This window comes from Bacteroides sp. (genome assembly GCA_036351255.1).
Taxonomy (GTDB): Bacteria; Bacteroidota; Bacteroidia; order Bacteroidales; family UBA7960; genus UBA7960.
In genome coordinates this window covers 57,672-115,342 of sequence record JAZBOS010000115.1, presented here as the reverse complement: position 1 = coordinate 115,342, position 57,671 = coordinate 57,672, and the positions used below count along the sequence as shown (strand labels likewise).

34 protein-coding genes (2 of these 34 cut by a window edge) are annotated in these 57,671 nt (G+C 50.2%); 13 read left to right on the top strand and 21 right to left on the bottom strand.

What is annotated here, in order from left to right; genetic code table 11:
• Positions 1-1,443 carry the 5' portion of a F0F1 ATP synthase subunit beta gene (atpD, locus tag V2I46_11715; protein ID MEE4178164.1) on the bottom strand. Its footprint begins 60 nt before the window's first position, so 1,443 of the gene's 1,503 nt are visible here — the first part of the coding sequence; the start codon lies at positions 1,441-1,443; the stop codon falls past the left edge of the window.
• Positions 1,444-1,599: 156 nt separating this feature from the next.
• On the opposite strand from atpD, the gene V2I46_11710 reads away from it, so the two are divergent.
• From V2I46_11710 to V2I46_11700, 3 genes are read left to right on the top strand one after another with little or no spacing between them, the layout of a single operon-like run.
• Positions 1,600-2,130: a riboflavin kinase gene (locus V2I46_11710; protein ID MEE4178163.1), complete on the top strand. Its 531-nt coding sequence runs from the start codon at positions 1,600-1,602 to the stop codon at positions 2,128-2,130.
• Positions 2,131-2,135: 5 nt separating this feature from the next.
• The gene (locus V2I46_11705; protein ID MEE4178162.1) at positions 2,136-3,242 is read left to right on the top strand and encodes an AI-2E family transporter; all 1,107 of its coding nucleotides are present in this window, start codon (positions 2,136-2,138) and stop codon (positions 3,240-3,242) included.
• A 23-nt stretch (positions 3,243-3,265) separates the two neighbouring features.
• Positions 3,266-4,255, top strand: coding sequence for a radical SAM protein (locus tag V2I46_11700; GenBank protein ID MEE4178161.1), 990 nt, complete (start codon positions 3,266-3,268; stop codon positions 4,253-4,255).
• Positions 4,256-4,259: 4 nt separating this feature from the next.
• On the opposite strand, the gene frr is transcribed toward V2I46_11700, so the two are convergent.
• The 6 genes from frr to rplM all read right to left on the bottom strand — a co-directional run bounded on the left by frr (position 4,260) and on the right by rplM (position 8,734).
• The gene (gene frr / locus V2I46_11695; GenBank protein MEE4178160.1) at positions 4,260-4,823 is read right to left on the bottom strand and encodes a ribosome recycling factor; all 564 of its coding nucleotides are present in this window, start codon (positions 4,821-4,823) and stop codon (positions 4,260-4,262) included.
• 53 nt (positions 4,824-4,876) lie between these two features.
• Positions 4,877-5,590 carry a UMP kinase gene (pyrH, locus tag V2I46_11690; GenBank protein ID MEE4178159.1) on the bottom strand — a complete coding sequence of 238 codons (714 nt, stop codon included), beginning with the start codon at positions 5,588-5,590 and terminating at the stop codon, positions 4,877-4,879.
• A 485-nt stretch (positions 5,591-6,075) separates the two neighbouring features.
• On the bottom strand, positions 6,076-6,912 hold the full coding sequence (gene tsf, locus V2I46_11685; protein ID MEE4178158.1) for a translation elongation factor Ts: 837 nt from the start codon (positions 6,910-6,912) through the stop codon (positions 6,076-6,078).
• Between the two features lie 26 nt (positions 6,913-6,938).
• Positions 6,939-7,859 (bottom strand): 30S ribosomal protein S2, encoded by a 921-nt coding sequence (rpsB, locus tag V2I46_11680; GenBank protein ID MEE4178157.1) that lies wholly within the window; start codon positions 7,857-7,859, stop codon positions 6,939-6,941.
• A gap of 30 nt (positions 7,860-7,889) precedes the next feature.
• Positions 7,890-8,276: a 30S ribosomal protein S9 gene (rpsI, locus tag V2I46_11675; GenBank protein ID MEE4178156.1), complete on the bottom strand. Its 387-nt coding sequence runs from the start codon at positions 8,274-8,276 to the stop codon at positions 7,890-7,892.
• 2 nt (positions 8,277-8,278) lie between these two features.
• Positions 8,279-8,734 carry a 50S ribosomal protein L13 gene (gene rplM / locus V2I46_11670; protein MEE4178155.1) on the bottom strand — a complete coding sequence of 152 codons (456 nt, stop codon included), beginning with the start codon at positions 8,732-8,734 and terminating at the stop codon, positions 8,279-8,281.
• Positions 8,735-9,113: 379 nt separating this feature from the next.
• On the opposite strand from rplM, the gene V2I46_11665 reads away from it, so the two are divergent.
• Genes V2I46_11665 through V2I46_11655 form a run of 3 tightly spaced genes read left to right on the top strand, consistent with a single transcriptional unit; the run spans position 9,114 to position 11,910 of the window.
• On the top strand, positions 9,114-10,298 hold the full coding sequence (locus V2I46_11665) for a DUF4105 domain-containing protein (protein ID MEE4178154.1): 1,185 nt from the start codon (positions 9,114-9,116) through the stop codon (positions 10,296-10,298).
• Positions 10,299-10,349: 51 nt separating this feature from the next.
• Complete coding sequence (locus V2I46_11660) at positions 10,350-10,979, top strand: alpha/beta hydrolase (protein ID MEE4178153.1); 630 nt, start codon at positions 10,350-10,352, stop codon at positions 10,977-10,979.
• Between the two features lie 7 nt (positions 10,980-10,986).
• Positions 10,987-11,910, top strand: coding sequence for a ring-cleaving dioxygenase (locus V2I46_11655; protein MEE4178152.1), 924 nt, complete (start codon positions 10,987-10,989; stop codon positions 11,908-11,910).
• Positions 11,911-11,976: 66 nt separating this feature from the next.
• On the opposite strand, the gene V2I46_11650 is transcribed toward V2I46_11655, so the two are convergent.
• From V2I46_11650 to V2I46_11605, 10 genes are all read right to left on the bottom strand, one after another.
• Positions 11,977-14,469, bottom strand: a complete 2,493-nt coding sequence (locus V2I46_11650; protein MEE4178151.1) for a T9SS type A sorting domain-containing protein — start codon at positions 14,467-14,469, stop codon at positions 11,977-11,979.
• Between the two features lie 94 nt (positions 14,470-14,563).
• The gene (locus V2I46_11645) at positions 14,564-18,226 is read right to left on the bottom strand and encodes an Ig-like domain-containing protein (GenBank protein MEE4178150.1); all 3,663 of its coding nucleotides are present in this window, start codon (positions 18,224-18,226) and stop codon (positions 14,564-14,566) included.
• A gap of 20 nt (positions 18,227-18,246) precedes the next feature.
• Positions 18,247-19,215: a hypothetical protein gene (locus V2I46_11640; GenBank protein MEE4178149.1), complete on the bottom strand. Its 969-nt coding sequence runs from the start codon at positions 19,213-19,215 to the stop codon at positions 18,247-18,249.
• A 9-nt stretch (positions 19,216-19,224) separates the two neighbouring features.
• Positions 19,225-21,681, bottom strand: coding sequence for a family 10 glycosylhydrolase (locus V2I46_11635; GenBank protein MEE4178148.1), 2,457 nt, complete (start codon positions 21,679-21,681; stop codon positions 19,225-19,227).
• Positions 21,682-21,748: 67 nt separating this feature from the next.
• Complete coding sequence (locus V2I46_11630; protein ID MEE4178147.1) at positions 21,749-23,347, bottom strand: PKD domain-containing protein; 1,599 nt, start codon at positions 23,345-23,347, stop codon at positions 21,749-21,751.
• A 17-nt stretch (positions 23,348-23,364) separates the two neighbouring features.
• Positions 23,365-24,153: a hypothetical protein gene (locus V2I46_11625; GenBank protein MEE4178146.1), complete on the bottom strand. Its 789-nt coding sequence runs from the start codon at positions 24,151-24,153 to the stop codon at positions 23,365-23,367.
• Between the two features lie 13 nt (positions 24,154-24,166).
• Complete coding sequence (locus V2I46_11620) at positions 24,167-25,648, bottom strand: SusD/RagB family nutrient-binding outer membrane lipoprotein (protein MEE4178145.1); 1,482 nt, start codon at positions 25,646-25,648, stop codon at positions 24,167-24,169.
• A gap of 5 nt (positions 25,649-25,653) precedes the next feature.
• Complete coding sequence (locus V2I46_11615) at positions 25,654-28,674, bottom strand: SusC/RagA family TonB-linked outer membrane protein (protein ID MEE4178144.1); 3,021 nt, start codon at positions 28,672-28,674, stop codon at positions 25,654-25,656.
• Positions 28,675-28,742: 68 nt separating this feature from the next.
• A complete protein-coding gene (gene murQ, locus V2I46_11610) occupies positions 28,743-29,588 on the bottom strand; it encodes an N-acetylmuramic acid 6-phosphate etherase (GenBank protein MEE4178143.1) in 846 nt (281 codons plus the stop codon).
• A 12-nt stretch (positions 29,589-29,600) separates the two neighbouring features.
• Positions 29,601-30,452, bottom strand: a complete 852-nt coding sequence (locus V2I46_11605; protein MEE4178142.1) for an ATPase — start codon at positions 30,450-30,452, stop codon at positions 29,601-29,603.
• A gap of 255 nt (positions 30,453-30,707) precedes the next feature.
• On the opposite strand from V2I46_11605, the gene V2I46_11600 reads away from it, so the two are divergent.
• From V2I46_11600 to V2I46_11575, 6 genes are read left to right on the top strand one after another with little or no spacing between them, the layout of a single operon-like run.
• Positions 30,708-33,800, top strand: coding sequence for a xanthan lyase (locus V2I46_11600; GenBank protein MEE4178141.1), 3,093 nt, complete (start codon positions 30,708-30,710; stop codon positions 33,798-33,800).
• A 3-nt stretch (positions 33,801-33,803) separates the two neighbouring features.
• A complete protein-coding gene (locus V2I46_11595) occupies positions 33,804-35,267 on the top strand; it encodes a glycosyltransferase family A protein (protein ID MEE4178140.1) in 1,464 nt (487 codons plus the stop codon).
• Between the two features lie 10 nt (positions 35,268-35,277).
• A complete protein-coding gene (locus V2I46_11590; GenBank protein MEE4178139.1) occupies positions 35,278-36,240 on the top strand; it encodes a DUF4922 domain-containing protein in 963 nt (320 codons plus the stop codon).
• A 13-nt stretch (positions 36,241-36,253) separates the two neighbouring features.
• Complete coding sequence (locus V2I46_11585) at positions 36,254-37,195, top strand: GNAT family N-acetyltransferase (protein MEE4178138.1); 942 nt, start codon at positions 36,254-36,256, stop codon at positions 37,193-37,195.
• On the top strand, positions 37,183-38,517 hold the full coding sequence (locus tag V2I46_11580; GenBank protein ID MEE4178137.1) for a SpoIID/LytB domain-containing protein: 1,335 nt from the start codon (positions 37,183-37,185) through the stop codon (positions 38,515-38,517). Before V2I46_11585 ends, V2I46_11580 begins: the two co-directional genes overlap by 13 nt.
• 31 nt (positions 38,518-38,548) lie before the next feature.
• Entirely contained in the window at positions 38,549-40,423 is a 1,875-nt protein-coding gene (locus V2I46_11575) for an MFS transporter (protein ID MEE4178136.1), read from the top strand.
• 268 nt (positions 40,424-40,691) lie between these two features.
• On the opposite strand, the gene V2I46_11570 is transcribed toward V2I46_11575, so the two are convergent.
• Positions 40,692-41,921, bottom strand: a complete 1,230-nt coding sequence (locus V2I46_11570; protein MEE4178135.1) for a DUF1343 domain-containing protein — start codon at positions 41,919-41,921, stop codon at positions 40,692-40,694.
• Positions 41,922-42,072: 151 nt separating this feature from the next.
• Here V2I46_11570 and V2I46_11565 point away from each other — a divergent pair, with 151 nt between their 5' ends.
• Positions 42,073-44,889 (top strand): FAD-binding and (Fe-S)-binding domain-containing protein, encoded by a 2,817-nt coding sequence (locus V2I46_11565; protein MEE4178134.1) that lies wholly within the window; start codon positions 42,073-42,075, stop codon positions 44,887-44,889.
• Between the two features lie 41 nt (positions 44,890-44,930).
• On the opposite strand, the gene V2I46_11560 is transcribed toward V2I46_11565, so the two are convergent.
• The 3 genes from V2I46_11560 to V2I46_11550 form a co-directional block, all read right to left on the bottom strand.
• Positions 44,931-46,805, bottom strand: a complete 1,875-nt coding sequence (locus V2I46_11560; GenBank protein MEE4178133.1) for a phosphodiester glycosidase family protein — start codon at positions 46,803-46,805, stop codon at positions 44,931-44,933.
• Positions 46,806-46,891: 86 nt separating this feature from the next.
• The gene (locus tag V2I46_11555; GenBank protein MEE4178132.1) at positions 46,892-52,024 is read right to left on the bottom strand and encodes a DUF4623 domain-containing protein; all 5,133 of its coding nucleotides are present in this window, start codon (positions 52,022-52,024) and stop codon (positions 46,892-46,894) included.
• 316 nt (positions 52,025-52,340) lie between these two features.
• A protein-coding gene (locus tag V2I46_11550; GenBank protein MEE4178131.1) for a choice-of-anchor D domain-containing protein crosses the window boundary here: on the bottom strand, positions 52,341-57,671 show its 3' portion. The gene runs 1,368 nt beyond the window's last position; 5,331 of the gene's 6,699 nt are visible here — the last part of the coding sequence; its start codon lies off the right edge, out of view — the gene reads right to left on this strand; its stop codon occupies positions 52,341-52,343.

Genomic DNA, 57,671 nt, shown 5'->3' with positions numbered 1-57,671 from the left:
CATAAAGTCAGACTCATGGCAATGGTCCGTTTCCCCTTTCAGGATCATTTTAAAGCCGCGGATGGTGTCTTCCAGTGAAACCAGCACCCCTGGACGGCCCGTAAACTGTTCAGCCACGTGGAAAGGCTGGCTCAGGAAACGTTGTACCTTGCGGGCACGGTTCACCACCAGGCGATCTTCTTCCGAAAGTTCATCCATCCCCAGGATGGCAATAATGTCCTGTAACTCCTTAAAGCGCTGCAGGATCATTTTGATCTGTTTGGCCGTCTGGTAATGTTCTTCGCCCACGATCTCGGGCGTCAGGATGCGCGAGGTGGAGTCGAGCGGGTCAACGGCCGGGTAAATCCCAAGCTCAAAGATCTTGCGGCTGAGCACCGTGGTGGCATCCAGGTGTGAAAAAGTGGTGGCAGGTGCCGGGTCCGTCAGGTCATCCGCCGGAACATACACTGCCTGCACCGAAGTGATGGAGCCGCGCTGGGTAGAAGTGATGCGTTCCTGCATGATTCCCATTTCGGTGGCAAGGGTCGGCTGGTAGCCTACCGCTGAAGGCATACGTCCCAGCAGTGCCGATACTTCTGAACCGGCCTGGGTGAACCGGAAAATGTTATCAATGAAGAACAGGATGTCAGAGCCTGAGGTCTGATCCGCGCCATCCCTGAAATACTCAGCCACGGCAAGTCCCGATAGGGCTACCCTGGCGCGCGCGCCAGGCGGTTCGTTCATCTGGCCGAAAACAAGCGTGGCTTGCGAACGCGCCAGCTCTTCCCTGTCGACTTTGCTCAGGTCCCAGTGACCCTGTTCCATCGATTCTTTAAAAGCTTCACCATAACGGATTACCCCCGATTCGATCATTTCCCGCAAAAGGTCATTTCCCTCACGGGTGCGTTCGCCTACGCCGGCAAAAACACTGGTGCCCTGGTAGCCTTTGGCAATGTTATTGATCAGTTCCATGATGATAACGGTCTTGCCCACGCCAGCGCCGCCAAAAAGCCCGATCTTGCCGCCTTTTGGATAGGGGGTCAGCAGGTCAATGACCTTGATCCCGGTGTAAAGGATCTCGGTTTCGGTCTTCAGATCCTCAAAGCGAGGCGCATCACGGTGAATGGGATAACGCGTTTTGGATTTTACAGGTCCCATCCCATCAATGGGTTCACCGATGACATTGAAAAGGCGTCCCCTGATGTCCTGGCTTGCCGGCATGGTGATAGGCCCCCCGCTGCAGTGCACTTCCATGTCGCGCGAAAGTCCATCGGTCGAATCCATCGCGATGGTGCGAACCGTGTCTTCCCCCAGATGCTGCTGTACCTCCAGCACCAGCCGCATATCGTTTGAAGTCTTCACTTCCAGGGCTTCATGGATATTGGGGAGTTCCTGGGTGTTGTCAAAGGTGACATCCACCACAGGCCCGATGACCTGCGAAATTTTACCTGTTTTTGGTTCCATCTTTTTCGGGGAAATATTTTTCTGACTCAAAATAAAGTTGATTCAAGGCCTGCTTATATAAGCGAAAATACGCATTTTTGAAAAAAATGGGCCTGTGGCCGACAATTTTTCTTTATATCTTTACCGTTGCCTCAGCAGGAGGCAAGCCACAAATGTATGGAAAATATTGCTGATAAAAACAAGAATAACACGGTAAGAATGCTTGTTGAACAGGGCGCTGTTCTCGAGGCCGGACAACTGCTGGGGCATGCTTTCTTTCTGGAAGGCTTCGTGGTGGAAGGCAACCGGATTGGCCGCACCCTTGGCTACCCCACGGCAAACCTTGGCAGGCTTGATGAAAGCCAGACAACGCCCGCCCAGGGGGTGTATGTGGCCTTGGTCAAAGCAGTGGACCGCTGGCACGAAAGCATGGTCAACATTGGCATTCGCCCCACCCTTGACCTGGATCACGTGACCATCGAAGCACATCTGTTCGACTTTGACGAAGACCTGTATGGTCAGAAGATCAGCATTCATTTCCTCGAACGCATCCGCGATGAAATGCGCTTCCCTTCCCTGGGCGATCTCAAGGATCAGTTGCGCAAAGACCGGACGACAAGTCTGCAGATCCTCGGCGAACTGGCTTTCCAGCCCCAACCCGATGAGGAAAGAGTAATAATCAAAAAAATTCCTTCTGAAACAAAATAAAGTCTATGGTCAGGTCCACTTTCAGGAGCTTCTTCTGGCTGCTGCTTTTTGTCGCAGTGATGGTGTTTTTATCGTGGTATTTTCTGCGTGTGGTCATTTACCTGCTGGTATCGGTCGTCCTGGCCCTGCTTGGAAAGCCTGTGATGGACTTCCTTTCCAGTCTGCGCCTGGGGCGGTTTAGGCTACCACAGGGGGTCAGCGCCTTCATCACGCTGCTGCTAATGATCGGCCTGCTGGCCGGTTTGTTCTCTTTCATGCTGCCCCTGCTTACCCGGCAGGCCGCCCTGCTATCCGACATCAGCGTCCAGAGCATCACCACCAGCTTACAAGAACCCTTGCTTTACCTCGAACGGCACTTTCACGATTGGGGAATCCTGGCGCCTTCCGAAACCATATCCGAAAGAATCATTGGCGAGTTGTCCTCTATCGTTACTTTTGAGCGATTTTCAGCCGTGTTCAACTCTGTCCTTGGGCTCATCGTAGAGATCTTCATTGGTTTCCTTGCCATTGCCTTTATCACCTTTTTCTTCCTGAAGGAAGAACACCTGTTTACCAAAGGGGTGCTGCTTTTCACCCCCAAGCCCTATAAGAACGAAGCCGAAAGCATCCTGAGGGAAAGCAAGATCCTGGTGCGCCGTTACATCACCGGACTGGTAAGCGATCTTGCCCTTGTTTTTATCCTCATCAGCCTATGCATGTGGGTGCTCGGCCTGGAAAATGCCCTGGTGATTGGTTTTTTTGCCGGTATTCTTAACACCATTCCTTATGTGGGTCCCATAATCGCAACCTTTATCGGAGTGTTCCTGGGCCTCAGTATCAACCTCGACCTGGATTTCTATACCCAGATGCTGCCGCTCATCCTGAAGATCGTCGCCTCATTCATTATCGTAAATACCATCGATGTCTCTGTGCTGCAACCGATGATATATAGCAAGAGCGTGCGCAGCCACCCCCTTGAGATCTTTATTGTGTTTATCCTGGCCGGCATCATGGGCGGGGTGTTCGGCATGATCATCGCCATCCCTTCCTACAGCGTCCTGCGGATCTTTATCAAGGTCTTTCTCGAGAAATCGATGCTGGTGAGAAGGATAATGGAGGAGATGAAGCTTTGAAGCCGGTGGTGTTGCGATATTCCATGTTTTTTGCCGACCTATTGCGTTTAACCGGGAGGTTAACCCCCCGCCGTATCCTGAACCTTGGCCTTATTTATGCAGGTCTTTGGCTGAGCAAGCTTTCCGGTAAGGTCAGGGTGTTCGGCAGGCCTTTCGCCGTTTCGGCAGAAGTAGCTTCGGTTTGCAACCTGCGCTGTCCCGAGTGTATGGTAGGGCAGGGGAAAACAAACCGCAGCAATAAACAAATGGACCCCACCCTGTTTAATGAAATTCTGAAACATCATCGCAAGCATAGTTTTTACACCAACCTCTATTTCCAGGGCGAACCCTTTCTGAATCCCGCCCTGCCGCAACTGATCAGCAAAGCCTCGGGCCTGGGCTACTACACCAGTGTGTCGACTAACGGGCATTTCCTTACTGACGACCATTGCCGGGCAGTTGTTTCTGCCGGGCTCGATCGGCTCATCATTTCCCTCGATGGGCTCGATCAGGACACCTATGCTTTTTACCGGGTAGGGGGTAACTGGCAGAAAGTAGTCGATGGCATTGCCGTTATGTCCCGTGTAAGAAATGAGATGAACGCCCGGAAGCCCCTGATCGTTGCCCAGTTTTTGGTAAACCGCAAGAATGAAGGACAAATCCCCGAATTGTTAGCCTTTTCCCGCAAGCAGGGGGCTGACGTAGTTGAACTGAAAACCATGCAGGTTTATGAGGAATCCGGGGCTGAGAAGTTTTTGCCCGAAAATCAGCGGTTTAACCGCTATAAAAATTCAGGCAAACCGCATGGTTTTCGAACAAAGGGCAGGAACAGCCCCTGCTTCCGCCTCTGGAGCCACGCAGTTTATACCTCCGATGGCCTGCTTGTGCCCTGTTGCTATGACAAAGTCCCACAGCATCCTATGGGTAATATTAAAGGCGGAGACCCTTGGTCTTCGCCTTCAATGAATGCATTCAGGGAAAAAGTGATGAGGCAGCGTAAGGAAATTGGCATCTGCAGCAACTGCGGCCAATGACACTTTAAATGGTCATGATGTCGGTCTCCTTGGCTTCCACCAGCTGATCTACCTTGGCAATGTATTTGTTGGTCAGCTCCTGGATATCCGCTTCAAACTTCTTCACCATGTCTTCAGGAGTTCCCTCTTTTTCCAGCTTTTTGGCGGCATCAATGGCTTCGCGGCGGGCGCTGCGAATTCCTACCTTGGTGTTCTCGGCTTCGGTCTTGGCTTTCTTCACCAGGTCGCGACGCCTTTCCTCGGTCAGGGGCGGAACAACAACCCGGATCAGGGTGCCGTCGTTCTGGGGGTTGAAACCCAGGTTGGCAGCCATGATGGCCTTTTCAATGGGGGCCAGCATGTTCTTTTCCCAGGGCTGGATGACGATCTGACGCGGATCAGGGGTGTTGATGTTCGATACTTGCGAAAGCTTGGTCAGGGTGCCATAATAGTCCACCTTGACGCTATCAAGCATTTGAGGGTTGGCTTTTCCGGCACGCAGCTTCGACAACTCACGTTCCAGGTGGCCAATGGCTTTTTCCATACCCTCTTCTGCAGCCTCTTGTAAAAATTCAATTTCTTCGTTCATGACACCGTTGTTTATTTGGGGAAGTTGCTGTTGGTTCCCTGCAAAAATAAGAATTAATTTGAAACGAGCGTCCCGGCGGGCTTACCTTCCACCAGCAGCTCGTGCAATATGCCTTTCTGGTTTATGTTGAAAACGATGATGGGCAGGTCGTTTTCCTGGCAAAGGGTAAAGGCCGTCAGGTCCATGATGCGCAGGTTTTCGCGGTAAGCCTGTTCAAAGGTCAGCGTATCATATTTCCTGGCCTTAGCATCCTTTTCCGGATCAGCGGTATAGACCCCGTCAACACGTGTCCCCTTCAGGAGGACATCCGCTCTGATTTCGACTGCCCTGAGTGCTGCGGCCGAGTCAGTGGTGAAAAACGGATTGCCTGTACCTCCGGCCATGATCACCACCTGGCCCGCTTTAAGCAAGGCCATGGCATCTCGGCGGTTCATCTTTTTAGCCACCGGCTCAACAGGCATCCCCGAAAGTACCGTGGCCGGGACGTCCATGGCTTCGAGTGCCGACTGCAGGGCCATGCTGTTGATCACCGTGGCCAACATCCCCATATAATCGCCCTGAACCCGGTCAACACCCTTACCGCTGCCCTGCAGACCCCTGAAGATATTTCCTCCGCCAAGCACCACGCCTACTTCTATGCCTTGCCTGGTCAGGTCTTTGATTTCTTCGGCGTAAACATTTAACATGGCAGGATCAATCCCCTGCCCTCCAGGCCCTGCCAGCGACTCGCCGCTGAGCTTGAGCAATATCCTTTTATACTGAGGCATGGTTTTCGTTGGATTATTAATTTTTGCAAGTTTAAGTGATTTTTTTGAATGTCGCCTGATTCCGGGGCCATAAAAACCGTGTTGGACTTCAGGACCCCCATCGCCCTAAGGGAAAATTGCACGCTTTCCTTTCAACCGCAATAAGGTCCTTGGCTTTTTAACAGAAGCGATGAGTTTTGCCTGGTCCTTTTTTTGCTCTTTTCAGCATCTGACTTAAAACGTATCATAAACGTTTTAAAACGTTTATGATACGTTTATGATACGGTTAAAATAGGTAAATGATATAAGCTGGAAATTTCCCGGTTCCGGGACAGGGCAGGGAACAAGTCAAAACGGCAAATGAAATTTAGCCTTCTTCAGGCAGTGGCCATACAAGGAGAACAAAACCCTTTGGGCCTGGGGGAAGCAGAAATGGAGGGAAATAAGAAAAGCCGCACCGAAGTTGTTTGTCCGGGGCGGCTTTTGAAAAATTCTTCTGGCGGGGATTACTGTCCCAGTGCCAGGCGTTTGAATGCTACAACGGTCAGATTCTTGTCAGCATCTTCGAGCATCTGACGAACGGTCTTTTTGCTTTCCTTGATGAACTCCTGGTTCAGCAGGGTGCTTTCCTTATAGAACTTGTTGAGTTTTCCCAAAGCGATTTTTTCAACCAGTTCTTCAGGTTTGCCTTCCTGACGTGCCTGATCTTTACCGATCTCGATCTCTTTCTCAATGATCTTCGGGTCAACGTCATCCTTGTCGATGGCAACAGGAGACATAGCGGCGATCTGCATCACAACATCCTTACCAAGCTGGTCAATGTCATTGACATCGGCTTTGTTCAGGGCGGCGATTGAAGCCACGCGGTTGCCGGGATGTATGTAGGCAAAAGCCTTGGCACCACTGATCACGTCGAAATGCGAAAGATTCAGTTTCTCACCGGTTTTGCCAATGAGGTCGGTCAAGTTGGCTTCCACGCTGCGGCCGTTCATGTCGGCTGCCTTAACTTCTTCAAGGTTTTGGCAGTTTTTTTCGATGCCTAGGTCGAGAATGCTGCGGGTGAAATCAATGATTTCCTGGTTTTTGGCCACGAAGTCGGTTTCACAATTCAGCATGATGATGGCGGCCTGGGTGGCATCGGCATTGACTTTGGCCAGCACAACACCTTCGTTGGCTTCGCGGTCAGCACGGCTGCTGGCTACTTTTTGCCCCTTCTTGCGAAGGATTTCGATGGCTTTTTCAAAATCGCCATCGGATTCTACCAGGGCTTTTTTGCAGTCCATCATGCCTGCTCCGGTTTGTTGGCGCAGTTTATTTACTTCTGCAGCTGTTATGTTTGCCATAATGGTCTATTCTTTTAAATAAATGATTACAATCTTGGTCTTTTTGCCTGAGGTTTCTTCAGGGGAGCGCCTTTGGGTGCCTTGGGTGCTTTTTCCTCTTCTTCTTCAGTATCTAACTTGGCCTTCTTGGCAGCTCTGGCTTTGCGAAGCGCTACTTCTTCCTCGTCTTCTTCAATGGCTTCAGCACCTTTGCCTTCACCTTCCATATCCACGTCCACATCCATATCTTCCTCTTCCTCGACGGCTTTGTCTTTCTCGAGTTTGCGTTCTTCAAGGCCTTCCTGAATTGCTTCAATCATCAGTTTTACGATGATATGGATGGACTTGGAGGCGTCGTCGTTGGCCGGGATCGGGAAGTCGATCTCGTTGGGGTTGGCATTGGTATCGACAATGGCGAAAGTGGGGATGTTGAGTTTGCGTGCTTCGGCAATGGCAATATGCTCTTTGCAGATGTCGACCACAAAAACGGCGGCCGGTAATCGGTTCAGGTCAGAGATACTGCCCAGCTGCTTCTCAAGCTTTGCCCTTTCGCGGGTTACCTGCAGGCGTTCGCGTTTCGACATATTGTCGAAGGTGCCATCGGTAGCCATCTTGTCGATGGTGGCCATTTTCTTTACGGCCTTGCGGATGGTGGCAAAGTTGGTCAGCATCCCGCCGGGCCAGCGTTCAGTCACATAAGGCATGTTTACCTGCTTGACCAGGTTGGCTACCACATCTTTTGCCTGTTTTTTGGTAGCGACAAAAAGGATTTTTTTGCCCGATTTGGCGATTTGCTTCATTGCGGCAGCCGCCTCATCGATTTTGGCAATGGTTTTATTGAGGTCAATGATGTGGATGCCATTGCGTTCCATGAAGATATAAGGAGCCATGTTGGGGTTCCATTTCCTTCTTAAGTGGCCGAAATGCACACCAGCGTCTAATAATTCATTATAATTGGTTCTTGCCATGATGTAAGGTAAATTGTCGGAAAAAAATGATTAACGTTTACTGAACTGGAATCTCTTCCTGGCTTTCTTCTGGCCGGGCTTTTTACGCTCAACCATGCGTGGGTCACGGCGAAGCAGGCCTTTTTCTTTCAGCGGGGGACGATATTCAGCGTTAATCTCCACCAGTGCTTTTGAGATAGCCAGCCGGAGGGCTTCGGCCTGACCTTTAAAGCCCCCTCCATCGAGGTTTACGTTAACATCGTATTTGCCTTCATTGCTGGTAATTGCGAAAGGCTGGTTTACAACGTACTGCAGGATACCAGTCGGGAAATATTCTTTGTAGTCCTTGTTGTTGACAGTGATCTGACCGTTGCCGGGTTTCATGTAAATGCGGGCAACAGCGGTTTTCCTTCTTCCAGAGGTGTTGATTATTTCCATTGTTACTTGATTGTGTTAAGGTTGATTTGCTGGGGTTGCTGCGCCTGGTGCGGATGTTCGCTGCCGGCATAAACATAAAGGTTTCCAAAAATGGCCCGTCCCAATCGGTTCTTGGGAAGCATGCCCTTCACCGCTTTTTCGATGATGGCCTCAGGTTTCTTTACCAGCATCTGCTTGGCGCTGGTAAAACGTTGTCCGCCGGGATATCCGGTATGTCTGACATATTCCTTCTGATCCCATTTTGACCCGCTGAGCTGGATTTTATCAGCATTAATGACGATTACATGATCGCCGCAATCGGCATGCGGGGTGAAGTTGACCTTATGTTTCCCCCGGATGATTTTGGCAACCTTGGAGGCCAAACGGCCAAGTATCTGGTTTTCTGCATCCACAAGAACCCATTCCTTGTTGGCGGTCTCCTTGTTGGCAGATATGGTTTTGTAACTTAAAGTGTTCATTTGTGTGGCTTAATTTGCTGTACCTGATTTTTTTAAACACAAACATCCCCTTCAAAAGGGGGTGCAAAACTAAGATAATTTTTCGGTTCCGGCAAATTTATTAACAATTTATTGTTGATAAACTCTGGCGGAATTATATAGGATAATACAACGGGCTAAAATTCAGGGTGCAAAGATAAACATAATTGTTTTATTCAATACTGCCTGTTTTGAAAAAAATTCAACCAGGGCTTTTGCGCTGGCTTTCAAGGGAAGACTGCTCCAGACAAGGGCTTTTCCTTTTCCCATTTGGAGCGCATTGCGGGGAATTAACATTTTTTTACCAAGGTAGTGGAGCAGGGTGTATATTAAACCAGTAATTTTGCATAAACTCTGTTCGATGAAGAAGATATCTCTTTTGTTGCTAGTTGGCCTGCTTTTCTCGCCGGTTTTATTGTCTGCTGCCCAGGGTGAATTGTCGCCCAGTGCTCGCATCTCCCTGCTGACGGCCACCCCCGGCGATGAGCTGTATTCGGTCTTTGGTCACAGTGCCTTGCGCGTTCGTGATCCCGAAACGGGACTGGACGAGGTTTATAATTACGGCACCTTTGACTTCGACACCCCAAATTTCTACCTGAAATTTCTCCGGGGGAAACTGTTCTACAAACTATCTGTAGTGCCCCATGAGTATTTTTTACTGGAATACCGCTACGAAGGCCGGGGCATCTCTGAGCAGATCCTGAACCTCAGCCAGGAAGAAACCCGCCGGATATATGACTTCCTGCAGGTAAACCGCCAGCCCGGCAACGAATATTACCTTTACGACTTTTTCTACGACAACTGCGCCACGCGTATTCGCGACATTGTTGAAAATCAGCTGGAGCCCGACTGGGGTGAAGACCCGGTGCCTGAATACAGCCGGTCGTTTCGCGACATGCTCAAGCCCTTCCTGGTGAATAAACCCTGGGCACTTTTCGGCGTAGACCTGGTGCTGGGGCTGCCTTCTGACCGCGAGGCCACCCCCTGGCATTATATGTTCCTCCCCGATGAGATGTTTCTTGCATTTTCTCAGGCCCGTCATGCCAATGGCAGGCCCCTTATTGAGCAATATGCCCTGGTGCTGGAACAAACCTTTAGCCCAGGGAAGAGTCACTGGCTTACCCCTTTGGTGGCAGCCTGGATGGTTTTCTTGCTAGGGATTCTGTCTCTGCTGAAAGTTCGTATTGCAAGGGTTTTCGACAAAATCTTTTTTACCATTCTTGGCCTGGTGGGACTCGTCATCCTGTTTCTTTGGTTTCTTTCTGATCATACGGCTACAAACGCCAACCTGAACCTGCTCTGGGCATTGCCTACCCATTTGTACTTTATTTTCAAGGGGAATATGATATACCCCATAGGCATCCCCAGGTATTACTTTAAGGTGGTGTTTTTCCTGAACTTGTTCCTGCTACTTTTCTGGCCGTTGTTGCCCCAGGGATTCCATCCCGCTTTTCTGCCCCTCATTCTTTTGTCGGCCGTCAAAGTATTCCTTTATGGATACGGGGATGCCTGGAAGCGGTTGCCCTTTATGCGGCGCCGGCGTTGAACTTTCAGGCAATTTTTCGGTTTATGTTGGTAAGTTCCAATGCATTGATAGATGAATACCTCTGAACATATCCACCGTTTTGTCCCTGCAAGGGCTTCTGTTGAGAAGGCTTACACCTTGTTGTTGCTTCACGGGACAGGAGGGGATGAAAACAACTTAATGGGGCTTGCAGATCATTTTGGCCAGGCGTTTAATTACCTGAGTCCGCGGGGACAGGTGCTTGAGAATGGCATGCCGCGTTTTTTCAGGCGGCTCTCTGAAGGGGTCTTTGATCAGAAAGATCTGGAGAAGCGTACGCGCGACCTGGCCACTTTTATCAGGCATGCTGGGACACATTACGGGTTCAACCCCCGTAAAGTCATTGCCCTTGGTTATTCCAATGGAGCCAATATTGCTGCCAGCCTGATGCTTTCGGGTGAGAACGTGCTGAAACATGCCATCCTGATGCATGCCATGGTGCCCTTTATTCCCAGCGACTTTCCGCTCCTTCAGCATTCACAAGTGTTGCTGACGGCAGGTGAAAACGATCCCATCGTCCCTGCCGAAAACACTTCAGCCCTGGCCGACTTGCTGGTTCAGGCCGGTGCAGAGGTGGAAATATTCTGGCATCAATCAGGACATACACTGATCGAAGAAGAAATTGCACGCGCTCAATTGTTTTTAAATAACCTTAATATTTAATAAAGTTATGATCGAAGGATTACATCATGTAACAGCAATGACAGGAAATATCCGGAAGAACATAAGATTTTATACGGAAATCCTGGGTTTGCGCTTCGTGAAGAAGACCATAAACTACGACAGCCCTGATACCTGGCATTTTTATTTTGGGGATGCAACGGGTAGCCCAGGCTCCGTAATCACATTTTTCCCTTTTATGGGGATGCCCCGGGGTCAGGCAGGTGTTGGCTCGGCCAACGTTACCGGGTTTTCGGTGGGAGCTGACTCGCTCGATTTCTGGAAAAAACGCCTTAAGGAATACCAGGTCGACTTCCGGGGGCCCTTTCATCGCTTCGACGAGAGTTATTTTACACTGTATGACCTTGATGGAATGGAACTGGAACTGGTGGCCAGCCCAAACGACCCCCGACAGGGTGTCGAGACCCCTGGGATACGGGCAGAAGATGCCATCAAGGGGTTCAGCCACATAGAACTAACCTGCAGCATTGCCGATAAGACTGCTTTCTTTATGATCAATGTATTGGACCACCATCGGCTTAGGGAAGAAAACGACCGTATCCGCCTGTACGCTGGGGAGAACCGCCCGGGTCATTATGTTGATCTGGTATCGCGCCCTTCTCTGCCTCTTCACAAAGGCGGTATTGGCACCGTTCACCATGTAGCTTTTTCCACCCCTGACCTTGAAGCCCAGAAAGCCCTCAGGGATCGAATCGCAAAAGCAGGCATTCAGGTCAGCCCGGTGCAGGACCGTCAGTATTTCCATTCGATATATTTCCGTGAGCCCGGCGGAATATTATTTGAGATTGCCACCAAGGGCCCCGGATTCCTGATTGACGAAACTCCAGAGACGCTTGGTCAAAACCTGAAGCTGCCTTCCTGGATGGAAGAAGACCGGGAGAAAATTGAAGCCCAACTACCATCCCTGGATTAAACTTTAAGTAATACGCAAAAAAAAAAGCCCTCTTTCGGGGGCTTTTTTGTTTTCCGTATTAAGTCATTATTTAATGACCTGAACCTTGCGGGTGTGAATGCCGATGGGCGTCAATACGTGAACGAAGTAAATGCCAGTGCGGAAATGGTTAACATTCAATATGTGGCGCTCATCCTGAACGGAAGAGGTGTAAACGATCTGGCCAAGCATATCGATCACACGGATCTCACGGATCATTTCATTGGAAACAATGTTCAGCTGGTCTTTGGCTGGATTGGGGTAGACATTCAGAGAGATCTCTTCCACCAAAGGCACAGTCGTTGGATCGGTCATATAGCCGAACCAGTCATTGACTTCCATGGGACCTGTAACTTCCAGCATGCGATTATCACCGCCTGCCCATTCGCCGTCATCCCAGGAGGGGCCGCTGAAATACTTGTATTCAAAGGAACCAGCAGGAAGCTCTTTTGTGAGGGTAAATATGTAAACATTATCCGTAGCGTCCATTAATTGTTCGTCTTCCATGGTGCCGGGTTCTGCCCAGTTGATTCCGGGGAATGAACCAGTGATGTAATAGGTGCCAGTGCCGGGTTCAAAGCCGGGGGCATAGCGGGCATCCAGGTTAAAGACCACTTCATAGCGTTCCTGGATGATGGTGGCCGGGACGGTAATGTCTGCCCCGTCAACAGTCACTTCCCCGCTGGTTCCCTGGTATCCGGCTTTTTCGATGCTATAGGCATAGGTGCCGTTGGGAGCCGCATAGGTGTAAACGCCAGCCTCAAGGGTTTCGCCATTGATGATAATGGTAGCCCCTTCCACATCATTGCCATCCTGGTCCGTGATCTCAAAGGTGATGTTATAGAAGATCACCACGGGCAGGGTCACCTCGGCAGTGACAAGCCAGTTATCGGGGGTCAGGGGGTCGTTGTTGGCCAGGCGCGAACGGCTTGCCAGGTAACCATCGGTCTCCAGAACGGAAAAATACCAGTTGCGGCCATCCTCGTCCACGTCAATGGCCATCCAGCCTTCGGGCAGCCACATGGGGTCAAGGGGATCGACCACACCACCCGAGAAATCTTCAGTGAGGATAACAGCAGGGGAGTCACCTGTACGCAAGGCCACGATCTCAACATTGTCAATGACAAGACGCTCCATGCCTGTAACGTCGTGGTGACGGAAAGCAACGCGGATGCTTGAATCGTTGAAGCCTGAAATTTCTATGGAGCGGTTCTGGTATTCCCATGCAGGGGTTTCCGTGTCAAGGGTTTCCTCATAAACCATGGAAAAGTCCTCCATGTTGAAAGTGTAATCGCCACCTTCTTCGGGCATTGGGGCTACCCAAACGCTGTAGTGTTCAGCGCGGTATTGGGCTTCTTCTGCCGTGGCTGCCACATCCCAGGAAAGAAAAATGTTGTTAAAGATTGCTGGATCCTGAACTAATTCAATGTTGACAAAAACATTGCCGTCAACCACCGAAAAATAGCCCTCTGTGGGATAGTATCCCGAACGGGTAACCAAATAATCATAAAACCCCGGGGTGGCATTGAAGGTATAATCGCCGGCAGGCATACTAACCCCATCAATACTCACAACGGCATCGGTGATCAGTTCTCCTTCGGTGTCGAGCACGGTAAAGGTGACCAGGAATTCGGAATCCGTACCTGCTGCCAAAGAGACATCCAATGACAGGTCAGCATCATCAACGGTAAAGGTGCCGCTAGAAGTCAGGAAGTCTTCTTTTTGAACAAAATACTGGTATTCGCCCGGGAAGAGTTCGAAGTCATAAAGCCCGGCCTCATAATCCATGCCATTGATGGAAACCATTGCGTCGGTGATGGGGTTTGCACTGCCGTCATCTACGTTAAAATTCACCATGAACGGATCGACAATACGCAGGTCGTCAAAATAGAGGTCACCAGTTTCGCCTGCTGCCTGTCCGCTCCATGTGATCTGAAAGCTGTCGAAATAAATAGGATTGCCGGTCCATTGACCATCGCCATTGACCCAACCGATGACAGGGTCTTCCGATAGGCGCCAGGTGATGCGTTTCCAGCCCACCCAGTCAATGACAAACCATTGTGATCCTTCCAGCTGGTTGTTGCCGGTTTCCCGGGTCATCATGCGGAATTTGTTTCCTGAACCATCGCCATATACAAACACTTCAATGGCCTGGTCCGGTAAAAATTGTCTTTCAGGTACATTGGCGTTACCGGCAGGCATGTGTTGCCGGATCAGGTGGCGGATGGCCCCGGGTTCGTAAGCAATCTCGGTGTCCCAAAGATAAGCCAGTTTCATCGAACCAGTGCTTGCCGTAGCCGGATTTACAATCTCGGTTTCAGCTTCACGGAAAGTTGTTGGCACACCATCCACTTCTAGGATGACCCCAATGGTGCTTCCGCTTCCTTCAGGCAACCACCATAAGTCAACTCCTAATTCAAAGTCATCAATGTAGCGGAAGTTTGGATTATCCTCCTTGGGTGCTCCGGCAAATGCAGCCGAAAAACCTGTCAAAGCAAAGGACAGTAACACCCATGACAGAATGGTAAACTTTGTTTTCATACGCTTGGTTTTTGGTTTGTAAAAAATTTCGGGTTTCTGTAAAGTTAAGGAAAAAGCGGCGTACGTCCAACAAGTCCGTAGGCCAGCTTTGGGTTTACTGAATAATCTGGATCAGGGTATGATCCCATCCCTTTTGGGTATTGATTCTTAAAAGGTAAATGCCCTGTTCCAGGCCTGATAAGCTGAGTTTGTATTGATTCTGTAAAGGCTCTTTGGTCAGGATTATCCTGCCATCGAGGCTGAATAACTGCAGCTGTTTTATGATGCCCTGTGCTTCCACGTTAAGCTCTCCTTGAGCGGGATTTGGGAATACTTTCAACCCATCCAGACCAATTTCAGGGACCGAGGTGTCATCAGGCTGTACCGTGACTACTGTGGTAACCTTCAGTTCCAGGGGAGGATTTGACTGGTCAAGTTCTTCCGGGAGGTCGAAGGTGCCTGTGGCGGTATAATTTCCCGCTGTGAAGGCATCGTAATCTTCAACGGACCATTCAAGGTTTACGGTAAAGGTCAGACCTTCATAACTGGAAATGAGAACCGTTGTTTGGGGCAGCAAGGAAAGGACTTCAGCCAGTTCGGTTGCGTAAGCAACCTCCAGCGGATCAACAGGTTGAATGCTCACAAGGTAGGGTTTTCTGACCGTTACCATGGCGTTTACCAGCAAGGGGGTTTCGGGATCAGACTGGCTAACCCCATCCGGTAGCGAGAAGGTCCCTGTGGCTGTAAAGTTGCCCGGTGCGAAAGCATCATAGGCTTCAATGCTCCAGTCAAGGCCCACCAAATGTGAATTCCCGAATGAATCAAGGATGGTGGTGCTGGGTTGCAATTCGCTCAGGACGACCGCTTCGCTGGTCCCATAAGAAACCGAAACATCGTCCACTGGGGTAATGCTTGCGATCACAGCGGCTTCCATGACTACCTCCACCTGGTCGAGCATAAACATATAGCTATCGTTGGAGACATATTGGATGGCAAAACGGATGACCTGGTCTGCGTAATCTCCCAGGAAGAACGAGAACTGTGTCCAGTCGAGCGGGGCCTCCAGGAAGTCGCCTTCGGAAATTAATTCGAAGGCATCCGGGTCAAAAGAGAACACCGGGTTGTCATCCACCATCACCAATACCCGGAAGCGCTCCAATCCCCATTGGTCTGAGATGGACTTGGCCTGGAACTTCAGCAGGCTGCCTTGGGTGGCTATTATTTGCGGAGAAATTAACCATTTATCATCGCCGATGATTTGCGATTGCATGGCAATTAAATACTTATCGCCCTCAAAGGCAGGATGGTTGTCGATGATAGGACCCTCGGTCAGGGCAGGGTTCATTACCTTAAAGGCATAGGCTGTACCTGCTCCCGGGAAAGTAAATCCGGCCGGGTTCCAGGTGATGACTTCCTGCACATCGACCGTGATCCAGGGGAAAAGGTCGGTTGTAAAGTCTTCGTAATCCTCAAAGCTCTCAAACAGCGTCGTGGGGAATGAAACCGGGTCTTGTTTTACAAAGCGGAAGTCATCGATATAAATTGAGCCCTGATCATTTGCATCGCTTGCATATCGCAGGTGGAAACTGTCGAAGTAAAAGTTCTGTCCCTCAAGTTCACCGTTACCAGTAACCCATCCAAAAACAGGATCATTGGCCAGGTCCCATGACACCAGTTTCCAGCCAACCCAGTCGATTGTGATCCATTGGCTTCCTTCCAGTTCATTCACTCCGTCGCGGATCATAAAGCGAAATTCGTTACCAGAACCGTCACCAAAAAGATAGATTTGCAATACATCATCGGCATTGAAGCGGTTATTGTTTTGCGAAGCCGTGGCAGGCAGGTAGAGTCGAATGTAGGGAGTTCCAGCAAAACTCATGTCCCAGGCATAATCGAGACGCATACTGGCATTACTTGCGGTGGTATGGTTCACCACATCCATGTCGGGGAAGCGCCCTGTCAATTCAGTAATGATACCAGCCGTTTGCCCGGCTTGCTGGGGATGCCACCAGTTGATGATGCCTGCGTCGAAAGAATCGATCATAGTAAGCTGATTAACGGGTTGTTCCAGCAGGTAAAACTGAAGGCTAAAGGCTTCCGTGAGGTTGTTGAAGTCATCGGAAAGGCCTTCGGCTACTTGGGCAATATAAACCAGGGAGGGGTCTAGGTCTTCAGTTGGAAAGAAATGCAGGATGCTTTGTCCGTTTATCACTTTATGGTGAATCACACCTGCTACGGGGTCTCCTCCGCTTTCGGGAACAAGAGTGATGGCGTCAGCAGCGATGCTCGAGGCGATTATGGGTTCATCGTACAGCAGCCTGATGATAGGCCTTCGTTCACGTGCAGGCTCGTTTTCAGATGGCGAAAAGGCGATTAGCTGGGGCGGGGTGCTATCTTCTTCCGAGGTGATAAACTCGAGGGTATAGTTGCCGCCTTCCACTCCGTCACCGTCTCCATCAAAATACTGGTTGGTAAGCAGGTTCTGGGCAATGGACCCGTCAATGGTGAGCACATAGGGAGTTACAAATGCAAGCTGGCTGGTGTTAACCAACACGGTGAAATCATTTTGCCAAGAGAAGGAAAGGTCAGCAGGTGGGTTAAGGCTGATGGCTTCTTCAACACTGGCCTGGTTCATCTTGCGGCTGAACCGGATCTGAAGCGTAGTGCCGGGAACCAGGCTGGAAAGCGATTCGGCTGGTTCAACCCATTCCACCACCGCGGGTACGGATGAAGTTAACTGCACATCTAGGAAACTGAGATTTTGAACAAGGTTTCCATCCGGATTCGAGGCAATTGTAAGATTGGTTTGGTAAGTATTGTAATCATCAGAAGAAAAAATCACTTCCACATTACTCAGCGGCTCCAGGTCTTCAATGAAATAAAACCCATTGCTAAGCTGGTCGGGATCCTCGCTGTACTGATAAAACAGCGACTCGTAAGTATCTGTGACATATACCTGGTCGCCGATGGTCACCGTAATGCCGTTGAGGGGTTTCTGGGTTTCAATATCCTTGATATATCCTGTTGCTACCCCGATGACAGGTTTATTCACTTCATTGTAATCGAGTATGGTCCAGAAAGCAGCAAGGGCCTCCAGTTTTTTCCATTCTGCGTTCATATTGCGCTGCTGCTGAGTGGGGTTAGTGTGGAAGCCGCCTTCGCTGAGCAGGGATGCCATTAAACTGACCCTGTTAACATAAAGATAAGGAAACTGGTTATCATGGTGAAATACTTCACCCTGGTAGAATACCCGGTCGGCGTAATTTCCACTGGTGGGGATACGCATGGCCCCGGGAAGGTTCACATTCAGAATGTTCCCATAAGCTTTACCTCCCTGAGGTGTTTTTTCTACCGTGACGCCATAGCTCCTCCAACCCCCGTATAGCATGAGGGTGCGGTTGGATTCCGGCCCACCGGCATCACTGTGAATGGAATAATAAAAATCGACCCCCAGGGTGTTGGCCTCATCAACCCGCTCGGAGAGCGAGATGTTGTCCTGGTCGGTTTCACGGGCAACATGAACTGTTTCAATATCCGTATACTCCAGGAGGTAGTCACGAAGGGCCAGGCCAACCCGCAAAACCTTTTCTGCTTCTGAATAACCGAAAAGTCCCATGTTTTCGTATTGTGCATGGCCCTGATCGATATAAAGGGTCCAGTCATTGAGCCCGGTAACCTGGGCCGCTGCAGGCTTTGATTGAGAAACGATCATTCCCGTCAGCAAAAGCCAGACAAGGCTTTTTAAAATTGCCCGAAAGTGATTTATGGATAATTTCATAGCACTACAATTTTTAGTGTTTAAAATCCTGGATTCAGTTCAAGGACATAAATGCCTCCATCCTCTGGGTTTTCGAATGCAATGCGCTTCCCATCGGGTGACACGGACGGGCTTAAGGCCATAATTTCAGTATGGGGTGTCAGGTTGTATTCTGCCCCGCTTTCAATATCAATGGCATACAAATCACCTGAAGTGACCATGTGTCCATCGTCGGTTGTTTTCATTACCACCAGGTATTTGCCACCTGGTGCCCAGCTGGGGCGTTCGCCACTTCCCAAATGTTTCAGGCCGCTGCCGTCCAAATTCATGACGTACAACCCTTGGGTGGCCACCTGAAATGCCAAACGGTTTCCATCGTTCGAAAAACGAATGTTAAGAATGGTTTTTTCTCCAAAATCAGCGAGGACTACCGGTTCATTTTTACCCGCAATGGAGCGGAGTATTTTCCCATCTACCGGGTATACAACCGGGTTTTCCGGGCCTTCTACCGGATGGCCCAGCGGAGCTTTCCCGCTTTCAAGCAATTGTAGCTCGGAATTTAGGATCACGGCAACATGCCGGTCGCGGTGGGCCCATTGCGGGAGACTTTTTATGCCTCGCGAGGGCTCAACCAGCACCTTAACCTCACCTGTCTCAACGTTAATCAATTCAACGGACTGAAATCTGCGTAATTCCCTGAATTCTGAAGGGCGCATTAAAATGGTTCTGGAGTCTGCTGACCACGAGAAGCCAAATCCTGCCCCATCGGCATCAGAAATTTGTCTAACATTGGATCCGTCGGCACTAGCGACCCAAACACCAAGGTACTTCCCTGATGTAAAGGCCAGACTTTGCCCATCGGGTGACCAAACCGGATGGAGCCAGGGCCCTGATTCAGAAGGGATAAGCTGGCTTGGCAACCCATCAGGAGCAGGCTGTGCAGCCAGATTTTGGCAGCAGAACAAAAAGATGACTGCCAAAGCAATTAGGTTTCTGATTATTTTTTTCATGACAATATATTATTGGTTGATTTTGATCAACTTGAAAGTAAACCGGGCATTGCTGGCCGTGGTGACCACACCAGTGTAAAAACCTGGCAACACACCGCTGATATTAATTTCGTCGAGATTATTGCCGTCATTGCGTTCCAGCATCAGGACCCGCTGACCACTCATATTGTATAACGAAATCGTGCGCTGTCCCGGCGATTTGGGATAAGGCAGAAATGTAAAGTCGCTTGAGGGATTCGGGTAATTCCCCAAAATCTGATGTGACGGATTTTCAACATAAACCCCTGAAGTGGTGGTAAACCTAACCACGGGAGACCACATGCCGGTGCCGCATTCGTTTACTCCTGCAATCCTTAAATAATGATCGGTATTACCATCACTGAGAGTAATATTTGTAATATTTTGAGTGATTCCGGTTTCGCTTATTACCAGTGATTCTTGAGAAAAGGACGGATCAAGAGCTACCTGCAGGTCATAGCTATCGGCTTCGGGTAGATAGCTCCACTGCGCCACTGCCGAGAAAGCAACATTCTCTTCTTCATTTTCCGGGGAATTTACCGAAGGGGTTGAGGGATAGCCTGTAAGGAAAAAATCAGCTTCTGAATAGGAGCTTACGTCTCCATCCTTTGCCATGATCCGGTAATAGTATGATTGTTGGCCCTCAAAAACGTTGCGGTTGATGGGAAAGTAATTTTCCGGGAAGACCGGGCTCTGGAACACCACGACTTCATCGAATGGATTGGAAAAGAGTAATAACTGATATTCACCAATTCCTGGCATTTCAGGCCAGAATATTTCATCGTCCTGGCAAGCAGTAGCCCCGTTAAACAAGGAGATGGAAGGAGCATTAAAGGGGTAGTACTCAACATAATCTGATTGCGGCCCAATGCTGCGGTTACCTGTAAATTCAGCTACCGCAAAATAAGGATAGTTCCTGTGTAGAATGGTGCTGAAAGTATTTTTAAATGCCACCTGGACAAAATCAGCACCGTTTTCCTTGGTGGTAGGGGGCAATTCATTCCATCCGTAAATAATAAATCGTTCGGCTTCAGAATCAATGTTTAGGATTGCGACATCCGGATCTTCGGCAAGGGAGCCAATATTGAGTAGGCCTGGTATTTCAGGCTCAGGACTGTCAACCCAAGCCAGGAAGGGAAAGACTGTTTTTTGGGAAAATAAATCATCGGCCAGGTAACCAGCCAAGTCTTTGTCAGGCTTCAGCAGGCTGTTCGTGTTATAGAAAAGAAGTCCGAGCCCATCATTAAAATTGCTTTCGCGATGGGCAATGATTTGATTCCCGATTTCAGTCACTGGCCAGTCGTTCTTGTCGGGGTTAAGTTTCCCGTTGTTTGGCCCAATGCCAAATTCATGGATACCTTTAGAATCCGAATAAGTATCTTCGAATTTTGCAGGATATATTCTGTATGCGCCAAGGCTTGGATAATGATGCCTGCCATAGCGCTGAGACTGCCAACCCCACCATTCGGTCAGAGTTACAAAATCCTGGCTGCCGCCTATTTGCCAGTAAAGCTGGGGTGAGATATAATCAATGGAGCCTTCTTTTAGCCAGGCAAGGGGGTCGCAATTGATGGTAGCCCAGTTGTTGTTACCGGTAATGCCCTCCGGGAGGGTGGTTTCGTAAAACTGGGCCACCAATGCATTGGTGGTATAAATTCCTGCGGGGCTCACGCCAAATACAAGGTTGGAATTCATTGCCTTGATGGTGTCGTGAACCTCACGGATCATATTGTTGACAGAGGCTCTCCGGAAATCACCGCGGGTAAGGGTTTGAAATAATGGCCCATCATAATAATGCCTGATAAATTCCTCATCGCCAAATTCATCGAAGGTAGTCTGGTCGTAACTGGTGGGCATGTTGGACGGGTAAAAATAATCGTCGAAAATAACCCCGTCAATATTATACTTGCTGATAATATCGGCAATAATGTTTTTGATCAGTTGGGTTGTTTCCGGATGACCCGGGTCGAAATAAGTTCTGTTGTTATAATTGATGATTAGATGGGGGTGGGTTTGAGAATAGTCACCAGGCCGTCCGGCAAATTCTCCGGCTGTACTTTCAAAACGATAAGGGTTCAGCCACACATGAAGTTCCATCCCCCTTTTATGGGCCTCCTTAATGGCGAATGCCAAAGGATCATACCCCGGATCAACTCCCCGGTCTGCTGGCGAGGACCCAAGCATATGGGACCAGGGTTCGTAAGCAGAATTGTAAAAGGCATCGGCAAAAGGCCTGACCTGCAAAAACACAGCGTTAATATTGGCTTGTTCCAACTGGTTAAACATAGAAACCATTTTGCTTTGCTGGGTTTGTGCTGTTCCCAAAGGAGGCCAGTCGATGCGCCAGGCAGTTGTAAACCAAGTTCCGCGCATTTCGCGACCAGGCTGCGCCGTGGATAAGAAAATGGAGAAGGAAAAGATGAAAAACAGAGGTAGAAATTTCTTCATAAGTTGTTTTTGGTTAATAAACCGGGAGTGTCCGTTAAGAAACGGACATCTCCCGATTTGGTGCAATTTATCTTTTTACATGGTCAATGCCAATGCCATAGGGAATCAGGCCAGTGACATAAAATTCGGGTTCTTCGCTACCGTCCATTTTATAACGCTTAACGCCTGACAGAGATCCATCGCCGACAATTTCTCCGGCAGTATTCACATCGTCTTGGTGACGGAATGGATAGTAGATATATCCGCCCTCGCTGTCAACGACAATACTTGTGACATAGGTCCTTTCCGCCTCTCCCCCTTGCATGGAAAAGCCTTCAAGGTCATCAATCAATTGAATGTTTGAGCCATCAATCTCGCAGACATACAAGCCAGGATCGTAACCACCGCTGGCGTTGTTGACAGCGAAGTATATTTTCTGGTTTTCATTGTCCACTTCGAAGGTCCTGATCTTAAGGGGGTAAAGGTTGTCGATTTTGGCGATAAACGCTCCAAGGAGGGTAAAGCGGTACAGGCCCTGGCCTGTTCCATGCTTGCTGTACCAGATCTCGTTATTTTCGATACGTACTGTACCATCGGTCCATCCATAAGTACTTGAAACACCAAGAATCTCGGCCATTTCAGCAGCAACAGCCCAGACATAGGGGCTGGGGTATTCACCGTTGGTCTCTGAATAATGAATGCGCCGAACGCCCTGGAAACGATCAAGCCAGTAAACAAAGCCATTTTCATCCACAGTCGAAACGAATGGATCGTCAATATAGGTCTGCTCCAGCAAACTGGGTGATGTTATGGTATAACGGTTTCCACCCTGCAGATTAGTGGTGAAGATGTAACCGTCGGGTGGAGTCCCGGCGGCTGAAAAGCGAATATTATCGCCAGCAACAGAAACGATGATCCGTTCCTGGAAGATGCTTACCGACAGGGGATGCAGACCCACATCGACAGGGAGTTCTTCTTCGGGAGCCACGGCCCCGGTATACAGCATTTTTTTGTAAAGTCGCTGGTCAATAGCGTTGGTTACATAAAGGGTCTTGGCAATCTCGGCCTGTACATTGATGGTCTTGCTGGCGGTCAGGGTTTCCATGCCATCAAACAATTCCAAGGTAACAGTATAATCTCCAGGAGGGTTAAAACTGGTTTGCGGCATGGCTTCCGTTGAGGTTTCCCCGTTGCCGAAGTCCCAGGCATAGGTCACCTGATCCATCAACTGAGGATATTGAAAATACTCAACCCAGAATGTCACTATATCGTCATAGACAATACCGGTGGGTTCATACAGGATATTTGGCTGGGGTTTGACGACAGCGAACTGCTTGGTATGGGTGGTTTCCTCCCCATCAGCAGTAATTTTCAGGGTAGCTGAATATTCCCCTGGCCATGCGTAATAAACACCTTCGGGCTGAATAGCCGTTGAAGTGCTGTCTTCAGTCACCTCTCCGTTCGACACAATGCGTCCACCCGGAAAGGTCCAATGAAAGGCTTCCGCATTCTTTGAGCCATTGATAAACTGCACAGTGGCAGGTGCAAACAGGTTGTCAGCGTCCTGAATGGTGAAATAGGTTGTTACCTCTCCCCATACTTTTTCCTCTTCCTTGTCGCAGGCCACTATAAACAAGGCCAGGGATCCAAGGGCAAGGAAGATTTTTACAAAATTTTTCGGGTTCATATTTGCATTTTTTTTAATTACTTAAGGATCTTAAAATTGCGCGCTGATGTGGCACTCGCATTGGTTTCTGCTACAGTGGCAACCGATTCGATGGTCCCTCTGGTAGTATCTTCCAAACTTGCTTCTGACAGATATTCGATCAGCAACTCCCGGGTCATGTTTTCCTGAACGAAGGTAAATCCCGCTTCGGTCAGGTTGCCAGTATAGAAGCCTTGCTGGTCAAACTCAAAGCAACTTGCCGGGGCAGAAGGGAAAAGCATCAGCACAATGGCGCGGTTCATTTGCAAACTGAGTTCGGCAACAAGAATATCGAAGGTTTCCTGCGACATCTCATCTACCACCTCCGAGTCTTCCAGGTTATAAAGCGTAAAATCACCAGGCACTATAAAGGGATGCTCAATGACATAAGCATTTTCAATGGTTTGGTAAAATGCATTGAGGGAAGTGCCTTCTTCCGGATAACTTTTTATCAGGGTATTCTCAATAAAAATGGTATCCGGTTTGTGTTCTGCTGAAAGTTCCACTGGTTCATCGTTGACAACCATTCCCATCGTTATGGAATAGTTTTTCAATTTATAACCCTGGTAGAAAAAGGATACTTCTTCAATATCGTCATTGATGGACCAGCAAACAGTGCGCAGCACCAGGGTGTCGTTCACTTTGGCATCGGGCATCTGCGCCAGCAAATTAAAAGGGGTCATATTACCCGTAAGCGAGCCCTGATCGGCGATAGGATCATTCTTTTCGCAGGCTATCAAACCCATTCCAAGCACGAAAATTAAAATGATATTTCTTAACGTCTTCATTGTAAAGCGTTTGTTAGTTCGACAATGTTGAATTTACGGCCCACCAAAAAGGAGTAACCACCCAAAGGTCTTCCCTGGCACCGAGACGTTCAATCTCATTGGGATTGTATATGTATTCGGTCTGAGGGTCATAAGGCAAGCGTTGTATCCATGCCCCATTGTAAAGTTCAAGGGCGTTTTCAGGATACTGTAATTGGGGATAGGCTTGGTTTGAGTATTTGTACCGGCGCATATCCACCCATATTTCGGGCTGAAAATACAAGGCAATATACTTTTGCATCATGATGTCGGAAATCTCCAGCTCATTGGCACTCTGGGCAACAGCTGGTGAATTGCGGTAAGCATCATAAGCATCCGGAATGCCTAAGCGGTTAAAGTTCCTTTGAATGCCATCGAGGTAGGCCTGCCAGGCACGGCCTTTATCATTCAGATAAAAGGCGGCTTCTGATTCAATGAAATATAGTTCTTCATCGGTAATAAAGATCAGGGGTGAGTTATCCCGGGTCCAGTAACCATCGTAAAGAACGGCAAAGTCATCCATATCCAGGGCCCCAATGCCTGCACTTGCAGGAATGGACAAATAATTTCCGTTATCCCCCGGCGTGGTCAGTTCGTATAAGCGAGGGTCAATCTCACCCGACAAATTCATAGCATTCATAAAAAAGTCGGTATGAACAGAGTTGGTGAGCATGTTCCTGATGTCGGCAAAGTCCCATTGCGGGTTAGCCCTTGAGGGTCCCCACAAGTTGATCTCCCAGTCGTTGGCGGGTTCGTCAGGGAAGGCATACAATGGTTCACTCCATCCTGCCTTGGCTTGATCAACGGCGTCGAGTACGGCCTGGTAACCACCCTGGAAGTTTGCGGTATGCAGCAGCATACGGGCCCGAATGGCATGGGCAAAAGCCTTCCAGTTTGTCAGGTTGCCTCCATAAATGTGGTCTTCCGTGCTGGTCATGGTCCTGTTTTCTATTGTTGCCTGATTCAGGTCCTCGAGGCCTTCGGCCAGCCATCTTGCCACCTCCATGTAAACGGTGTCCTGGGCATTGTATCTTGGGTTATAGTTTCCTGAAAAAGCATCCAAAACAGGCATGTCACCAAAAAGATCGGTGGCCGTCAGAAAAGAGAACGCCATCATGATCTTTCCAACACCTTCATAGTTGTTCGAACCTTCTTCCTCAGCGAAAAGAATCATTTTATTGGCATTCCCGGCAACATCAAAATAGTGTCTTCGCCAGGCGTTTACCCTCAGTACACCCCGGTAATCCCAGCGGTCTTTCACAGCATGGGTCCCGTATTCGGTGGTAACATACTGGGTGATATAGGCTGTTGTTTCCCCGTGTGCGTAGTGGGCGTATGCCATATTGCCGAGGACAGCAGGGAGCATGTAGTTGGGTGTTGTGGTTTCATCGCTGTCGAGCGAAGTATTTACATCCAGGTAGTCTTCACACCCCCAGAAGATAAAAGCGCTTAAAAAGAGGATTATATATTTCTTCATGGTGGTTAGAATTTAAGGTTTAAACCAAGGGTAACAGCTTTGCGGAGAGGCACCTGGAAATAATCAACCCCCATGGTGCCAGCACCACTGGCTCCTCCACCGGGGCCTGCGTTATTTACTTCGGGGTCACCGCCAGAATAATTGGTCAGCAACCAGAGGTTTTGGAAGTTTACACTTAGATTGGCCTCCTGTATGCGTATACGTGAAAGCAATTTTTGCGGCAAGTAGTATGCAAGGTTTATGTTGCGAAGGCGCACCCAGGCGACCTCCTCCACGAAATTGGTCCCGGCAAGAATGTAATAATTGTTGAAGAAGGTTTGGTTTAGGACAATGGGTTGGGTATTCGCAGCGTACGAGCCATCTGGCATCTCCACAACTCCGTCGAATACAAATTCCTGGTTACGGTATTCTTCCATCATTGCATGATTTCCGCTGGATATCAGGAACTGGCTGGTAGCATTGAGTAACTGTGCACCGTAAGCCCCATCGATCAGAAAAGAAAATTCAAGATTCTTGTAACGAAAATCATTCGTGAAGCCATAATAAAGCTTGGGTTCACGGTTTCCAATATATCTTTTCTGTGAATCGATGAGTGGGTAACCATCTTCATCCACGATCACCTGTCCGGCTTCATTCCGTTTGTAATCGGTGCCAACAATGCCAAACAGCGCTTCACCCAACCAGGAACTGGCGATAGCCTGTGAAGAAACCTGTCCGTAGGTAACAGGGAACTCAACCAGGTCACCGAACAATTTAGTGAGTTTTGAGCGGTTCCCAAAACCATTCAGGGTAAGCTCCCAGTTTAAATCTTCCGTTCTGAGAATTCGCGTGCCTACCAATAGCTCAATTCCCTTGTTTTCAACTGAGCCTGAATTGACGGTTTGCAGAATAGCCCCGGTCACAGGGGTTACCCTGGGTTGAATGATCTGGTCGTTCGATACCCGTTCATAATAGGTGAAGTCAATGGTAAACAAACCATTCAATAATCGGAGGTCGGTACCCAGTTCAAATTCCCTGGTAATCTCAGGTTTTAGGATAGGGTTTCCTGCAAATGCGCCATTTTTCCAGCCACTTCCAATGCCATAAAACTGTTCAAGGGTTTGGGTCAAACGGTGCGGCGGTGCATCCTTACCCACCTGTGCATAGCTGGCTCTGATCTTGGCAAAGGAGAAAATCTTGGCCATCTGTCCGTCAAGCAATTCGCTAAAGATAAAAGCCGCACTGTAAGAAGGATAAAAGAAAGAACGATTGGCAAGGGGCAGCGTGGAAGACCAGTCATTCCTTCCGGTAACCCCCAATACGATGAAGCGGCCGTAATCGATGGTTAGGTCTCCAAAAACGCCAATGATCCTGCGATTGGCTGTCGACTGGCTATTGCGCACTTCCCGTAAGTTGTTGATAGAGTGCAGCGTGGGATTCCGGAAACGTTCTCCTTCTACGAAAGTGTTGCGGCCAAAATCAGATTGCAGGTTGTGTCCTGCAAGAGCAGTCACCCGAAATTTTTCTGTAAAATCATAATCGGCGGTCACAACCAGGGTTGAGGTGATTTTTTCGCTCTCCCGGTTAAATTCGCTGATGGCACCCTCGTAAGCTGCCGATCCTGCAGAACCAGGTTCTCTCACAGCTTTGTAATGCTGTTGAAAATAGTCCCGCCCAGCGGTATAGTTTAAAGTAAGCCAGTCAAGGGGCTGATAAGTCAGATTAAAAGAATTGATGTTACGACTCACATTATCGTCGCGTACCTGGTGATATGCGCTCCACATGGGATTGTCTGGGGCTTCCGCCAGGTTGCCGCTCAAGGGGATCCATACATTGCGTTCACTGCCATCAGGGTTCAGATAATCCACCATGTTATCCCAGCGTGGCCACCGGTACACATTCATGAGCCAGCCACCACTGGCACTGAAGATCCCGGTTTGGTTGTTTGTTTTCATGATGTTGGAAGAGGTCGTCAGAGAGATCTTGGGCGAAACCTTAATGGTTCCCGTAAGCATGGCCGAGTTTCTACCGTAAAAGGTGTTGGGTACCATACCGTCATCCCCCAGACTTGAAACCGCCATGTAATAGGTCATGCTTGAGGTACCCCCACTAACGTTGGCATCGATCTTATTAGCCATACCGGTCTCGAAAAAGTTTCCTAGATTGTCATAGGCATTGTCGCTGCGAAGCAATGGCGGCCCCCAGTGTGAAAAGGTTCGGGGGTTGAACAGGCCTGCAGCACCGGTAGAATAAGTGTTTTGCACGTCGTGAAGGCGACCGACCTGCGAAAGGGTTGTGGAGGTGGATAAGCCTACCGAAACAGCACCCTCCTTGCCCCGCTTGGTGGTGATGATAATGGCTCCATTGGCGGCATCAATCCCGTACAACGCAGCGGCTGCCGCACCTTTAAGGATCGACATTGACTCAATGTCATTGGGGTTAATGTCGGCGGCACGGTTGGTTGTGCCTCTGACCGAGGCATTGGAAATGGGAATCCCGTCAATCACAAATAAGGGCTGGTTGTCGCCGTCCACGGAGGTGGCCCCGCGCAGAATAATCTCGGAAGAAGCCCCCGGAGCACCCCCTGTGGAGGTGATCTGAACCCCGGAAACCCGGCCCTGAAGTGCGTTGACAAGGTTCTCCTGCCGGGACGACATGATGTCATCCGAGTCAACATTCTGCACGTTATAGGTCAGGGTGCGTACCTCGCGTTCGATTCCAAGGGCGGTGACCACTACTTGTTGCAGGGTAGTGGCTGCTGTCGACAGGACTACATTGATAACGTTTCGGTCGCCAACCGGTTCTTCAACGGTTTCCATTCCTACAAAACGGAAAATCAGCACATCAGTGGGCGAGGCGTTGATCTGGTACCTGCCATTGAGATCCGTGGTGGCTCCCACGGTAGTGCCTTTGATCAAAACCGTTACCCCAATGAGCGTTGTGCCATCAGAAGCATCGGTAACTGTACCGGTGATCTGCCTCGCCTGGCCAAGCACATTGAAGGTCATGAAGACCAAAAGGCCCAGTAAAACAAGCGTTTTCTTCATAATTCAAGGATTTGTTGTTTTTTGGTTTGCATGGACTGGGTATAATTTTGAAATTCATCAAAACAATATTACTGTTTTTTCTTTTTGTTTGCGTCGAGTGCGTCTTTCACCGAGCCATGTTTAAGCAACAGGGCTTTGGCTTCTTCGGTTTCAAGCCCCAGCTCTTCCATTAGCATTCGGGTCCCGCGCTGTACCAACTTCTGATTGGTAAGCTGCATATTCACCATTTTGTTTCCTTTCACCCGTCCCAGTTTGATCATGATGGTCGTGGTGATCATGTTGAGAATCATTTTCTGCGCTGTGCCGGCTTTCAGGCGGGTGCTTCCAGTTACGATTTCGGGGCCAACAATGGCTTCTATCGGATACTCGGCCTCTTTGGCAACCAACGAGTTCGGGTTGCAGGTTATGCATCCGGTGAGTATCCCGTTTTCCCGGGCTTTGTGCAAGCCTCCAATCACATAGGGTGTGGAACCTGAAGCAGCAATGCCAATGACGGTATCCAAGGCGTTAATGTTCCGCTCCTGTAGTTCTTCCCAGGCTTTGTCAGGGTCGTCTTCAGCTGCCTCCACCGCTTTGCGCAGGGCCTTGTCTCCGCCGGCGATTAAGCCGATTACCAATCCCTCGGGTGCGCCAAAAGTCGGCGGAAGCTCCGAGGCATCCAGCACGCCCAGGCGACCACTGGTTCCGGCACCAAGATAAAAAATACGTCCCCCCAGACGCATCCGGTCAATGATTTGAATGATCAGCGCCTCTATCTGTGGCAAAACCTTTTTGACAGCCACATGAACCTTGGCATCCTCCTTGTTTATTGAGGATACCAGTCTCTTCACCGTCATCTTTTCCAGGTTCTCAAACTGGGATGGCGACTCGGTGATGCTTAACTGAAACTTACCACTTTCCTCAATTTCAGCCATAAAAACGATAGGTTACTTGTTCCTTTTAAAATTACGGTGAAATTCAATAAGTCCCTGCATGGGATCCTGAATAATATCACCAAGAGTAAAGCCGCATTCGGTGGCTGCCTCCTTCAGTAAATCGGAAAAATGCCAGGCAATGCTTCCTGTAAAATGAACAGGTAGGTCCCTGGCCCGAGGATACTGTTGAATATTTCGCCGGAAAAACGCAATGAACGAATGCTTTACCAGCAAATAAACGGGTTCTTCCTTGATGTACCTTGACAGGAAGGGAGTGAACGAAGCAAGGTAGCGGTTTGGGAAAGGTTTGCGGTACACTTGTTCCATAATGTCGATGGCCGACTGGCCGAACATTTCCAGGAAGCGAGCCTGCAGGTATTCAGGCATCTGGTTTTTCAGCAGATCTGCTGCCAGCTTTCGTCCCAGGACTGCCCCGCTGCCTTCGTCGCCAAGAATATAACCCAGGGGTGGAACATGCTGCCGGATCCCCTGGCCATCGTAATAACACGAGTTGGAACCTGTGCCCAGGATGGCTGCCACGCCTTCCGAGTGACCACATAGGGAGCGGGCAGCAGCCAGGAGGTCGCTGGCAACATCTATGGCTTCAACATGAAAATATGCACGCAGGGCCCCTTCAAGCACCGCATTCTTTTCAGGATTGGCGCAACCGGCACCATAAAAGAAAATATGCCGAATCCCCTCACGACGAAGCAAAGATGCTTCAGATAGGGTTTTCACGATTTCTTCTTTTGTCTGGTAATAGGGATTAATACCTGCAGTCTGGCAAGATGCGCTGCCTTTTTGGCCCTTGCCCGATAAATGCCAATTGGTTTTGGTTGAACCACTGTCGGCGATTAAAATCATGCCTTTTCTCCCTGAATTCCGGAAGCCGGGCTATGAAAAACGGGTCCCCCTTCCAATCACCCCTTTAAAAATTTTGAAACCCTTAAAAACACCCCCAACCCCGATGAATGCGATTATTAAATATTGCTTTTTTGCAAATGTAAAAAGAAAACTACAAGATTAATAAAAAATTTTAGAAACCAAACCCTGTTTTTGCTTCCTATGAAAAGAGTTAATACTTTTGATCATTAAATCATTTTAGCAATTTACTCATTTATGGTCAAAACCGCAAGTCCTATTTTAGCAATTCATAGCACCATAACCCTGATCCTGCTGCTGTTTTATTCGGAAGCCAATGCACAGGACCGGCAGGCAGGGCTTTCTGCCGGGGCTGTAAAAAGAATGGAGAAGCGTGCTGAACAAAGACTTGAAAACTTTTTAGATTTTTTTTACCCCTGGAAGCATTTGGGATCCATAGGCATCGATAGCCTCCAGGTAGATCCACGGGAGGGAGCCCTTAAGTTATTTTTTAATGCGAATCTGACCCACTTGCCCATTCGCTACCCCTTTTTGTTGCAATTGGAGTCAGAGGTCATGAACCACCTGGGGCGCAGATTCCGAAAGTATGACCTTCAGATGTTTAGCCGTGGTAAGCCGCTGTTTGAATTTATCCCCAATGCCCTGCGCGAACCTTATTTTGAAAAGGATCCTGCGAGGATCCGGCAGCAACACCCAAAGGCACCGCTGGTCAGCCGTTTATCCCCCGGGGATTTCAATGCTGGCCTTAAGGGTAATCACGTGGCTCTTTGGCCAAGCCATGGATATTATTTTGATATGACCAGAAACCGCTGGCAATGGCAACGCGCCAGACTTTTTGGCACGGTCGAGGATCTCCTTCCCATGGGCTGGGTTCAACAATATATAGCTCCAATGCTCGAGAATGCAGGGGCGGTAGTCCTGCTGCCCCGCGAACGCGACCTGCAGACTAACGAGGTCATCGTTGACTTTGATGGCTCAATCCTTGACTCAGAGCTGATCCTCACGAATTCTGAGGGGTTTGACTGGAAAGTTGTACCCCTGGGATTTGCTTCAAAGGATACGCTGTTTGATGGGGAAAACCCGTTTACTCTGGGCTCGCATCTGTCCATAGCTCCTGGTGCCGGAAAGGAGGCACGGCTTCTTTACATCCCTGATTTCCCCGAAAATGGCTTTTATGGCGTTTATTTCTCCTGGCATCAGGATTCCCTGAATACCACAGCAGCCGAAGGGGTCCTGCATTATTCCGGCGGTAGCGTTTCCTTCCTGCTGAATCAGACCATGGGTGGAGGCACCTGGATCTATCTCGGCAACTATTTCTTTAAAAAAGGCAAGAATGCTGAACAAGGCAGTTTTCAGATCTTTGGGGATGAAAACCTGCAGGTGACCGCCGATGCCCTCCGGTTTGGCGGGGGAATGGGAAACGTGGCCCGGAGGGCAATTGCAGATGCACCTGAGCGGGGGAGATCTGTCGAAGATAGAGGAACCTCCACCCTTTCAGCAGAGCAACTGCATGAACCTGATTTTTTGTGGAAAACCAGCAAGCGACCCCGCTACCAAGAGGGCGCCCGTTACTATTTGCAATATGCAGGGATGCCCGATAGCCTGGTATTCAGTATGAATGCCGGTCAAAATGATTACAACGACGATTATATGTCGCGGGGCGAATGGGTTAACTACCTTACGGGAAGGTATCCTGAAGGGGAAAGTGACCCAGGTCCCATTGGATTAAATATTCCCGTTGACTTGTCATTGGCATTGCATACCGACGCCGGCATTACTCCGGGCGACTCGGTGATCGGCACCCTGGCCATTTACAGCAGCGAGCGCGATGAAGGCCTCTTTAGCGATGGGGTGTCACGGATGGGCAGTCGCGATCTGGCCGATCTCGTTCAGGATCAGGTGGTGTATGATATGCGTGCTCTTTTTAAGGATAGCTGGACCCGCCGCGCGCTTTGGGACCGGCAATACAGCGAAGCCTGGCGCCCCCAGGTTCCGGCCTTATTGCTCGAACTGTTGTCACACCAAAACCTGGCCGACATGCGTTATGGCTTGGACCCCTGTTTCCAGTTTCATGTGAGCCGGGCCATGTACAAGGGCATCCTGCGCTTTGTGGCCGCTAACGAAGGGCGTGAACCTGTTGTTCAGCCCTTGCCCGTGCAGGGAATGATGCTGGAACGCCTCGGGGATAAAAGGATCAGCTTGCGCTGGCAGCCTGCCGTCGACCCACTTGAGCCTTCTGCGACGCCTAACAGCTTCATAGTTTATAGCAGGGCAGAAGGAAAAGGCTTCGATACCGGGACATTGGTTTCCGAAGCTGTTTTTGAAATGGAACTTCCCCATTGGGATACCCTGTATTCATTTTTTGTAACTGCCGTCAATGATGGGGGAGAAAGCTTCCCTTCGGAAGTTCTGTCAGTGGCCTTGGTGAAAGATCAACCAAAAACCGTGCTGGTAGTCAATGGCTTCGATCGCATCAGCGCACCTGCAATTTTTGATAATCCATCAATGGCAGGGCTTTCCTGGTGGGAGGATCAGGGGGTTCCATTCCATTACAATGCTTCTTATACGGGTCATCAGTTCGATTTTGATCGTGATTCACCCTGGCTTCACGATGACAGTCCGGGTTGGGGCGCCAGCCATGCCGACATGGAAGGCTTGGTCTTAAAGGGAAATTCATTTGACTTTCCTGCCATTCACGGAACAGCCATCCGCAATGCTGGTTATTCGTTTGTGTCAGTTTCCCGAAAAGCCATGGAAGAAAACCTTGTCAATTCAGCGGATTATTGGGCGGCAGATCTTATTTTTGGGGAGCAGCTGGGGGTGCCGTCCCTCGACGAGCATTCAGGGATTGAATTCAGGATTTTTACGCCCGGCCTGATGCGCTGGCTCAGTGGTTTTACAGCCAAAGGCGGCCACATCGCAGCTTCCGGCGCACATCTGGGAACCGATGCCGTCACCCACAAGGACAGCCTGGCCATCCACTTTGCAAGTGAGATCCTGGGATTCTCCTGGCGAACCAGCCATGCTGCCAATGCCCCGGAAATCGTTGTTACGGATGAATATCTTAAAAAATTTCCATACAGCCTTGAATTTAATGCGGGACAAAATCCTGAAACGTATATTGTGGAAAGCCCCGATGCCATTGAAGCCATCAGACCTGAGGCAAAAACCCTGTATCGTTATGGTACCAACCAAACCAGCGCTGCCGTGATCCTTCATCTGGATTACAAGGCGGTAATGATGGGTTTTCCTTTTGAAAGCATCCCCGGGGCGCATCAGAGGGATGCCCTGATGAAAAGTATTCTTGATTATTTTGAAAATAAACAATAGACCATGGAAAAGAAAATAACTTGTTTTGTGCCTGCAGGTGATTTAGCCGACCTGAAAAGAACCCTTGAAGAACTTATGTCGCAACCCTTGGTTGAGACAGTAATGGTGCTTGGCGCTGAACCCTCGGAAGACCTTCCCGCTGGGGCTATCTTTGTAGAAGTGCCTTCCCTGCAATCAACCCGCGGCATCAAAGCAATAGCCGGCCTGAGCCAGACCCCCTTTACCCTGGTATACACCAAAACCCTTCCCTTGCGTCTGGGGGCTTTTGCCCTCGAGCGGATGCTGCAGGTGGCCACTGATACGAGGGCCGGAATGATTTTTTCCGACCATTACCAGGTGAAAGAAGGAAAATTGTCGCCCCTGCCCGTGATAGATTATCAACAAGGCAGCCTGCGCGACGACTTTAACTTTGGCTCGCTCTTGCTATTCAACACGGAAGCCTTAAGGGAAGCCGTTTCCGGAATGAAAAACAACTTTGCGTTTGCCGGGCTTTACGATTTGAGGCTCCGGCTTTCTCAAAAACACCTGCTTTTCCGCATCCCAGAATTTCTTTACACCGAAGCGGAGACAGACACCCGCCGCTCAGGCGAGAAAATGTTTGATTATGTGGATCCCCGAAACCGCGAGGTGCAGATCGAAATGGAAAAAGCCTGCACCAGTCACCTCAAGGCCATAGGCGGATACCTGAAGCCTGTTTTCAAGCCCGTCAGCTTTAATGAAGCGTCATTCCCGGTGGAAGCCTCTGTGATCATCCCCGTAAGGAACAGGGTGAAAACCATTGAAGATGCCGTCCGCTCGGTGTTCATTCAAAAAACGAGCTTCCCTTTTAACCTGATTGTAATCGATAACCATTCCACGGATGGGACCACCGAGTTACTGAAAAAACTTGCTGCAGAAGATGATCGCCTGATTCACTTGATCCCTGAAAGAATTGATTTGGGCATTGGCGGCTGCTGGAACGAAGGGGCCTTCCATTCCCAATGCGGTAAATTCGCCATCCAGCTCGACAGCGACGACCTTTATTTGAATGACAGCGTGGTGAAAAGGATCGTGGATGCCTTTTATGAACAAAACTGTGCCATGGTGGTGGGCAGCTACCAGATGGTAAATTTCGACCTGCAGGAAATCCCGCCGGGAATTATTGACCACCGCGAATGGACGCCTGACAACGGCCGCAACAATGCCCTGCGCATCAATGGCCTGGGTGCCCCGCGCGCCTTTTACACCCCCCTGCTGCGGCAGATCAGGGTGCCCAATGTCAGTTATGGCGAAGACTATGCCCTGGGGCTGGCCATCTCGCGCCATTACCAGATCGGGCGCATTTATGAGCCGCTGTATTTCTGCCGCCGCTGGGACGATAATACCGATGCCTCGCTCGATATCGTGAAAATGAACACACACAATACCTATAAGGACCGGATTCGCACCATTGAACTCCGGGCACGAATGGCCTTGAAATCAAAATAAAGCCTGAACGATGGAAATGCTGGTGAATGACGAAAGGGATTTGAACCTGAAAAGCCTGGTGGAGGCACTTTTTGAGGATCAGTTGCAAAACTGGGACCTGGCAAGGGCCAATTACCTGGGCATGCAAAAAGCGGTGACAAAACACCTGCCATTCTCTGGTCTGGCAGAGTTGAGGGTGCAGTTTAACCCCGAACGTATCTATTCCACTTCCGCCAAAGTAGATGCCAAATCCATCAGTGAACGGCCGTGTTTCCTTTGCCCGGCCTTTTTGCCTCCACAGCAAAAGGCCGTTCCCTTCAACCACGATTACCTGGTGCTGGTGAACCCCTTCCCCATATTCCCCAGGCACCTGACGATCCCTTACAAGGACCATATCCCCCAGCAACTCGGGGGCAGGTTTGGCGATATGCTCGACCTGGCACGTGCGCTCGACAATTTTGTGGTGTTTTACAATGGTCCGCGTTGTGGCGCTTCAGCCCCCGATCATTTCCACTTTCAGGCTGGAAGCAAAGGCTTTATGCCTGTCGAAGCCGATTTTGAGAAACCCCTGAAGGTGTTGCTTAGCGAAGAAGATGGTTCAAAAATCTATACCTTCGAAAACTACCTGAGGCATGTCCTGGTGTTTACCAGCAATGATTCCCTGTGGCTGGAAGCGGAAACAGCGAGGGCCATCCGGGTGCTGTCCGGTTTCGACCCCGGCCATCCTGAGCCCATGATGAATGTGTTGGCCAGCTGGAACGACGACCACTGGCGGATATTCCTGTTCCCGCGCAAGACGCATCGTCCCTGGCAGTTCTTTGCCGAAGGGCCCGGGCAGATCTTGCTGAGCCCTGCTGCCGTCGACATGGGGGGCGTGCTGATCATTCCCCGTCAGGAAGACTTCGACAAACTGGATCTTGAAAATAGCCTGGATATTTTGTCTCAAGTGACCCTTGGGCCTGAGCAGTGGAAAGAACTCAGGAATGCCTTTTGAAAAACCCTGCACCATGGATACTGAAAAACTGAAAATTGAAACCGGGTGGCCACAGGATTACGAGATGGTCTCGGCCTGCCTTAGTGAATGGTGGGACTTCGACACCATCCATTCGGCCTTGCTGCACGAAAAGCTTGAAGGCGATCCAACGGCAGACCCTGAGCTTTGCTTTTCCGCCTTTTATGAAGGCCAGATGCTTGGATTGCTCTTTGCCGTCAGGCGCGACATCCGTGAACAGGCCTTTGGCTATGTGAAGCTTATGGGGGTGCACCCCGACTGGCGAAGAAAAGGCATTGGGACAGCCCTTTATCAAAGGGCTGAAAAAGAACTGGCGGCGAAAGGTGCCGCCATCATTCGTTTTTACGACGTGCCCCTTAACTATTTCATGCCGGGCATTGATCCCCGCTATACCCCGGCCCTTTGTTTTGCCTGGAAAATGGGCTTTCAGCATTTTGGTGAAGCCGTGAATATGATTGCTGACCTGGAGCCCCTTGACCTTGATACCCGAAAGGAAGAGGAACATCTGAAAACTTTGGGCATTACCGTCCGCAGGGCTGCTCCGGCCGACAAGGCTCCGTTGTTTGAGCTGTTATCTGCCGAGTGGAAGCTCTGGAATCATGAGGTAGAAATGGCTTTCCGCGATGACCCGCCATCGGTTCACGTGGCCTTTGCCGGAGAGAAGCTTCGCGCTTTCTCCGTCCACAATGGCAACAACAAGGGCACGGGATGGTTCGGGCCTATGGGCACTCATCCTGACCTGCAGGGTAAAGGCATGGGAAGCATCCTGCTGAAACGCTGCCTGGAAGATATGCGCCGCCAGGGCCATGCACGGGCCATCATCCCATGGGTGGCGCCCATCGCCTTTTACGCACATTATGTAAATGCCCGTATCGACCGGGTGTTCTGGAGAATGGAAAAAGTACTGAAAAACCAGACCAATCAATGGACCCTGTAATAAAAGTCGGCATCCTGTTTGCCCCCGAAGTGAAATTTCAACTTAACGGGAAGTTCAGCCTGGTTTCTTCCGGCAAAATTTGCCAGGGGAAAGCTTCTGTAAAACTTCAGGACGATGAACCCCTGCTGTTTGTGGAAGGTGAAAAAGTGGAAGCCACCTGGCCGGTAAGCTTTGAACCGCTCGAGCCTGAAATTGCCAGCTTCGATCTCCTCGACGTGACCATCGGCATCAACTTCCATTGGGAACGCAAGCAGGATCAGCGCTTTCGCGGAAGTCTGGAGATCATCCGGGAACCCGGCCACCTGACCGCCATCAACAGCGTTGGCCTTGAAGACTACCTGACCAGCGTAATTTCTTCGGAGATGAGCGCCACTTCTTCGCCCGAACTCCTGAATGCCCATGCTGTGGTTTCCCGAAGCTGGCTGCTGGCCCAGATGGAGAAAAGCAAAAATGTCAAAGCTGAAAAGACATATCTTTCCTCGCAGGATGGGCCCCGTGAGCGCATTCGATGGTACGACCGCGAAGACCACCAGCACTTCGATGTATGTGCCGATGACCATTGCCAGCGCTATCAGGGAATCACCAACGTCACCAGCAAGGCCGTTGAAGAAGCCATCGCACTAACCAGGGGACAGGTGCTGACCTTTAGAGACCAAATCTGCGATGCCCGTTATTCCAAATGCTGTGGAGGCATCAGTGAACGTTTTGAGAATGTATGGGAGCCCGTTGCGCATCCTTACCTGGACCGTGTGGTCGACAATCCTGAACCCCCGGCAGGCTTTGATATGGACCTGACCCGTGAAGCCGCTGCCCGCGAATGGATCCTGGGTAAGCCTCCGGCTTTTTGCAATACCCATGACCAGCAAATCCTTTCACAGGTGCTGAAGGACTATGATCAGGAGACCTTTGATTTCTACCGTTGGCAAACCTCCCTTAGCCAGGAACACCTGCAGAAGTTGCTCCGCAGTCGCGTGAATGTGGAAGTGGGTGAAATCCTTGACTTGATTCCTGTCGAACGCGGCGTTTCCGGAAGAATCATCAGGCTTGAGATCCGGGGTACCAAAGGAACCCTCGTCATCGGCAAAGAACTGGAGATCCGGAAAGCCCTTTCCTCTTCTCATCTTTACAGTTCTGGGTTTGTGGTGGAGAAAGGAGAAAATATCAATGGCATTCCTCAGGCATTTACCCTGAAAGGGGCCGGCTGGGGCCACGGGGTGGGATTTTGCCAGATCGGCGCCGCTGTGATGGGCGCCAGGGGCTATGATTACCAAACTATCCTGGCCCATTATTTTAAGGGTGCTGAACTCAAAAAACTATATTAGCTTTATCCAATCAAAAAAAGCGCTTAAGCCAATGGCAAACGATAAGGTAAAGAAACGCTCGCCCTGGGCATGGATCCCCACCCTCTATTTTGCGGAAGGGATACCCTATGTGGTCGTCATGACGGTATCGGTGATCATGTACAAACGACTCGGTATTTCCAATACGGATATTGCGCTCTATACCAGCTGGCTTTATCTTCCCTGGGTCATTAAACCACTCTGGAGCCCCATTGTCGATTTATTCAAAACCAAACGCTGGTGGATAGTCATTATGCAGCTGATGATAGGGGCCGGACTGGCGGGGGTGGCCTTTACCATCCCCCTGCCTGGGTTTTTCCAATATACCCTTGCCTTCTTCTGGCTCCTGGCTTTTAGTTCGGCCACCCACGACATTGCTGCCGACGGTTTTTATATGCTGGGCCTCGACGAACACGAACAGGCTTATTTCGTGGGGATAAGGAGCACCTTTTACCGGGTGGCCATGATAACGGGTCAGGGCCTCCTGATCATCCTCGCAGGCTTTTTTGAAGTATTTACCGGGCAGGAACCGGTGGAATTCAGGGTGGAGGCTACCCCGGCAGCCGCAGAAATGGTTGAATATACCCCGGCTGAAAGAGCATCTGAGGCTGATGAACTTACCTTCCGGATAACCACTGAAATGCTGGAGCTCAACACGGGGAATATCCCCAGTGACCAGGCCGACTCCATCAGGCAATGGGTTGCCAGCCAGAATCTCGCCAATGGATTTGTGTTTCCCGAAGAGGCAGCCGAAGCCGGGGAACCCTCCTGGTTTGCCCGCAGCATATCCGAACCCTTTGCCCATTGGCTGCGCACCCACTTCAGGCATGATCACGTTCAGGACCTCAGCCCTCAGGATTTGCAGGGAAACATTGGCCTGGTGGGCATTACCCTTTCAGCCCCTCCCGAAGAGGGCAAGGAAATCGTGCTGAATTCCAGGTTCAGAAGGGGAGATGCCAGCATCCGCATGATCCAGGGTGAACGTCTGGCGTTCAACCCTGACAACTGGAACCAGACCGCATGGATCGCCGTTCAGCTTGACCCCAAACTGGACCGCCCTGCCCAGGCATTCTTCGAAGGCCGTTCAGGTAACATCCCCCTGGCCTGGTCCATCACCTTCTTCATCCTGGCTGGATTTTTCCTCGCAGTCTTTGTTTATCACCGCATTATTCTCCCACGGCCGGCTTCCGACAAAGCGGTGGTGCAGGAGACCGGCGAAAACGCTTTCACTGAGTTTTTCAGGACTTTTGGGTCCTTCTTCCGAAAAGGAAACCTGGGCCCAGCCCTGGCTTTCTTACTGCTGTTCCGTCTGGGAGAAGCACAGCTGGTGAAGCTCGCATCGCCCTTCCTGCTCGATGACCGACAGGTAGGCGGACTGGGCCTTACTACCGGCGATGTGGGTCTTATTTATGGCACCATCGGCATCCTGGCACTGACCCTGGGCGGCATCCTCGGGGGCGTGCTGGCTTCCAGGAAAGGCCTGAAGTACTGGATATGGCCCATGGCCCTGTCCATTAACCTGCCAAACCTGATGTACGTCTACCTTTCCTACGCAACACCCACCCAGTTCTGGCTCATCGCCGGCTCGGTGGCCATTGAACAGTTCGGCTATGGATTTGGTTTTACGGCTTATATGCTGTTCATGATCTATTTTGCCGAAGGGAAGCACAAAACCGCTCATTTCGCCATCAGCACAGGCTTCATGGCCCTGGGGATGATGCTCCCGGGCATGATCTCGGGCTGGCTGCAGGAGATCATCGGCTATCAGAACTTCTTTATCTGGGTCATGCTTTGTACCCTCCCGGGATTCCTGGTCATCCGCTTCCTGAAAATTAACCCTTCTTTTGGGATCAAGAAAACAACAGAAAAAACCGGGGAAAAGGACTGATTTCCAAACGGGTCAATAGAATTTGAGGTTTCCACGGGTGCCTGATTGGCTTTCCTGTCAACCGTATGATTATCAGCTTTTTTTGCCAGAATACCCTATCCCGGACCTGCCATAGACCTACCTTGGTCGTGTGCAGACGAAGCCAATCAGAACCCCACACGAGTTTCACACGAGGATGGTACGACCATGGTGTATTTTTCGCCTGTTTTTTAAGATAAAAGAGGCGTTTTTTTACATAAAAAACAAAATGTACCTTAACCTCTGGTTTTCAATACAGAAAATAGGGTTCTGCTTTTTCCCGAAAGGCCGGGATGTCCCGGGTCCAAATGGGTAAGATGTCTTCAACCAGGAAACGTTTTTCAAAGGCCATGCGTACTTTGTCGGTGCCGGTGACCTTGTCAAACATGGGCAAGCGGCTTTCCTGGCACATCTGGAATACATTCCTTTCGGGATAGAGCTTGTGGAGTTCCTGCAGGACGTAAAACTGGATAAGGGAAAGCGGTGCCTGGTGCAAATCGGTCAGGTGGACCTGCACCCCGTGAAGCATCTTGTCCTTCATATCGGTGTAGTAGGCGCGGTAATGGATGGGCCGGAAAATTACGCCGGGAATGGACAGCCCGTTTAACCGTCTGGTCAACTCTTCGGCATCGCTGATCCAGTCGATGGCAAAGGTCTGGAAGGGAAGGGTATAGCCCACCCCGATGTTTACTACATAGAGTTCTCCCAGGATTCCGGATACAGGGTAAAAATAGGCTGAATGGGCGTGAGGGATGTGGGGGGAGGAGGGCACCCAGTGCAAGCCGGTTTCTTCGAAGGTCAGCGAGCGGTCCCAGCCTTCCATTTCGATCACTGTAAGCTTGCATTTCGCCCCATTGGCCAAAAGGCCTTCGCCGTTAAGGAACAGAGCCAACTCAGCCACCGTAAGTCCGTGCACATAGGGGATGGGAAACTGGCTGACAAAAGAGATAAATTCGGGTTCAACCAGAGGACCTTCCATCTTCAGTCCGCCCAGGGGGTTGGGACGGTCGAGCACCATCAGTTCGATGCCATTTTCGGCGGCAGCCTCCATGGCAAGTCCCAGGGTGCTGATGAAGGTGTAGGATCGCGAGCCGATGTCCTGGATGTCGTAAACCAACACATCAATCCCTTCAAGCATTTCGGACGTTGGCTTGCGGGTCTGACCATACAGGCTGAACATGGGTATGCCGGTGGCCGGGTCGGGCTTGTTGTCGATCAGTTCGCCGGCAGGATATTCGCCCCGCACGCCATGTTCCGGGCCGTAAAGGGCCACCAGGCTTACTTCAGGTGCATCGTTCAGGATGTCGATGGTGGATCGGAGTTGGCTGTCAACGCCCGTGGGGTTGGTGATCAGTCCCACACGTTTTCCCCGCAAGGGTTCAAAGCCCTGGTCACGCAAGACCTCTATGCCAGTTTTTACCTGCCCAAAAGCCGGCAGGAGAAAAAAAACGATCATCAGCGAAAGGATGGATTTCTTCATTGCAGCATTTATTTTATGTGCTAACTTTGGCTCAAACCAGGCCTTAATCATTTGACAAATCTAATAAATATTTCAGGCTCTGGAAGGGGGATTGCAAAGAGTGTTTTTATTTAAAAAAACCTCAGATGAAAAAATCAATTGATTCCTGCTTATGGAAAAACAGGTGAAAGCGCTGGCCGGGCGTTTGCGGCGTGAGCTGGGCAGTTCGAAAGTCTTCACCAAACCGGTTGACCTTTTGAGCAAGGGTACGGATGCAAGTTTTTACAGGCTTATCCCACAACTGGCCGTGCGTGTGGAATCGGAACAGGAAGCCATTGCGGTGATCAAAGCCTGTTTTGAAGTGGGTATTCCGCTGACCTTTAAGGCGGGCGGCACCAGTCTGAGCGGGCAAACCATCACCGATTCGGTGCTGATGGAGATCGGGGACCGCTATTCCGGCAGCCATATTTCGGAGGATGGCCGTTTTGCCACCTTTGCTTGTGGACTGGTCGGGGGGCTGGCCAACGGCCGCCTGGCGCCCTATGGTCGAAAACTGGGCCCCAGCCCGGCTTCCATCCACTCCGCCCGTATTGGCGGCATCGTGTCGAACAATGCCAGCGGATCGAGCTATGGCATCAGATACAACAGTTACAATACCATTCGTGGCATGCGCCTGGTGATGGCCGACGGGACTCTGCTGGATACCCGCCTGGAAGAAAGCCGCGAGGCCTTTCGGCAGTCGCAAGCGTCCATGCTGGATGGCCTGCGGCAATTGTCGGAAAGGGTGAAGGCCAATGCGAAGATGATTGAAAAGATCAGGCATAAATACCAGTTGAAGAACACCTGCGGATATGGGGTCAACGCCCTTGTCGATTTTGAAGATCCTGTTGACATCCTTGAACATCTGATGATCGGGGCTGAAGGCACCCTGGGATTTATCTCTGAGGTGAGCTTTGAAACGGTTCCTGATCTTCCGCTAAAGGCTGCTTCCCTGATTTTCTTTCCCAACATCCGGAATGCCTGCCAGGCCATCATGCCTTTGCGCCAGTTGCAGGTGAGTGCGGCTGAACTGATGGATTACAATGCCCTGCAATCAGTGGCCGATAAACCAGGGATGCCTGACGTATTGAAAACACTGAACCCTTCGGCTGTGGCCCTTCTGATCGACACCTCTGCCTCCGACCTGCAAAGCCTGCAAAAGCAGATGAATGAAATTGTGGAAGGATTGAAGGATATCCCAACGCTATACCCCATTTCATTTACGGATGATTCGTCGGTTTATGCCTCGCTGTGGCGGGTGCGTGAAGGTTTATTTACCTCGGCAGCTTCAGCCCGGCTAGCCGGCACCGCCTGCATCATCGAAGACCTGGCTTTCAGAGCGCCTGTGCTGGCCGATGCCCTTACTGAACTCAAACTTTTGCTGGAAGATTTCGATTACCCGGGGTATGTCATCTGGGGCCACCTGCTCGATGGCAATATCCATTTTGTGATCATGCCCGATTTCTCAAAGGCGGAGGAAAAAGAACGCTACGAGCGTTTTATGGAAGCCCTGGCGGTGCTTACCCTGAAATATGACGGGAGCCTGAAGGCCGAGCACGGCACGGGCCGCAACATGGCACCATTTGTGGCCAGGGAATGGGGGGAGGACATCTATGGGGTGATGAAAACGATCAAGCAGATCGTTGATCCTGCAGGGATTCTGAACCCCGGTGTGCTGATCAACAAAGACCCGGGCATTCATCTGTCGAATATTAAATCCATGCCTGCCGCTCATAAACTGATCGATCAGTGCATTGAATGCGGTTTTTGTGAGCCTGCCTGTCCATCCAAGGACCTGACCCTGACTCCCAGGCAACGAATCGTGGTATACCGCCGTTTGCATGAGCTTGCCAGTACGGGGGATTTTTCTGAGGAGTACAGGCACCTGAAAAAAGCCTTTGCCTATGCAGGTGATGCCACCTGTGCCACAGATGGCCTGTGTGAGATCAACTGCCCGGTCGACATCAACACCGGAACCCTGATCAAGGAGCTGCGGTTTAAGCATAACGGGGCCTTCAGCCGGGGCGCGGCCTGGGCCATCGGCTCGAGCATAGGCTTTGTGACCGCTTTTTTAAGGCTGTTTCTTAACACAGCATTTTATAAACAAAAGTTGTTCGGGCAAGGGCTGTTGGTTTCCACCACGGGCTTTTTGCATAAGATATTGGGTACGCCGGTATGGAATGAACAGACGCCAAAGGGGGCTCCGCGCATTCAAAAACCCAAAGTCCGGAAGGGGCCAAAAAAGGTCGTTTATTTTCCGACCTGCATCAACCGGACCTTTGGGGTTTCTGCCGGTACGGAAGAAAAAGAGGCCCTTGTCAATAAAACCATTTCCCTGCTGGAGAAGGCCGGCCTGGAAGTGATCCTTCCAGGTGGCTATAATCACCTTTGCTGCGGAATGGCATTCTCCAGCAAAGGTTTCCGTAAGGAAGCCAAACGAAGGGAAGAAGAACTAGAGGCTGCGCTGCTAAAAGCCACGGAGAACGGGAAATACCCTGTGCTTTGTGAAATGAGCCCCTGTCTGCTGCATATGAAGGAAACCCTTTCGAAGGATTTGCAGCTATTTGAACCTGTGGCCTTTTCGCTGAACTACCTTGTCCCCAGGCTGAGGTTTCATCCAAAAGATGCACGCATCACCGTGCATGCTACTTGCAGCACCACGAAAATGGGATTGGACAAAGACCTTGTAAAGCTTGCAAAGATGTGCGCCAGGGAGGTGGTGGTGCCCGACCAGGTGGGTTGTTGCGGCTGGGCCGGCGACCGGGGCTTTACCCATCCCGAATTAAACCAGGCTGCTTTAAGGCATCTGAAAGATCAGCTGCCAGAGGATGTCAGGCAGGGATACAGCACAAGCAGAACCTGTGAGATCGGTTTGTCGTCACAGGCAGGGATTCCCTATCATTCCATCTTTTACCTGATTGATGAAGTGACAGAAACCCTGGACTTATGATTTGTCCGGGATTTTGAAAACCAAAAGGCCGGCCGTTTTTCTTATTCTTTTATTAAGCGGAAGGCTTTGGCTCCCTTTGGGTTGCTGACCCTAAGCAAATAAATGCCTGAAGGGTAGCTTTGCAGGTTGATTTCAAGTTCCAAGCCACCGTTGGCTTTAAAGCTTTTTATCCTCGCACCTTCTATTGAAAAGACTTCCAGCAAAAGGGGTGCAGGCGAATGACCACTTACGAAAAACTTTCCCCTGCCAGGATTTGGGAAAATCTTAAGCGCTGATAATCCAGGCTCATCCGTGCTGGTATCATCCTGTAAAACGGTAATCGTGGCATGAACTTCCAGTGGGGTTTCCGGATCACTTTGCACCACTCCGGCTGGCAATGCAAAGGTTCCGGAAGCGGCATAATCTCCAGCCGTATTTCCGTCATAACTTTCAACCGACCAGCTCAGGAAAACGGTATGGGTATCTTCGTTGCTGTCAACGATGGTGGTTGTTTCTGCCAGGGCGGCAACGGCTTCTTGTTCTGACGTGCCAAAGGGCACTTCGATGTCATCCACCGGAAGGATGGAAAGGATGCTTGGGTCGGGAATTTCAAATCCCTCATCATAGGAAAGCAGCCTGACCGCATCGGCCACGACATATTGGTTGGTGGTTGCCCCGGCCGTCACCCGGATATTTTCACCCGCAGAGCCGTTGAAAGTGTAAGTACCAATATATTGCCAGGAAGAGCCGTTGACCGATTGGTTGACATAAACTGTGTCAGCGCCATTGGCGTGATTGACAATAAAAGGGGTGTCGGTAGCCCGGTTAAAAGATGCCACCCACCAACCATAGACTTCATAACTTGCCTCGACGCTTAGATCAGGGTTGAACTGGCAGTAGTTGTCGTGGCTGCCAATGCCATGCAGCAGGGAGGGGGTATCGCCCCAATAGCCTGCGTTGGCAGTCGGGAACCACGATCCGGTGAATTCGGTATTTGCATCGCCGGTATCCATCACCTTTTCGAAGGTTGGGGTCTGTGGCAGGCCCAGGCTATCGGTATGTACCACAGCCAGGATGGTAGGAACGGGCCGGTTCTGGTAATATAGTGTTTCATTTCCCAGGGCCATAGCTGTGGAGCCTCCTCCATCGAGGTTCATGGCCCCATGGCAACCCAGGCTTTCCATCAGGGCAGGCAGGTCTTCAATCTTGAAGGAATTGGTCACCAGCATGATGACCTTGTTGTCAGCGGTGTAACCCACAGCGGTGCGGGGTCGGTAGGTGTTCAGATCCACGCCCGAGCCCCAGAACACTTCTTCATCCCAGGTAAATTCGACCGCTCCATCCTTCATCAGCATAGGCCCTCCGCCAATACCCACCAGCAAATCCTCATAGGGCTGCCCTTGCGACTGGGCTGGGGGTGACAGGGGATTTGGATGGTTTGTGGTATAGGGAAGAGGTTCCTCGAAAGTATAGATGTCCTCCACCTGTGGGCCAAAGTGATAGATCCATTCGGTGGAAAGAGAGCGGTCAGCATTTATGCCAAAAAAGCTCCTGACCACGGGGTATGACTGGCTGTTGCGGGTAACGGCGGCCACATTCTGTGCTTTTACCTCATCGGGATAAACGATGGCCGAGAGGGAGGTGGTACCGCTGAAAAACCCCCCGTTGATGGCCCCATAGGCGCCGACATCGGAACAAAACTGGCCAATGGGCTTGCTGTTGGTGCTGATGTATGGTCGAATGGCTATGTCCGGGACGTTCAGATCCACCTCATAATAATAAGCAAAAAAGGTACTATTGCCCACTAGGGTTCCGTGAAATAGTTTCAGGCCTTCTGGTAATTCATGTTCGGAAGAAACATCAACCCAGTCAATTTGCTGGGCGGGTGCCAGAAAAGGGAAGGTAACAATGAGGATTACCAGGAAATATTTTTTCATCACGCAGGCTTTCATGCTTATTTAGTGCTTTTTGGAAAAAAGGGCCCCCTTGCGGAGGCCCTTTTCTTCAAGATTAATGATCAGAATTATCGCTGGATCTGAACCCTGTGGGTGGTTAATCCCTTAGCGGTCAGAATCTGGATAAAGTAGATACCATTACGGAAAGAACCAAGGTTGATCTGATGGCTTTCGCCGACCACATCAGCAGCATAAACCACTTGTCCAAGCATATCAATCATGCGGAGTTCGCGGATCATATCGCCTGAAACAATGTTCAGGGTGGTGCGGGCAGGATTGGGGAAAAGCACGATTTCTGAGCCTTCCACTTCAATGACAGAGGTGGGGTCGGTCAGAGAACCGAACCAGTCGTTGACCTCCATATCGCCTTCAACGATAAGGCTGCGGTTATCGCCGCCATCCCATTCGCCGCCATCCCAACCTGCGTTGAGGAAGTATTTGTATTCGTAGGATCCGGCTTCCAGTTCAAAGGTTTTGGTCCAAATCATGGAGTCGTCCACGCGGCTCATTGTCTGGTTGTCAGGATCGGTGCCAGGCTCGGCCCACCCCAACAGACTGCCTGTAATGTAAACCACATCACTGGCCGGATCAAACGCCTCAGCATAGGTCATATCCACGTTAAAGGTAACGGTGAAAATTTCTACCACGGGTTCAACCACTGCAATGGAAGGTGTGAACAGCCAGTTGTCGGGGGTAAGGGGAACTTCGCCCACTGAATCCCAGGACTCGCTTCTCATGGCCCCTTGGGTAACCTCACCCGAAGTCCTGACCCCATAGTACCAGTTGAAGTTGTCGGCGTCATTATCGACCTTGGTCCAACCTTCGGGCATCCATTCCGGATCCACTTCATCGGCGACCCCACCCTGGAAGTCTTCATGGAAGACAATCATTTCTTCTCTGTCAACTTCTTCAGGGATCATGATGATCTTCACGTTGTCGATAACCAGGCGGTCCATGTCGGTCACATCGTGGTGCCTGATAGCTACATAAATATCATCGCCGGCATAGTCAGAGATGTCAACCTGCCTTGGCCTATATTCCCACCCGGGAACATCAGTGGATAGAGTCTCTTCCCATACGGTGACGAAGTCTTCAGGGTTGTCGCTGGAATTTGAGATCAGCACGCTGTAGTGTTCAGCGCGGTAACCCACGGTGGTAGCTGTAGAAGCGACATCCCAGTGAAGGACAAACTGATCTCCTGGCTCCTGTGCACTGTAATCGGGGAATACCAAGTCAAGAAACAGGCTGCGGTAGCCTCCGATCCCATTGTTCGAACCCAGGACATACAAGTCAGCGTTGATGCCATCGGCTGCGGGTTCAAAGGCCACATCGCCGGTTCCGTTGGCATTGGCGGCACCGTACATGGAAGGCGTTACAAATTCTGTTTCAGCCAGTTCGGGGTCGCCATCCACCACGCGGACAACCACCAGGTGTTCGTGGTTCTCGCCATAAAGATAGACTCCAACCATTTCATCATTGCCGTCTTTCCCGAAATACTTGATGGCCGTTGAGCCAGTCGAGATGATCTCACCGGCTACGGTACCAATCAGGGTTCCATCAGCACTGAGTTTTGAAAGGCTCTGACCTGAAGCGGTATAATAGAATGTGCCATCAGGTAGCGGGCTGACTACAGGGGTATTACCATGAGGAATTTCAAGGGTGATCACTTCAGGAGCGCCAAATACGCCATCCGTAAGGGTCCATTTATACACCTTGGGATTTGAGGCATCGGCTGCATAGAGGGTAGCACCGCCGTCGCTGAAACTACCTACCAGGGTTATCTTATCCCCAATGCGGCCACCTTCAGTGGGTAAGTTAAATTGCAGGATCGGGGTGGCAGGCTCAGTTACATCCATTTCATAGAGGATGAAAGTTGCGCCTGCTCCCATTGCCATATTGGCGGCTACGATCACACCATCGTCACTGGCCTCAATGTCGTTGATATGGAAAGTGCCAACGGGCTGGATGCCTGTGGTGTTAAGTTGTCCGGTTTCAAGACCAGTCAGGCGGTCGAGCACATAGACGAAATTGCCTCCTGTACGGCTCACAGCATACACGTGGTCGCCATAGGAAGCAAAGCCACGCTCATTGTTGGTGCCCATCCAGGAAGGATAATCTCCTCCGGCAACGGAAAACTCGAAGAGGGTCTCAAATTGCGGGATGACTACCTCTTCCCCTACCCGGATGTCATCCAGGTACCAGACATGTGCATCCTCTCCCTCATAGCGGAAGGCCACAAAAATGGTTTGGCCTGCATAATCGGTAAGATCAATGGTGGTTTCCTCCCAGGCATTGACCACTGTTGCGGTTGTCCAAACTTCTACGAATTCTTCGTCAATGGGGTTGCCACTTCCGGTAGAGATCAGCACACTGTTTTTGCCATAATAGGTCGGGAATGAGTTCACTGACCAGAAGGAAAGCACATACTGGGTTTCAGCGGGAATGACCATGGCGGGTGAAATCATCCAACCATCCTCATTGGCGATCGAGTTGTAGGTGTGAAAAGCCGAAAATTCGCCATCGGGGGTATGATTATTGGCTGAACTCTGGGCCCACTCAATGGCACTTCCATCCGGATTAACGATTTCCCAGCCTGCAGGGGGGAAGTCTTCGCCTTCAAAGTCCTCAACATAGGGGAACTCATCGATGATCACGGTATCGTCATAGAGAGGCAGCTCAACCAGTGCTCCGCCCCCTGCAAGGGCAGCGTAGAGACCAAAGGCCGGTCCATCGCTGTTGCTGGCGGGGTTCAGGAATCCTGAAGCCAGCACAGTAAGGGCCTCTCCCTGAAGCCCAAGGGTAGCCAGAGGCGCTGAATAAGCGGCTACGGTATTGGCACCGGTTTCATCACGGATTTCCAGTACATAATCATTGAGGGGCAGGCTTAGATATCCTGCAAAGTCACCAAAACTGAAATCGGAGATGATCTGTCCGACGCCTACCCCGGTTTCCCACACCGTAACGGTGGGTGCATCGGTTGAACCATGGAATACCAGGACGTCGGTGTTGGAGGGGTTCACTGCAGCTTCCTGTCCAAATTCATAAGCGTAAAGGCCAAAAGGCACGACCGGATCGTACCCCTCCGTGCTAACATTACCCGCAGCAACCACAACGTAGGTCATGCCATCGGTAAAGTTTACGGTCAGGGGTACCCCTTGTTCGATAGGTGCATCAGCAGGGGTAATGACCAGGTTGATATCCACGCCTGCGGGAGCATCCATAAATGGGGTTGCCGTGCGGAAGGCAACATCTTCCAATTGCAGCTCACCATCGGCGTAAAGGTCAACCAGAGCTACAGCCGCATCCGCCGAATTGTGAATCAGCTGAACCCTCGCCAGCGGCGGTTCTTCAACTATTTCACCTACCTTAATGTTGTCAAAAACAATGAAGGAGTTTTCATTGGCAACGGATCCCCCAAAGAAGTCCATATACCCAAGCATGATATTGCCGGGATCGGCAACCGCCATGGTTTCGGCCCAAATATGGCCATTGACTTTTAAAACGGTACGGTCAGCAAGTACTTCAATGGTAATTTCCAACCACTGGTTGCCGGGCTCGGTGCCAGTATAAGCCAGATTATAAGGATCGGTTTGTGTTGATTGCAGGGCGCCTGCAAATCCACCGGCAACACCCAGTAATTCCGCGCCGTCAACAAATACGCGAACATCCCTGGAGGCTCCATTATCGGGAGTCATGGTATAGTCAATCCCGTTGTTGCTGGGGCCTGTGCCTGGCGTCCCGTCTACAGAACCGGAACCTCCGGCAGGGGTCTGGATATCGGTGGAAGTATGGCCGGCACCGAAAATGGCATGCTCTGTTGTACCGGAACCGCCCACTTCAAAGTTCATCCAGAAATCAAAGGTGAGGGCATATTCCCCTTCAAACGACTGCCCATTTGGGAAAGCCATGGCAGCACTGATCGCACCCGGTGATACGGTGTTTACAGCCATTTTCAGCCCGATCCCATCGGTTTCTTCTCCAATCATAGGGATCCCTGCTGCTGCATAGTCAAAGGCAAAATCTGCCACATTGGTACCCCCAGTTTCTGTAAACGACCAGCGGGTAGCGGCATTTAAGTCGTTGAAGTTTTCTTCAAAGAAGACTGTGCTGGCTGCAGTAAATTCTTCCAGGACAAAGCCTTTACCCACGACATGCGCAAGAACCCGCACACTGCCATCCTCAAGCAAACTAACAGAATTGGTAGCCGTGAGGTTAGCATGTCCCGTGGGGGAGATTACAAAATCATAGACGATTTTTTCTGCCAGTTCAATCGAGTTGGTAATGGCTTGAATGGCCTCAATGATTGTTGCCCCTTCCGAGATGTCAACGATCTGATATCTGGCACCAACCTCTGGGTTCGTATCATTATTAATGGTGTAGGTGAGATACCTTTTACTGCCAAGGTAGAAAATGTTGGGGTCATAGGTCTTCATATCAATCAGTTCGGTTCCCCATTCAGCCAAAATTTCTCCATTCAGGTTGGCTATCATGATACCCTTGTTGTTACTGGTTACCACAAAAAGGGATTCTTCGCCTGGAATGGCATTGTAAATGCCATGGTTGTTGATGTGATCTTCAAGAACATCCAGCGTGATAAGGCCGGGGGTATCATGGTTAGTAAGCACACCACCCTCAAAATTCCACACCCTGAAAGCCTTGGTGGTATTCATGTGAGCGATGATATGTCCGTCACCCATAGGATCTCCAATGACAGAGAAAGCATCTCCCAGGCGGCCTGCTTCGGCGGTATAGTTAATTACCACTTCAGGCTCACTGGTGAGGCTGGTCCAACGGTAAATGTAAAATGGCCCCTGTCCCCAACCTGTTCCTGATGGGTTTAATGTCAGGTTTGAAACGTAAATTGCGTCACCTGCTACCCTGACATAATTGATGGGAAAGGTAATCGTGGTATTAATGATATCAGTTCCCATGGGGAGAGCGAAAGGCGCTGCGCCTGGATTCTGGCTGTCCCAAACCCAAACGTTAGGGCCGCCTTCGCGCGAAGCAACAATCACATAACGATCCTGGTAAAGGGCTGCTGCCCTGGCGTTTCCTCCGGAACCTATCTGCGTGGGCAGGTTGGTGCCGGTTTTGTCAAGCAATGTGGTGATGTCAAACTCAGCCTGCGCCCAGCCTTGAAAGCTGAAGAGCAACAGCAAAGTGAAAAACCACATCATGAAAGATTGTACATTTTTCTTCATAGGATTTTGGTTTAAGTTAGAAAAAGAAAAGAATAAGCGTAAAGCGTGACCGTAAGATTAAGAAGGTGATGCACGTGAGGATTCCATAGGACGTGTATTTGATTCCACCATCACAAATTCACAAGAAGGATAGGAAAATAAGTAAGGTCAACCGGTTTTTTAAACGGAAAAAATAATCGGTTTAGCCACCTCTTTTTGATCACGTCTAATTTATAAAAAAATTTATTAATTATTTACATTAGTGTCAAAAAAATGTTTTAAACAAAAAAAGGGAAGGCCTGGTGGACCTTCCCTTTCATAGGATTAGGAAACCAGATTATTTCTGAATCTGGATTCTGCGGGTCTCCATACCCTTGTCAGTAAGGATCTGGATGAAGTAGATACCGTTCTTGAATTGGCCCACATTCAGCTGGTGCTGCATGCCGGATACCGTTTCGTTATAAACCATCTGACCCAGCATATCAATCATGCGAACTTCGCGAATCAACATGGGTGATGTAATGGTCAGGTTGGTTTGAGCCGGTACGGGGAAAATACGGATCTGAGCCAGACTCGGATCGGTAACGCTGGTAGGATCGGTCAGATATCCAAACCAATCGTTCACTTCCATATCGCCTTCCACGACAAGGCTGCGGTTGTCACCGCCATCCCATTCACCGCCATCCCAGCCTGCATTGAGGAAGTATTTGTATTCATAGCTTCCGGCTTCCAGTTGGAGAGTTTTGGTCCATACCATGGAGTCATCTACCCGGGCCATGGTCTGGTTGTCAGGATCCGTACCCGGTTCTGCCCAGCCAAGGAGGTCACCGGTAATGTAAACCACGTCAGTCTCGGGATCAAATCCTTCAGCGTAGGTCATGTCAACATTAAAAGTCACCTCGAAGGTTTCCGTGTAAAGTGGGAGTGCCACTAAATCACCGCCTCCAGCAAGTGCAACGTACAACCCGAAAGCTGCCCCATCACTGTTATTGGCAGGATCAAGGAAACCAGAAGCCACCACAGTTATTGCGGCCCCATCCAGGCCAAGGGTGGCCAAAGGTGCGCTGTAAGCAGCAACGGTGGTTTCTCCGTCGGCGGTGCGAATCTCCAACACGTAATCAGCAGTATTAAGCAGAAGGTAACCTGCAAAATCACCATAGGAGAAGGTGAAAAGTTCACCTGCACCTACCCCGGTTTCCCAAACACTAACTGTGGGAGCGTCGGTTGAACCGTGGAATGCAAGTACCTCGGTATTTCCTGAAATGGCCGATTCGAGCGCAGCGGGCATCACATCCAGGCTGAAAGCAGGCGCAGGATCATAACCGCTGGCACTTACTATACCATTGGCAATGGCAATATAAGTTCCGCCTTCGCCAAGATTTAATGTTACAGGGCCCACTCCATTTTCGATACCCGCTCCGGCAGGTGCCACGATGATATCCAAGTCAACACCTGCGGGTACATCAACAAAGGGTGTAGCGGTGCGGAAAGCAAAGTCTTCCAGGAATAAATCGCCGTTCACATAGATATCAACCAAATTAACTGCAGCATCGGCTGAATTGTGGATAATCTGCATCCTTGCCATGGGCTGTTCAGCTAACTGGAGGGTAACGGTTTCAGTGACATTAGCATCAATGACCTCAACATCACCGGTTCCATCAACGTAACCTTCTTTCACAACGGTATAGGCGTAAGTGCCGGGAATCACGTTTTCAAAGACATAGTTGCCAGCTTCATTAGTAACATCGCCAAGCGTAACCACCGCATCGGTGATAGCAATGGCATCTTCATCCTGAACAGCAAAGGTTACTGTGTAACCAGTCATGAATGACAGGTTGAGGGTGAAATCAGTAAAGTCAGGTGAAGGCCAGGTAGAAACAATGGCAAAATAGGTACCGGCTTCCATCCATACATTGTTAAACGCTCCACCGCTGGTACCTGTTCCAAGAGCAAGCACGTTTGCGGGTACATCAATATTGGGGCACTCTTCCACAATAATAAGGCCAGTCCAGCTGCCAGCCACACTACCACTTAGATAACCAGCTTCGTCGAGGGTAAACTGGCCAACAAAGTCATAACCGTTGAGGTAATTGCTACTGGGTTCTAACCAGGCGCCCAGATAATCATTGCCGTAGGCTTCGGTATTGTCTGCGTAATCAACCAAAGGCAACGCATCGAAAACATAGGGGTTCGCACAGGTTGAGCCTGCTGGTCTGACAACACCCGCTCCCGTCAGTGGAACGGTAGCTGTTTCTGCTCCTGCTTCCCCATGGGCAATAGTAACTTCACCCGTAAGGATTCCTTCGGTTTGAGGTGCAAAGGCTACCGTAAATGATACAGTTTCTGTTCCAGTCAATTCAGCCGGAAAGTCCTCTGCAGTATAATTGAGGATATAATCGGTCGTGTTGTCAAGAACAGGGGCATTCACCATTAGGGTTCCGGGACCGGAATTGGAGATGATGAAGGTCTGCGGTTGCGATTGTTCCGTTACGCCAACATCGCCAAAGTCCTTGGAATCCGGAGAAATGGTGAAAACGGGTACTTCAGCAGCATCCTCAACGGAGACATTATCAACGTAGAACCTGAGGTCAGGTGTTGATCCGGAAGGTCTTTCAGCATAAAAGCCTACTTTAACCAATCCTGAATAACCTACCAGCGAAACAACAATGTGGTTTCCGGTGGCAGATATAACATCGCTTGCATCCCAGTCGATCAACACGTTGGCATTGGTCCAGGTCATACCATTGTCAGTAGAGATCACCACCGCCACATAGTCATCGGGCCCAAGTGTACTCTGTGCAGTACCCGTCCATGGAGTCAGGGCAATGTCAAAGCTCAGCTGATAATCGGTTGTTCCATCACCCAAGTCGATGGGAGGGGTAATCAACCAGTGGTTTTTAGTACTATAGATATTGATGTAAGCGCTGTTGTCTTCTCCAGATAGGTTGCCAAAAACATGGTGTGACCATCCTGAAGTAGTGGGTTCCAGTGTAGTGGTTTCGCCCAACAGTCCGATAAACTTACCCCAACCAAGTGGGGGGAAGGGCTCTTCGTTAAAGTCTACTACAAAGGTAGGATACAGGGTTGCATCAAATCCTTCGCCAGTAAGAGGAATCTGATTGATGACCTTGCCGGTGAGATTATCATTGATTTCAATGGTGGCACTCTTTACGCCCACGGTTACGGGGGCAAAGGCAACGGTAAAGGTTGCGGTTTCACCAAAGGCAAGCTCAGCCGTTTCAGCCAGGTTGGTCAGAACAAACTCAGCGGCATCCGTACCGGTCAGTGTAATATCGGCGGGGTTGATCACCAGGGTGCCAGCACCGGTATTGCTGATTGTAAAGGTTTGTGGATTAGAGGTTTGTTCAATTTGCAACATGCCGAAATCTTTCGACTCGGGTGATACGGCAAAAACTGGATCAGCAGGAATGGCTTCCCAAACTACATTATCCATGTAAATGGTGCGATAAGTGGCTCCCAAGCCATGCTTAAAGGCAATGTATTGGTCGGTTCCAGTGTATTCGTCAAAATTGACATAATATTGCTCATGGGCACTGGTCAGGGTAATGGCTTGAAGTACCGTAAATGTAGTGGGGTCAGCAGGATCGGTAATGGTACCAACCTGGAGAACATAGTTTGTGCCTTTTGCCATAAAACCGATCCGGTTGGATGTGATATTGGTTACCGCCGGAGTGATTAGTAAGAGGGTGGCATTGGCGTCCGAGGAGTTAGCCATCCGAATCTGGTTGGGAGCAGAAACCGGTGTACCTGCCGTGGTAACGTCAACAGCAGCTGCTGTACTGGTAGCCTGGACATAATTTGCCCATGCCGAAGGCAACCCGCCGACGGTAGCCAGATCAAAGTTCTCGAAGAAAGCGGCAAAGGGGGCATATCCCGAACCCGTAATATCTACCGTAGTTGGTGAGTTTGAACCGTTGTGTGCAATGTTCAGCGTTGCAGTGTAATCTCCAACAGCGGCTGGGGTAAAGTCCAGTGAAATATTTACGGTAGCACTCGGGCCGATCTCAATGGGATAGGTAATGTCGCCCAGGCTGAACATAGCAGCATCAGTACCTGTGAGGGTAATGTCGCCATCATTGATCTGCAGGGAGCCAACAGCCACATTGGTCAAAGCAAGGCTCTTGGAAGCAGAGGTCGTTCCTTCTAACACCAGGCCAAAATCAAGGCTTGTCGGAACCACGGCCAACTGGGGCTGGGTGGGTACTTCCTCAAGGAAGAACGCGTCAACATAAATGTTATTACCGTATGCACTAATGGCCTTGAAAATGACATAATAATCACCTGCCTTTTCAACAGGGAACGGGAAGGCAAAATAATGCCATCCTGCACTGGTTACTACTGGTTCAAGGTTAATACTACGGTTTACGACCCCAATAGAAACGGCATCCGTCAAGTCAGGGGTGTCGTTCACAAGGACTTCTACACGATCAGCATTGGTTAAATATCCTCCATCGCGATACATGGAGAACCTAACCTGGTAGTCTCCAGCTGGAATCACCACTTTGGGTGTGATCAATGCCGCCGAATTTCCGGAGCTCTGGCTGTATGCGTTGTACCGGATCATGCCAGCACCATCCTGTGGTGAAGTGGTGGGATTGGTACCGGAGGTAAGCCGAGTCCAGGTTCCTGTGCCAACAACAGCCAGGTTCTGGTAGCCATCAGCCGGGAATACTTCATCATTGAAGTTCTGGTGATAGGGGAAAGTTGTGATGTCATAGGATGGTGTCCCGCCGGTATAATCGGGGAAAACCAGGTTGAGATTCAGACTCTCATAACCAGCAAAACCGTTATTAGTTGCCAGGATATACAGGTGAACACTTCCATCAAGGCCAGGGATAAAGGCCACGTCACCTGCACCGTTGGCATTGGCGTTGCCACGCATGCTGGGGGTTTCAAATTCCAAAGTAGCAAGGCTGGGATCGCCGGCAGGAACCCGGATAACCTTGATGCGCTCCTGGCCAACACCATAATTGAATACGGCCACCATTTCGTCATCACCATCGGTGCCCAGATATTTAATAGAGTTGGATCCGGTTGAAATAATCCCTCCCGGAACAGTCCCGACCAGTGTGCCATCGGCATTCAGTTTGGAAAGGCTTTGGCCATTGGCATTGTAATAAAAACTACCATCAGGCAGGGGAGCCACAGCCGGTGTACTTCCTTGGGTTACCCCCAGGGGGATGATTTCCGGAGCTCCAAATACACCTCCCGTAAGGGTAAATTTAAACACCCTGGGGTTGCTGCCATCGGCTGCGTATAGGGTTGCACTGCCATCGTCAAAATTGCCTACAACGGTAAATTTATCACCCAAGCGAGCAATGCCGGGAAGGGCATATTCAATAACAGCTACCGGGGCAGCGACTGCATCCATTTGGTAAACCTTAAAGACAGCGGTTCCATCCACTGAGGTATTCATGGCCATATTTGCGGCCAGGACAACACCGTCGCCACTGACTTCTGCATCGTTAAGTGCAAAAGTTCCTCCAGAAACACCGGTCGTATTGAGGGTTCCTGTTTCAAGGCCCGTTACGGGGTCGAATACACGTACAAAGTTACCGGCATTCCTGCTGACGGCATACAAACTTCCACCACCGGCAGCCATGCCCCTTTCGGTATCTGCACCAAACCATGCGGGCAGGGTTCCGTC

Excerpts from the sequence above, each read along its gene's own strand:
- V2I46_11665 (MEE4178154.1), top strand. The coding sequence starts at position 9,114 with ATGAAGAAGATATCTCTTTTGTTGCTAGTTGGCCTGCTTTTCTCGCCG.
- V2I46_11640 (MEE4178149.1), bottom strand. The coding sequence starts at position 19,215 with ATGAAAAAAATAATCAGAAACCTAATTGCTTTGGCAGTCATCTTTTTG.
- V2I46_11700 (MEE4178161.1), top strand. The coding sequence starts at position 3,266 with ATGTTTTTTGCCGACCTATTGCGTTTAACCGGGAGGTTAACCCCCCGC.
- V2I46_11625 (MEE4178146.1), bottom strand. The coding sequence starts at position 24,153 with ATGAAGACGTTAAGAAATATCATTTTAATTTTCGTGCTTGGAATGGGT.
- V2I46_11655 (MEE4178152.1), top strand. The coding sequence starts at position 10,987 with ATGATCGAAGGATTACATCATGTAACAGCAATGACAGGAAATATCCGG.
- V2I46_11600 (MEE4178141.1), top strand. The coding sequence starts at position 30,708 with ATGGTCAAAACCGCAAGTCCTATTTTAGCAATTCATAGCACCATAACC.
- rpsI (MEE4178156.1), bottom strand. The coding sequence starts at position 8,276 with ATGGAAATAATCAACACCTCTGGAAGAAGGAAAACCGCTGTTGCCCGC.
- V2I46_11565 (MEE4178134.1), top strand. The coding sequence starts at position 42,073 with ATGGAAAAACAGGTGAAAGCGCTGGCCGGGCGTTTGCGGCGTGAGCTG.
- V2I46_11555 (MEE4178132.1), bottom strand. The coding sequence starts at position 52,024 with ATGAAGAAAAATGTACAATCTTTCATGATGTGGTTTTTCACTTTGCTG.
- V2I46_11630 (MEE4178147.1), bottom strand. The coding sequence starts at position 23,347 with ATGAACCCGAAAAATTTTGTAAAAATCTTCCTTGCCCTTGGATCCCTG.
- V2I46_11590 (MEE4178139.1), top strand. The coding sequence starts at position 35,278 with ATGGAAATGCTGGTGAATGACGAAAGGGATTTGAACCTGAAAAGCCTG.
- rpsB (MEE4178157.1), bottom strand. The coding sequence starts at position 7,859 with ATGGCAAGAACCAATTATAATGAATTATTAGACGCTGGTGTGCATTTC.
- tsf (MEE4178158.1), bottom strand. The coding sequence starts at position 6,912 with ATGGCAAACATAACAGCTGCAGAAGTAAATAAACTGCGCCAACAAACC.
- V2I46_11645 (MEE4178150.1), bottom strand. The coding sequence starts at position 18,226 with ATGAAATTATCCATAAATCACTTTCGGGCAATTTTAAAAAGCCTTGTC.
- V2I46_11575 (MEE4178136.1), top strand. The coding sequence starts at position 38,549 with ATGGCAAACGATAAGGTAAAGAAACGCTCGCCCTGGGCATGGATCCCC.
- V2I46_11705 (MEE4178162.1), top strand. The coding sequence starts at position 2,136 with ATGGTCAGGTCCACTTTCAGGAGCTTCTTCTGGCTGCTGCTTTTTGTC.
- murQ (MEE4178143.1), bottom strand. The coding sequence starts at position 29,588 with ATGGCTGAAATTGAGGAAAGTGGTAAGTTTCAGTTAAGCATCACCGAG.
- pyrH (MEE4178159.1), bottom strand. The coding sequence starts at position 5,590 with ATGCCTCAGTATAAAAGGATATTGCTCAAGCTCAGCGGCGAGTCGCTG.
- V2I46_11620 (MEE4178145.1), bottom strand. The coding sequence starts at position 25,648 with ATGAAGAAATATATAATCCTCTTTTTAAGCGCTTTTATCTTCTGGGGG.
- V2I46_11570 (MEE4178135.1), bottom strand. The coding sequence starts at position 41,921 with ATGAAGAAATCCATCCTTTCGCTGATGATCGTTTTTTTTCTCCTGCCG.
- V2I46_11560 (MEE4178133.1), bottom strand. The coding sequence starts at position 46,805 with ATGAAAAAATATTTCCTGGTAATCCTCATTGTTACCTTCCCTTTTCTG.
- V2I46_11615 (MEE4178144.1), bottom strand. The coding sequence starts at position 28,674 with ATGAAGAAAACGCTTGTTTTACTGGGCCTTTTGGTCTTCATGACCTTC.
- V2I46_11650 (MEE4178151.1), bottom strand. The coding sequence starts at position 14,469 with ATGAAAACAAAGTTTACCATTCTGTCATGGGTGTTACTGTCCTTTGCT.
- V2I46_11710 (MEE4178163.1), top strand. The coding sequence starts at position 1,600 with ATGGAAAATATTGCTGATAAAAACAAGAATAACACGGTAAGAATGCTT.
- V2I46_11580 (MEE4178137.1), top strand. The coding sequence starts at position 37,183 with ATGGACCCTGTAATAAAAGTCGGCATCCTGTTTGCCCCCGAAGTGAAA.
- rplM (MEE4178155.1), bottom strand. The coding sequence starts at position 8,734 with ATGAACACTTTAAGTTACAAAACCATATCTGCCAACAAGGAGACCGCC.
- V2I46_11635 (MEE4178148.1), bottom strand. The coding sequence starts at position 21,681 with ATGAAGAAATTTCTACCTCTGTTTTTCATCTTTTCCTTCTCCATTTTC.
- V2I46_11605 (MEE4178142.1), bottom strand. The coding sequence starts at position 30,452 with ATGATTTTAATCGCCGACAGTGGTTCAACCAAAACCAATTGGCATTTA.
- frr (MEE4178160.1), bottom strand. The coding sequence starts at position 4,823 with ATGAACGAAGAAATTGAATTTTTACAAGAGGCTGCAGAAGAGGGTATG.
- V2I46_11595 (MEE4178140.1), top strand. The coding sequence starts at position 33,804 with ATGGAAAAGAAAATAACTTGTTTTGTGCCTGCAGGTGATTTAGCCGAC.
- V2I46_11660 (MEE4178153.1), top strand. The coding sequence starts at position 10,350 with ATGAATACCTCTGAACATATCCACCGTTTTGTCCCTGCAAGGGCTTCT.
- V2I46_11585 (MEE4178138.1), top strand. The coding sequence starts at position 36,254 with ATGGATACTGAAAAACTGAAAATTGAAACCGGGTGGCCACAGGATTAC.